The 56,371-nt window shown below is 74.9% G+C and carries 56 protein-coding genes and 1 tRNA gene (2 of these 57 cut by a window edge); 28 read left to right on the top strand and 29 right to left on the bottom strand.

Annotated features, from left to right (window positions below; translation table 11 throughout):
• Positions 1–1,604, top strand: the 3' portion of a protein-coding gene (locus KDL28_RS03115) for an ATP-binding protein (RefSeq protein WP_252435641.1). Its footprint begins 1,177 nt before the window's first position; 1,604 of the gene's 2,781 nt are visible here — the last part of the coding sequence; its start codon lies off the left edge, out of view; the stop codon is at positions 1,602–1,604.
• 140 nt (positions 1,605–1,744) lie between these two features.
• Here KDL28_RS03115 and KDL28_RS03120 read toward each other — a convergent pair whose 3' ends face one another.
• The 5 genes from KDL28_RS03120 to KDL28_RS03140 all read right to left on the bottom strand — a co-directional run bounded on the left by KDL28_RS03120 (position 1,745) and on the right by KDL28_RS03140 (position 8,806).
• The gene (locus KDL28_RS03120; protein ID WP_252435642.1) at positions 1,745–4,249 is read right to left on the bottom strand and encodes a glycoside hydrolase family 3 protein; all 2,505 of its coding nucleotides are present in this window, start codon (positions 4,247–4,249) and stop codon (positions 1,745–1,747) included.
• Positions 4,246–5,046 carry a carbohydrate ABC transporter permease gene (locus tag KDL28_RS03125; protein WP_252435871.1) on the bottom strand — a complete coding sequence of 267 codons (801 nt, stop codon included), beginning with the start codon at positions 5,044–5,046 and terminating at the stop codon, positions 4,246–4,248. Before KDL28_RS03125 ends, KDL28_RS03120 begins: the two co-directional genes overlap by 4 nt.
• 62 nt (positions 5,047–5,108) lie before the next feature.
• Complete coding sequence (locus KDL28_RS03130; RefSeq protein ID WP_252435643.1) at positions 5,109–6,095, bottom strand: carbohydrate ABC transporter permease; 987 nt, start codon at positions 6,093–6,095, stop codon at positions 5,109–5,111.
• A 7-nt stretch (positions 6,096–6,102) separates the two neighbouring features.
• Complete coding sequence (locus KDL28_RS03135) at positions 6,103–7,455, bottom strand: ABC transporter substrate-binding protein (RefSeq protein ID WP_252435644.1); 1,353 nt, start codon at positions 7,453–7,455, stop codon at positions 6,103–6,105.
• 184 nt (positions 7,456–7,639) lie between these two features.
• On the bottom strand, positions 7,640–8,806 hold the full coding sequence (locus KDL28_RS03140; protein ID WP_252435645.1) for an ROK family transcriptional regulator: 1,167 nt from the start codon (positions 8,804–8,806) through the stop codon (positions 7,640–7,642).
• 55 nt (positions 8,807–8,861) lie between these two features.
• On the opposite strand from KDL28_RS03140, the gene KDL28_RS03145 reads away from it, so the two are divergent.
• From KDL28_RS03145 to KDL28_RS03155, 3 genes are all read left to right on the top strand, one after another.
• Positions 8,862–10,004 (top strand): hypothetical protein, encoded by a 1,143-nt coding sequence (locus tag KDL28_RS03145; protein ID WP_252435646.1) that lies wholly within the window; start codon positions 8,862–8,864, stop codon positions 10,002–10,004.
• Positions 10,005–10,064: 60 nt separating this feature from the next.
• Complete coding sequence (locus KDL28_RS03150; RefSeq protein WP_252435647.1) at positions 10,065–11,183, top strand: alpha/beta hydrolase fold domain-containing protein; 1,119 nt, start codon at positions 10,065–10,067, stop codon at positions 11,181–11,183.
• A gap of 188 nt (positions 11,184–11,371) precedes the next feature.
• The gene (locus KDL28_RS03155) at positions 11,372–13,402 is read left to right on the top strand and encodes a protein kinase domain-containing protein (RefSeq protein WP_252435648.1); all 2,031 of its coding nucleotides are present in this window, start codon (positions 11,372–11,374) and stop codon (positions 13,400–13,402) included.
• Positions 13,403–13,438: 36 nt separating this feature from the next.
• Here the strand turns inward: KDL28_RS03155 and KDL28_RS03160 are convergent, their stop codons facing one another.
• Complete coding sequence (locus KDL28_RS03160; RefSeq protein ID WP_252435649.1) at positions 13,439–13,732, bottom strand: hypothetical protein; 294 nt, start codon at positions 13,730–13,732, stop codon at positions 13,439–13,441.
• Here KDL28_RS03160 and KDL28_RS03165 point away from each other — a divergent pair.
• Positions 13,719–14,657 carry a CapA family protein gene (locus KDL28_RS03165; protein WP_252435650.1) on the top strand — a complete coding sequence of 313 codons (939 nt, stop codon included), beginning with the start codon at positions 13,719–13,721 and terminating at the stop codon, positions 14,655–14,657. The genes KDL28_RS03160 and KDL28_RS03165 overlap by 14 nt on opposite strands.
• A 13-nt stretch (positions 14,658–14,670) precedes the next feature.
• Here the strand turns inward: KDL28_RS03165 and KDL28_RS03170 are convergent, their stop codons facing one another.
• Positions 14,671–15,087, bottom strand: coding sequence for a hypothetical protein (locus KDL28_RS03170; RefSeq protein ID WP_252435651.1), 417 nt, complete (start codon positions 15,085–15,087; stop codon positions 14,671–14,673).
• A 182-nt stretch (positions 15,088–15,269) separates the two neighbouring features.
• Here KDL28_RS03170 and KDL28_RS03175 point away from each other — a divergent pair, with 182 nt between their 5' ends.
• Together KDL28_RS03175 and KDL28_RS03180 are read left to right on the top strand one after the other, a co-directional pair.
• Positions 15,270–15,428, top strand: coding sequence for a transposase (locus KDL28_RS03175; protein WP_252435872.1), 159 nt, complete (start codon positions 15,270–15,272; stop codon positions 15,426–15,428).
• A 189-nt stretch (positions 15,429–15,617) separates the two neighbouring features.
• Positions 15,618–16,091 (top strand): transposase, encoded by a 474-nt coding sequence (locus KDL28_RS03180; protein ID WP_252435652.1) that lies wholly within the window; start codon positions 15,618–15,620, stop codon positions 16,089–16,091.
• 44 nt (positions 16,092–16,135) lie between these two features.
• Here KDL28_RS03180 and KDL28_RS03185 read toward each other — a convergent pair whose 3' ends face one another.
• The 3 genes from KDL28_RS03185 to KDL28_RS03195 all read right to left on the bottom strand — a co-directional run bounded on the left by KDL28_RS03185 (position 16,136) and on the right by KDL28_RS03195 (position 19,000).
• Complete coding sequence (locus KDL28_RS03185) at positions 16,136–16,474, bottom strand: VOC family protein (protein WP_252435653.1); 339 nt, start codon at positions 16,472–16,474, stop codon at positions 16,136–16,138.
• 184 nt (positions 16,475–16,658) lie between these two features.
• Positions 16,659–17,963: an MFS transporter gene (locus KDL28_RS03190; protein ID WP_252435873.1), complete on the bottom strand. Its 1,305-nt coding sequence runs from the start codon at positions 17,961–17,963 to the stop codon at positions 16,659–16,661.
• A gap of 101 nt (positions 17,964–18,064) precedes the next feature.
• The gene (locus KDL28_RS03195) at positions 18,065–19,000 is read right to left on the bottom strand and encodes a ribose-phosphate diphosphokinase (RefSeq protein ID WP_252435874.1); all 936 of its coding nucleotides are present in this window, start codon (positions 18,998–19,000) and stop codon (positions 18,065–18,067) included.
• Between the two features lie 182 nt (positions 19,001–19,182).
• Here KDL28_RS03195 and KDL28_RS41285 point away from each other — a divergent pair, with 182 nt between their 5' ends.
• Together KDL28_RS41285 and KDL28_RS03205 are read left to right on the top strand one after the other, a co-directional pair.
• Positions 19,183–20,907, top strand: a complete 1,725-nt coding sequence (locus KDL28_RS41285; protein WP_252435654.1) for a SpoIIE family protein phosphatase — start codon at positions 19,183–19,185, stop codon at positions 20,905–20,907.
• Positions 20,904–21,947, top strand: a complete 1,044-nt coding sequence (locus KDL28_RS03205) for a cobalamin B12-binding domain-containing protein (protein ID WP_252435655.1) — start codon at positions 20,904–20,906, stop codon at positions 21,945–21,947. Before KDL28_RS41285 ends, KDL28_RS03205 begins: the two co-directional genes overlap by 4 nt.
• A 96-nt stretch (positions 21,948–22,043) precedes the next feature.
• Here KDL28_RS03205 and KDL28_RS03210 read toward each other — a convergent pair whose 3' ends face one another.
• Positions 22,044–23,045 carry an EamA family transporter gene (locus KDL28_RS03210; RefSeq protein WP_252435656.1) on the bottom strand — a complete coding sequence of 334 codons (1,002 nt, stop codon included), beginning with the start codon at positions 23,043–23,045 and terminating at the stop codon, positions 22,044–22,046.
• 38 nt (positions 23,046–23,083) lie between these two features.
• Here KDL28_RS03210 and KDL28_RS03215 point away from each other — a divergent pair, with 38 nt between their 5' ends.
• From KDL28_RS03215 to KDL28_RS03255, 9 genes are all read left to right on the top strand, one after another.
• Positions 23,084–23,614, top strand: coding sequence for a CGNR zinc finger domain-containing protein (locus KDL28_RS03215; RefSeq protein ID WP_252435657.1), 531 nt, complete (start codon positions 23,084–23,086; stop codon positions 23,612–23,614).
• A 38-nt stretch (positions 23,615–23,652) separates the two neighbouring features.
• The gene (locus KDL28_RS03220; protein ID WP_252435658.1) at positions 23,653–25,608 is read left to right on the top strand and encodes an ABC1 kinase family protein; all 1,956 of its coding nucleotides are present in this window, start codon (positions 23,653–23,655) and stop codon (positions 25,606–25,608) included.
• Positions 25,605–26,120, top strand: coding sequence for an NUDIX hydrolase (locus KDL28_RS03225; protein ID WP_252435659.1), 516 nt, complete (start codon positions 25,605–25,607; stop codon positions 26,118–26,120). Before KDL28_RS03220 ends, KDL28_RS03225 begins: the two co-directional genes overlap by 4 nt.
• 162 nt (positions 26,121–26,282) lie before the next feature.
• Positions 26,283–26,723 (top strand): Hsp20/alpha crystallin family protein, encoded by a 441-nt coding sequence (locus KDL28_RS03230; RefSeq protein WP_252435660.1) that lies wholly within the window; start codon positions 26,283–26,285, stop codon positions 26,721–26,723.
• Between the two features lie 525 nt (positions 26,724–27,248).
• Complete coding sequence (locus KDL28_RS03235; RefSeq protein ID WP_252435661.1) at positions 27,249–27,704, top strand: hypothetical protein; 456 nt, start codon at positions 27,249–27,251, stop codon at positions 27,702–27,704.
• Between the two features lie 21 nt (positions 27,705–27,725).
• Positions 27,726–28,463, top strand: a complete 738-nt coding sequence (locus KDL28_RS03240) for an enoyl-CoA hydratase/isomerase family protein (protein ID WP_252435662.1) — start codon at positions 27,726–27,728, stop codon at positions 28,461–28,463.
• Between the two features lie 46 nt (positions 28,464–28,509).
• Positions 28,510–29,010, top strand: coding sequence for an acyltransferase (locus KDL28_RS41290; protein WP_252435663.1), 501 nt, complete (start codon positions 28,510–28,512; stop codon positions 29,008–29,010).
• Positions 29,007–29,810, top strand: a complete 804-nt coding sequence (locus KDL28_RS03250) for a methyltransferase domain-containing protein (RefSeq protein ID WP_252435664.1) — start codon at positions 29,007–29,009, stop codon at positions 29,808–29,810. Before KDL28_RS41290 ends, KDL28_RS03250 begins: the two co-directional genes overlap by 4 nt.
• 81 nt (positions 29,811–29,891) lie before the next feature.
• Complete coding sequence (locus KDL28_RS03255; protein WP_252435665.1) at positions 29,892–30,656, top strand: SDR family NAD(P)-dependent oxidoreductase; 765 nt, start codon at positions 29,892–29,894, stop codon at positions 30,654–30,656.
• 14 nt (positions 30,657–30,670) lie between these two features.
• Here the strand turns inward: KDL28_RS03255 and KDL28_RS03260 are convergent, their stop codons facing one another.
• Complete coding sequence (locus KDL28_RS03260; protein ID WP_252435666.1) at positions 30,671–31,936, bottom strand: acyl-CoA dehydrogenase family protein; 1,266 nt, start codon at positions 31,934–31,936, stop codon at positions 30,671–30,673.
• Between the two features lie 132 nt (positions 31,937–32,068).
• On the opposite strand from KDL28_RS03260, the gene KDL28_RS03265 reads away from it, so the two are divergent.
• Positions 32,069–32,434: a DUF6285 domain-containing protein gene (locus KDL28_RS03265; protein WP_252435667.1), complete on the top strand. Its 366-nt coding sequence runs from the start codon at positions 32,069–32,071 to the stop codon at positions 32,432–32,434.
• Between the two features lie 2 nt (positions 32,435–32,436).
• Here KDL28_RS03265 and KDL28_RS03270 read toward each other — a convergent pair whose 3' ends face one another.
• From KDL28_RS03270 to KDL28_RS03295, 6 genes are all read right to left on the bottom strand, one after another.
• A complete protein-coding gene (locus KDL28_RS03270) occupies positions 32,437–33,732 on the bottom strand; it encodes a phospholipase D-like domain-containing protein (protein ID WP_252435668.1) in 1,296 nt (431 codons plus the stop codon).
• A gap of 129 nt (positions 33,733–33,861) precedes the next feature.
• Entirely contained in the window at positions 33,862–34,251 is a 390-nt protein-coding gene (locus tag KDL28_RS03275) for a hypothetical protein (protein WP_252435669.1), read from the bottom strand.
• Positions 34,252–34,417: 166 nt separating this feature from the next.
• Positions 34,418–35,146 (bottom strand): alpha-ketoglutarate-dependent dioxygenase AlkB family protein, encoded by a 729-nt coding sequence (locus tag KDL28_RS03280; RefSeq protein ID WP_252435670.1) that lies wholly within the window; start codon positions 35,144–35,146, stop codon positions 34,418–34,420.
• Between the two features lie 13 nt (positions 35,147–35,159).
• Positions 35,160–35,948 (bottom strand): methylated-DNA--[protein]-cysteine S-methyltransferase, encoded by a 789-nt coding sequence (locus tag KDL28_RS03285; protein ID WP_252435671.1) that lies wholly within the window; start codon positions 35,946–35,948, stop codon positions 35,160–35,162.
• Positions 35,945–36,589 (bottom strand): RNA polymerase sigma factor, encoded by a 645-nt coding sequence (locus KDL28_RS03290; RefSeq protein ID WP_252435672.1) that lies wholly within the window; start codon positions 36,587–36,589, stop codon positions 35,945–35,947. The genes KDL28_RS03285 and KDL28_RS03290 overlap by 4 nt, the downstream gene beginning before the upstream one ends.
• A gap of 22 nt (positions 36,590–36,611) precedes the next feature.
• On the bottom strand, positions 36,612–37,301 hold the full coding sequence (locus KDL28_RS03295) for a 2OG-Fe(II) oxygenase (protein WP_252435875.1): 690 nt from the start codon (positions 37,299–37,301) through the stop codon (positions 36,612–36,614).
• Positions 37,302–37,470: 169 nt separating this feature from the next.
• Between KDL28_RS03295 and KDL28_RS41295 the strand changes: the two genes are divergently transcribed.
• Complete coding sequence (locus KDL28_RS41295) at positions 37,471–37,974, top strand: methylated-DNA--[protein]-cysteine S-methyltransferase (protein WP_252435673.1); 504 nt, start codon at positions 37,471–37,473, stop codon at positions 37,972–37,974.
• Here the strand turns inward: KDL28_RS41295 and KDL28_RS03305 are convergent.
• The 3 genes from KDL28_RS03305 to KDL28_RS03315 all read right to left on the bottom strand — a co-directional run bounded on the left by KDL28_RS03305 (position 37,971) and on the right by KDL28_RS03315 (position 41,159).
• Entirely contained in the window at positions 37,971–38,126 is a 156-nt protein-coding gene (locus tag KDL28_RS03305; RefSeq protein WP_252435674.1) for an abscisic acid-deficient protein Aba4 family protein, read from the bottom strand. The two genes, KDL28_RS41295 and KDL28_RS03305, sit on opposite strands and share 4 nt — an antisense overlap.
• Positions 38,127–38,182: 56 nt before the next feature.
• Positions 38,183–38,797 (bottom strand): hypothetical protein, encoded by a 615-nt coding sequence (locus tag KDL28_RS03310; RefSeq protein ID WP_252435675.1) that lies wholly within the window; start codon positions 38,795–38,797, stop codon positions 38,183–38,185.
• Between the two features lie 109 nt (positions 38,798–38,906).
• Positions 38,907–41,159, bottom strand: a complete 2,253-nt coding sequence (locus tag KDL28_RS03315) for a HelD family protein (protein ID WP_372496878.1) — start codon at positions 41,157–41,159, stop codon at positions 38,907–38,909.
• Positions 41,160–41,261: 102 nt separating this feature from the next.
• On the opposite strand from KDL28_RS03315, the gene KDL28_RS03320 reads away from it, so the two are divergent.
• Together KDL28_RS03320 and KDL28_RS03325 are read left to right on the top strand one after the other, a co-directional pair.
• Positions 41,262–41,489 (top strand): RNA-binding S4 domain-containing protein, encoded by a 228-nt coding sequence (locus KDL28_RS03320; protein ID WP_252435676.1) that lies wholly within the window; start codon positions 41,262–41,264, stop codon positions 41,487–41,489.
• 9 nt (positions 41,490–41,498) lie between these two features.
• A complete protein-coding gene (locus tag KDL28_RS03325) occupies positions 41,499–42,050 on the top strand; it encodes a methyltransferase domain-containing protein (protein WP_252435677.1) in 552 nt (183 codons plus the stop codon).
• On the opposite strand, the gene KDL28_RS03330 is transcribed toward KDL28_RS03325, so the two are convergent.
• Complete coding sequence (locus KDL28_RS03330; RefSeq protein WP_252435678.1) at positions 41,951–42,724, bottom strand: SDR family oxidoreductase; 774 nt, start codon at positions 42,722–42,724, stop codon at positions 41,951–41,953. The genes KDL28_RS03325 and KDL28_RS03330 overlap by 100 nt on opposite strands.
• Positions 42,725–42,820: 96 nt before the next feature.
• On the opposite strand from KDL28_RS03330, the gene KDL28_RS03335 reads away from it, so the two are divergent.
• Positions 42,821–43,702: a sigma-70 family RNA polymerase sigma factor gene (locus tag KDL28_RS03335; RefSeq protein WP_252435679.1), complete on the top strand. Its 882-nt coding sequence runs from the start codon at positions 42,821–42,823 to the stop codon at positions 43,700–43,702.
• A gap of 210 nt (positions 43,703–43,912) precedes the next feature.
• A complete protein-coding gene (locus KDL28_RS03340; RefSeq protein WP_252435680.1) occupies positions 43,913–45,253 on the top strand; it encodes an HNH endonuclease signature motif containing protein in 1,341 nt (446 codons plus the stop codon).
• A 175-nt stretch (positions 45,254–45,428) separates the two neighbouring features.
• On the opposite strand, the gene KDL28_RS03345 is transcribed toward KDL28_RS03340, so the two are convergent.
• Positions 45,429–46,010, bottom strand: a complete 582-nt coding sequence (locus tag KDL28_RS03345) for a DinB family protein (protein WP_252435681.1) — start codon at positions 46,008–46,010, stop codon at positions 45,429–45,431.
• Positions 46,011–46,062: 52 nt separating this feature from the next.
• Positions 46,063–47,379, bottom strand: a complete 1,317-nt coding sequence (locus KDL28_RS03350; RefSeq protein WP_252435682.1) for a BTAD domain-containing putative transcriptional regulator — start codon at positions 47,377–47,379, stop codon at positions 46,063–46,065.
• Between the two features lie 182 nt (positions 47,380–47,561).
• On the opposite strand from KDL28_RS03350, the gene KDL28_RS03355 reads away from it, so the two are divergent.
• Positions 47,562–48,365 (top strand): neutral zinc metallopeptidase, encoded by an 804-nt coding sequence (locus tag KDL28_RS03355; protein ID WP_252435683.1) that lies wholly within the window; start codon positions 47,562–47,564, stop codon positions 48,363–48,365.
• Positions 48,366–48,488: 123 nt separating this feature from the next.
• On the opposite strand, the gene KDL28_RS03360 is transcribed toward KDL28_RS03355, so the two are convergent.
• A complete protein-coding gene (locus KDL28_RS03360) occupies positions 48,489–49,580 on the bottom strand; it encodes an LLM class flavin-dependent oxidoreductase (protein ID WP_252435684.1) in 1,092 nt (363 codons plus the stop codon).
• 262 nt (positions 49,581–49,842) lie between these two features.
• Positions 49,843–50,637 carry a phosphatase PAP2 family protein gene (locus KDL28_RS03365; RefSeq protein WP_252435685.1) on the bottom strand — a complete coding sequence of 265 codons (795 nt, stop codon included), beginning with the start codon at positions 50,635–50,637 and terminating at the stop codon, positions 49,843–49,845.
• A 128-nt stretch (positions 50,638–50,765) separates the two neighbouring features.
• Between KDL28_RS03365 and KDL28_RS03370 the strand changes: the two genes are divergently transcribed.
• Entirely contained in the window at positions 50,766–51,467 is a 702-nt protein-coding gene (locus KDL28_RS03370) for a response regulator transcription factor (RefSeq protein ID WP_252435686.1), read from the top strand.
• A complete protein-coding gene (locus tag KDL28_RS03375) occupies positions 51,467–52,786 on the top strand; it encodes a HAMP domain-containing sensor histidine kinase (protein WP_252435687.1) in 1,320 nt (439 codons plus the stop codon). Before KDL28_RS03370 ends, KDL28_RS03375 begins: the two co-directional genes overlap by 1 nt.
• Positions 52,787–52,795: 9 nt before the next feature.
• Here KDL28_RS03375 and KDL28_RS03380 read toward each other — a convergent pair whose 3' ends face one another.
• Positions 52,796–53,257: a hypothetical protein gene (locus KDL28_RS03380; RefSeq protein WP_252435688.1), complete on the bottom strand. Its 462-nt coding sequence runs from the start codon at positions 53,255–53,257 to the stop codon at positions 52,796–52,798.
• A gap of 414 nt (positions 53,258–53,671) precedes the next feature.
• Between KDL28_RS03380 and KDL28_RS03385 the strand changes: the two genes are divergently transcribed.
• Positions 53,672–53,744: transfer RNA gene (locus KDL28_RS03385), tRNA-Ala, on the top strand.
• Between the two features lie 389 nt (positions 53,745–54,133).
• On the opposite strand, the gene KDL28_RS03390 is transcribed toward KDL28_RS03385, so the two are convergent.
• Positions 54,134–54,550: a VOC family protein gene (locus KDL28_RS03390; protein ID WP_252435689.1), complete on the bottom strand. Its 417-nt coding sequence runs from the start codon at positions 54,548–54,550 to the stop codon at positions 54,134–54,136.
• Positions 54,551–55,234: 684 nt separating this feature from the next.
• Positions 55,235–56,371, bottom strand: the 3' portion of a protein-coding gene (locus tag KDL28_RS03395; protein ID WP_252435690.1) for a cation:proton antiporter. The gene runs 747 nt beyond the window's last position; only the last 1,137 of its 1,884 coding nucleotides appear in the window; the start codon falls outside the window, past its right edge; the stop codon is at positions 55,235–55,237.

Below are 56,371 nucleotides of genomic sequence, written 5' to 3' on the forward strand. Positions count from 1 at the left end.
TCCGGCCGCTGCTGCCGGTGGGCGGCGGCTGCGCGGCCCTGGTGACCAGCCGGGCGCCGCTCGCGCTGGCCGAGGCGGTGCCGGTCGGGCTGGGCCTGCTCCCGCTGGACGAGGCCGGCGAGCTGCTGCGGCGAGTGGGCCGGGTCGCCGGCGCGCCCGACGACGCGGTCGTCGCCGTGGCGCGGGCCTGCGGGCGGCTCCCGCTGGCGCTGCACATCGCCGGGGGCCGGATGGCCAACCGGCCGCCCGCGTTCGCCGCCCGGCTGGCCGAGCTGCTCGCCGACGAGACCCGCCGCCTCGGCGAGCTGCGGCTGGGCGACCACGACGTGCGCTCCAGCTTCGCGGTCAGCCACCGGCTGCTCTCACCCGACGAGCAGCGCGCCTTCCGGCTGCTGTCGCGGTGGACGGGCCCGACCGTGCCGGCCGACCTGGCCGCCGCCCTGCTCGCAACGCCCGTGCCGGACGCGAAGGCCGTGCTGAACCGGCTGGTCACCGCGCGGCTGCTGGACGAGGTCGAGCCGGGCCGCTACCGCTTCCACGACTTGCTGCGGCTGTTCGGCCGCGAGCTCGCCCGGACCGCCGACGCCGAGGGCCCGAGCCAGGAGGCGGCGCTGCGGCGGGCGCTGCACCACGTGCTCGACGCCGCCGTCACCGCCGACGCCGCGCTGTCCCCCGGCGCGCCGCCCGCACCCGGCGAGCCCGACCGCCGCGGCCGCGACCGGGCGGCCGCGCTGGCCTGGTTCGAGGCCGAGCTGGCCAACCTCGTCGCGGCCGCGGGCCTGGCCGCCGACCTCCCCGACCCGGCGTGCGCCCCGGTGGCGTGGGGCCTGAGCGACGCGGCCTTCCGCTACCTCGACTTCGCCAAGCGGTGGGCCGAGTGGACGCTGATCTGCGAGCACGGCGTGCGCGCCGCGCGTCGCGTGGGTGACGCCATCGGCGAGGCCACCGCGCTGAACCGGCTCGGCTGCGCCTACCGCGAGCGCGGCCGCGTCCCGGAGGCGCGCGACTGCCTGGAGCGGGCCCTGGACCTCGCGCGGGCCCGTGCGCACGTGCCGCTGGAGATGTCGGTGCTCAACAACCTCGCCAACACCCTGCAGGACGCCGGCCTGATCGCCGAGGCCGTCGCAGTCCACGGGGAGAAGCTGGGCCTGGCCCGGCGCACCGGCGACCGCTACAACCTCGCCGTCGCGCTGAACAACCTCGGCGACATCCACCTGGAGGACGACGACCTCGACCGGGCGCGGCGGATGTTCGCCGAGAGCCGCGAGCTGTTCGCGGAGCTGGGCGAGCTGCGGGCGCTGGGGATGGTGCTGCACAACCTGGGTGAGGTCGCGCTGCGCCAGGGACGCGCGGCCGACGCCGCCCGGCTCTACCGCACCGGCGCCGAGCGGTCGCGGGAGGCGGGCGACGCCTACTCGCGCGCGGCCGGCCTGGTCGGTCTGGGCCACGCCCACCGCGCGCTCGGCGACGAGCCCGCGGCCCGCGCGGCCTGGTGCGAGGCGCACCCGATCCTGGCCGAGATCGACCCGACCGAGGCGGACGAGGTGGCCGCGCTCGCCGCCGGCGCCCGGTCGACCCGCGACGAGCAGGCGATTCAGCACTGATTCAGCGGGGCCCGGCAGACTGCGCGCCACGTCTGCGCGGGCCGCGGCGCCGCTGCGCGGCGCCGCCGGGCGGCCGGGCGCGTGCGGGCCGGTGGCGACCGCGGAGGGGCGTGTCGCCGCCGGTCCGCACAGACCGCCGCTCAGCCGCTGGGCACCGCCTGCGGGCGCGGCGCGACGGTGGCGGTGAGCGCGGCGTCGTCGGCGTGGCGGCCGACCCGTACCGCGAACTCCCCCGGCTCGACGGCCCAGTCGCCCGCCGACTCGTCCCAGTGCGCGAACACCCGCTCGGGCAGCGCGATGCGCACGGTGACCCGCTCCCCCGGACCCGCGGTCGCCGCGGCGAAGCCGGCCAGCCAGCGCGCGGGCCGTTCGAGAGCGCTCTCCGGACGCGCGAGGTAGACCTGCACGACCTCCCGCCCGGGCCGCGCCCCGGTGTTGCGCACCGCGACCTCGACGGCGACCCCGGCCGGCTCCGGCCGCACCACCAGGCCCTCGTACGCCCAGCTCGTGTAGCCCAGGCCGTGGCCGAACCAGTACGCCGGGCGCACCCCGTCGCGCAGGTAGCGGCGGTGCCCGACGTGCAGGCCCTCCGAGTAGTGCACGACGCCGTCGACGGCGACGGTCGACGGGATCGGGTCGGCGGTGTCGCCTGGCCAGGTCATCGGCAGCCGCCCGCCGGGCTCGACGACGCCGAGCAGCACGTCGGCCAGCGCCGAGCCGAACTCCTGGCCGGGCAGCCACGACACCAGCACGGCGGCCACCTCGTCGCGCCAGGGCAGCAGCACCGGCGCTCCGGCGTTGACCACCACGACGGTGCGCGGGTTGGCCGCGGCGACCCGGCGGACCAGCTCGTCCTGGGCGCCGGGCAGGTCCAGCTCGTCGCGGTCGAAGCCCTCGCCCTCGGACTCCTCGGTGGTGCCCACGACCACGACGGCCACGTCGGCGGCGCGCGCCGCCTCCTCGGCCGTGCGCAGGGCCTGCGCCGTGTCAGGTCGCGGGCGGGACGCGTTGACCTGCAGCGGGACGATGAGCATGTCGTCGGTGCGGCGCTCGGGGTCGACGTCGTGGCGGACGACCACGTCGACCTCGGCGCCCTCGGCCAGCTCCACCTCGTGCCCGGCCTGCGGGGGCCGGGTGAGGCCCTCGACGCCGTCGGCGTCGACCGGCAGCGCCAGCTGCCGGTCGAGCACGACGACGCCGTCGAGCAGCAGGCGGTAGCGCCCGGTCCCGGAGCAGCCCAGCACGTGCCGCCCCGAGGTCGCCGCGCGGTAGACGGTGCGCGCCTCCACGGCCCGCAGCCGAGCGGGCTCGACCCCGTCGCCGAACGCGTTGTTCCAGTTGTAGGTGGTCGAGGTGCGCTCGACGCGGCCCAGCTCGCGGTCGCCGTCGCCGAGGAAGCGGATCTCGACCCCGGGCCGGTCGGCGCCCGGGACCCGCAGGTCGGCGAGCTCCGGGGCCCCGATGCGGGAGGTCGTGGGCGCACCGGCGACGACGTCGAGCCGGACGCCGTCGCCGAGGGCGGCGCGCAGCCCGTCGGCCGGGGTCACCACCCCGGTCGGGAACACGAAGGCGCTGCCGCCGCCGAGCACCCGCGGGTGGGTCGCGTGGTCGCCGATCAGCGCCACCCGCCGGGCCGCCGGGTCCAGCGGCAGCACCGGCGCGCCGGCCACCGGCCGGTTGCCCAGCAGCACGAAGCCCGCGGCCGTCGCCGACCGCAGGTGAGCGGCCACCGCCGCCGCCCGCTCGGGCGTCGGCGCGGGCGCGAACCGGCCGGGCTCGACGCCCGGGGTGGCGTCCGGGCCGGCCGCACCCACCCGCTCGCCCAGCCGCAGCAGCCTGCGCACCTTGGCCACGACGGCCTCGCGCGGCACCCGGCCGTCGGCGACCGCGTCGACCAGCGCCGACCCCCACGGGGTGGTCGGGCCGGGCATCACCAGGTCGAGCTCGGCGGTGGCGGCGGCCAGGCTGCGCGCGGCGAACCAGTCGCTCATCACCACGCCGTCGAAGCCCCAGCCGCGTAGCAGCTCCAGCAGCGGGTTCTCGGTCATGGTGGTGCCGCGCACCGAGTTGTAGGCGGCCATCGCCGCCCACACCCCGGCCCCGGTCACCGCGGCCTCGAACGGCTGCAGGTACACCTCGCGCAGCGTGCGCTCGTCGACGCGGACGTCGGCGGTGAAGCGCTGCCGCTCGAAGTCGTTGCCCACGACGTGCTTCACCGTGGCCGCGACCCCGTGCTCCTGCACCCCGGTGATGTAGGCGACGGCCAACCGCGAGGTGAGCAGCGGGTCCTCGCTGAAGCACTCGAAGTGCCGCCCGCCCAGCGGCGTGCGCTGGATGTTGACCGTGGGGCCCAGCAGCACGTCGACGCGCTTGCGGCGGGCCTCCTCGGCCAGCAGCCCGCCGATGCCGCGCACCATCCCCGGGTCCCAGGAGGCGGCCAGCGCGGTCGGCGAGGGGATGTTCACCGAGGGGTCGCGCTCGTCCCACAGCTCCCCGCGGACCCCGGCCGGGCCGTCGGAGGTGACGATCCGGCGCAGCCCGAGCGCGGGCTCCGCGTGCAGGGCCCAGAAGTCGGCGCCGGTCAGCAGCCGGACCAGCCGCTCGGTCGGGAGGTCGGCCGGGTCCACCGGCACGGCGTCGGTCACTTCACTCCTCCGACGCCCAGCCCCGAGCGCCAGAAGCGCTGCAGGAACAGGAACGCCACGATCAGCGGGACGATGGACAGCAGCGCCCCGACGATCACGAACAACTGCAGGTCGGGGTTGTGCGGGATCTGCGAGTTCCAGGTGTGCAGGCCCAGGGTGATCGGGTAGAGCGTCGAGTCCTGCAGCATCACCAGCGGCAGGAAGAAGTTGTTCCAGATCGCCACGAACTGGAACAGGAACACCGTCACCAGCGCGGGGGCCATCAGCCGGACGGCGATGGCGAAGAACGTGCGCATCTCCGAGGCGCCGTCCAGCCGCGCGGCCTCGATGAGCTCGTCGGGCACGCTGGCCGCGGCGTAGATCCGGGCCAGGTACACCCCGAACGGGCTCACGCAGCTGGGCAGCAGCACCGCCAGGTGGGTGTTGGTCGCGTCGACCTCGCTGAACAGCAGGAACAGCGGCAGCGCCAGCGCCGTGGTGGGCACCAGCACGCCGGCCAGGATGACGTTGAAGACGGCCTCCCGGCCCGGGAAGACGTACTTGGCCAGCGCGTAGCCGGCCATGGCCGCGACCAGCGTGGCGACCGCCCCACCGACGCCGGCGTAGAGCACGCTGTTGGCCATCCACTTCAGGAACAGCCCGCCGTCGAAGCCGAGCACGTCGGCGACGTTGCCGGGCAGCTCGAACGGGCCGGAGAACCACAGCCCGTGCGAGGCCCGCAGCTCGGCCCGCGTCTTCGACGCCGTGACCACCAGCCACCAGACCGGGGCCAGGAAGTAGCCGGCGAACAGGATCATGAACAGGGTGGCCCCGCCGACCGAGAGCGGGTTCTGCCGGGTCGACGTCCGGGTGGGTGCGGTCACGAGAGCGTCCTCCGTCCGGCGATCTTCAGGAACGTGAACGACAGCACGCAGGTGACCAGGGCCAGCACCACCGAGAACGCCGCGGCCAGGTTGTAGTTCGGGATGTTGGCCGTGGCGTGGACGACCATGTTGGGCGTGTAGTCGCTGCCCACCGCGCTGGACACCGAGCGCATCACCAGCGGCTCGTTGAACAGCTGCAGCGTGCCGATGATCGAGAACACCCCGGTCAGGCCGAGCGCCGGGGCGACCATCGGGATCTTGACCGACCAGGCGATCCGCCACTGCCCGGCGCCGTCCATCCGGGCGGCCTCGGTCAGCTCGGGCGGGATCGCCTGCAGCGCCGCGTAGATGATCAGCATGTTGTAGCCGGTGAAGATCCAGTTGACGATGTTGGCGATCGAGAAGATCACCAGGTCCGGCCCCAGCAGGTCGAACGACGTCGTCAGCAGCGTGAACGGCGACAGCGTCGGGGCGTACAGGAAGCCCCACATGATCGCCGCGATGACCCCGGGCACGGCGTAGGGCACGAAGAACGCCAGCCGGAAGAACCGCGCCCCGCGCAGCACCGGGGAGTCCAGCAGCAGCGCGAACACCAGGGCCAGGCCCAGCTGCAGCGGGATCGAGATCACGAAGAACACCAGTACCCGGCCGATGCTGGCCCAGAACGGGCCGTTGGAGAACACCGCCGCGTACTGCACGAACCCGCCGAACACCTCGGTCGCCCGGCCGAACGTGCCGCCGACCCGGGTGACCGTGTACAGCGACTCGACCACCGCGTACCCGATGGGCACCAGGTAGAACGCCGCGAACAGCACCACGAACGGCGCCAGGAACCCGACGACGGCGCGGCCGTGCCGGACCCGGCGCCGGGGCCGCACCGGCACGGGCCCGCGGCCGCGGCCGCGGGACGGCGGCGGCGCCGCGCCGGTCTCGTGCTGCTCGACCGCGTGCGCCACCGCCGGCGCCCCCTCCCTGTTGGTCATCGAGTGCTCAGCCGACCTGGATGGCCTGGGCCTTCATCGTCTCGATCGTCCGGGCCTGCGCGTCGCCCAGCACGTCGGCCAGCTTCGCCTGGCCGTTGACCGCCTGGCCGAAGCCGTTGGACAGCGTGTCGTAGGTGTCGGTCATCGTCGGGCCCCAGGCGAAGGAGGGGTCGACCTGGTCGTTGGCCTTCGCGAACTCGGTCCAGATCACCTGGCCGCCGAAGTACGCCGAGGGCTCGGACAGCGCAGGCAGGTCGGTCTGCCCGGTGTGCGCCGGGAACTGGCCGCCGTTCTCGTTGTTCAGCGCCAGCGCGGCCGGGTCTCCGAAGGCCCACATCGCGAACTTCGCGGCCTCGTAGGGGTGCGCCGAGCCCGCCCAGACCACGGTCGTCGAACCGCCCCAGCTGCCGCCCGCGGTGCCGCCCGCGCTCCACTGCGGCAGCGGCGCCACCGCCCACTTGCCGTTCCCGCTCGGCACGTTGGTCTCGATCAGCTTGGCCGTCCACGGCGCGCCGATCAGCGTCCACTCCTGGCCGGCGTCCAGCGCCTGCCACTCGACGTCGCCGATGCCGGGGATCGTGTTGACCTGCTCGGCGTCGATCAGCTTCTGCCAGAACTCGGCGACCTGCAGGGTCTTCGGGTCGGTCATGTCGACCTTCCACGTGCCGTCGTCGCCGACGGTGAACCAGCGCGCGCCGTTCTGCCAGGCCAGCGCAGTGAACCAGGCCGGCTGGTCGGGCATGAAGTTGCCGATCAGCCCACCCTGCGCCTGGATCTGCGCGGCCTGCTGGGCGTACTCGTCCCAGGTGGCCGGGGGCTTCAGACCGGCGGCGTCGTAGAGGTCCTTGCGGTAGTAGAGCGCCAGCGGGCCGACGTCCTGGGGGACGCCGTAGACCGCGCCCTCCTCGCCGAACGAGACCTGCGTCCGCGTCCACTCCGGGTAGCCGTCGATGCCCTCGGCGACCGGCTGGCACCCCCCGATGTCCGCCAGGCCGTTCTGCAGCCGGAAGCTCGGCAGGTTGTCGAACTCGATCATGCCGAGGTCGCCGGTGGTGCCGGCCTTGATCTGGTTGGCGTAGGCCTGGTAGGTGCCGTCGTTGCCGCCCACGACCTCGGTGTACTTGACCTGGATGTCCGGGTTGTTCTGGTTCCACAGGTCGACGGTCTTCTGCATGCCGGGCACCCACGAGGTGAACGTCAGCTCGACCTTCGTGCCCGGGGGAGCCGGTTCGCAGGCTCCGGCCGCGGTGGTCCCGCCCGGGCCCGGGTCGCCCCCTCCCCCGCACGCGGCGGTGACGGCGACGGTGGTGACGACTGCGGCCGTGACGGCCAGGAGCCGCCCGGGTCGGTGGTTGCGCATCAGGCGCTTCCTCTCCCGATCGTCGGCGATCGGACAGGGGGTGGGTGAGCGGACCCAACCACACTTACTTACCTGTCAGCAAGTGGCGCGGGTCGCGAATCGGCCACGCCCTGAGAGCGGTTGCAGCCCCCATGACCACCGCCGGTGGGCGAGGGGAGACGGCGCGAGGGGCTCGGGACGGAGGTCAGCCCGCGCGGTCGGCGGCCCAGGCCGCCAGGCCGCGCTCGCTGATCACCTCGTCCAGGCCCACGGCGGCGGCCCCGTGCAGGGCGCCGTCGTCGCCGTGCACGGCGTCGCGGACGGCGGGCGGCGCGGCGCGGCGGAAGGCCATCAGGCCGTCGGCGAACGCCGCGTCGAAGGCCGCCCGCGCGTGCCGGCGCAGGGGACCGGCCAGGCCGCCCAGCGTGACGACCTCCGGGTCGAGGGCGTTGACCAGGCCTGCGGTGCCGGTGCCGAGGGCGCGGGTGATGCGCTCGACCGCATCGCGTGCACCCGGGCGGGCCAGCGCGGCGCGCAGGTGGCTGCGGGGGTCCTCGGGGGGCGGCTCGCCGAGGTGGCGGGCGACGGCGCGGCCGTCGACCTCCAGGTCCCAGCAGCCGCGGGCGCCGCAGGGGCAGCGCAGCGCCGGATCGCCGAAGGGCAGGTGGCCGAACTCGCCGCCGGCGCCGGTCGCGCCCGCGACCGGTCGACCGTCGACCACCAGCGTGCCGCCGATGCCGACCTCGACCGTCAGGTGCAGGGCCGTGCCCGCACCGGCCGCGGCCCCCGACCGCGCCTCGGCCACGCCGGCCAGGGTGGCGTCGTTGCCGACCAGCAGGGGCAGCCCGCGCGGCGGCGCGAGGGCGGTCAGGTCGACCGGACCCCAGCCCAGGGTGGAGGCCTGCACGAGCCGGCCGTCGCGGACGGTCGCGGCCACCACCACCGAGACGGCCCGCACCCGCCTCCCCCAGCGGTCGACGGCGCCGTCGGCGACCGCCGCGACGGCCCGCAGCACCGCCGCGGGCCGGTGCGCGTGCCGGTCGGCGTCCAGGACGGCGACCCGCCCGTCCAGCCCGGCGACCCCGACCCGCCAGTCCTCGTGCCGGATCTCGGCCACCAGCACCAGCGGACCCGCCGGGTGCGGCCCGAGCACCGACGTCGGGCGCCCGCGCCCGGACGCGGCGGCCGCCGTCTCGGTGACGAGGTCGAGCTCGCGCAGCCGGGCGGTGATCTCGGTGGCGGTGCCGCTGGCCAGGCCGAGGTCGCGGGCCAGGGCCGCGCGGGTGCTGCCCGGCTCGCGGCGCAACCGGTCGAGCACGGCGACGGCGCCGCGCCAGCGGGCCTCGTTGGCCGAGGCGTGCCCTGTCGGCATGGACCGGACCTCTCTATGCTCGCGAGGCGAGTTTATTCGTCCGGCGGGAGGTCCGATGCGTCCCGCCCCGCACCGCCAGGGTCCCCACGGCGACCCGGGGCCGCGGGCCATCCTGCAGGTCGGCCTGGCCCAGGCGGCCCTCGGGTTCGCCGTCGCCGGCATCGGCGGGTGCCTGCTGCTGCTCGCCCGCGACCTGGACGTCGAGTTCGCCGCGCTGGCCTGGATCGCCTCGACGTTCGGCGTCGGACTGCTGGTCGTCGGCGCGACCTTCCGGGTGCTGCTGCGCCGCGGCCCGCAACCGCTGCTGCGGGCCGCCGCGCTGACCGCGGCGATCGGCGCCGTGCTGCTCGCCGTCGCCCCGACGGTCGTCCTCGCCGCGGCCGGCGGGCTCCTGCTCGGCCTGGGCAACGCCGCACTCGCCCTGCTCACGCCCACCCTGTTGCGGGGCCCGGACGCCGGGCGGCTGCTGGCCCGGGCCACCGGCGTCTCCTGCGTCACCGGCATCCTCGCCCCGCCCGCCCTGGCCGCCGTGGACGCCGTCGGCGGGGCGGGCCGGCTGGGGATCGCCCTCGTCGCGGTGCCGCTGCTGGCCCTGGCCGCCACCGCGGGCGGGGCCCGCACCACGCCCGACGACGCCGCACCCCCGACCGACCGGTCAGGTCCCGTCGGCCACGTCGCGCGCCGGTGGGCGGCGGTCGTGCTGGCCGTGGCGGTCGAGTTCTGCTTCGTCGTGTGGGGCGTCGTGCGCCTGCGCGACACGGGCCTGTCCACCGCGACGGCGACCGCGGTCAGCACGGTCTTCGTCGCCGGGATGGCGGTCGGCCGGATCGGGGCGGCCCGGCTGGCCGACCGCCGTGCCGCGGTGCCGTGCGCGGCCGTCCTCGTGGTCGCGGCCACCCTGCTGGTCACCGTCACCGCGGATCCGCTGGTCACCGCGGTCGGGCTGGGCGTGGCCGGCCTCGCGGTCGCCCTGCTCTACCCGGCCACGCTGAGCGGACTGCTGGCGGCGGCCTCCCCGGACCGCGGCGCCGCGCTCGGCGCCCTGGCCTCCGGGACCGCCATCCTGCTGGCGCCCTCGGGCCTGGGGCTGCTCGCCGACGTCCTCGACCTGCGGGTCGCGCTCCCGGTGGCCGTGCTGCCGCTGGCGGTGGCCCTGGCCGTCGCCGACCTCCGGCCGGCGCCGCGGACACGCCCCTGACCTCGATCGGATCGCTTAGCGTGGGCGTCGCCGGCCGTCACGACCCCACCAGGAGGCACGATGACAGTGCAGTCATCCGGGCAGTCATCCGGGCAGACACCAGTCGCGCAGACCCGACCCGGTCGCCTCGGCGACCCGCACCTCGAACTGCGCACCGACCCGCGCAGCGACCCCCGGATGGTGGCCGCGCTGGCCCCGTTCGGCCTCGACGGCGCGGGCGAGCCGCCACCGGTCGACCGCACCTCGCCGCGGGAGGCGCAGCTGGCCTTCCTCGCCGAGGCCGAGGCCGGCTTCGAGGCGGTGTTCGCCGCGCTCATGCAGGACCTCCCGCCCGTCGAGGGCGTCGAGCGCTCCACCGAGACCGTCACCGGACCCGACGGCGACCCGATCACGCTGTTCATCAGCCGCCCGGCCGGCGCCGACGGGCCGCTGCCCGGCGTGCTGCACATCCACGGCGGCGGCATGGTGATCCTGTCCGCGGCCGGACCGGCCTACGCCCGCGTCCGCGACGAGATCGCGGCCACCGGCGCCGTCGTGGTGGGTGCCGAGTACCGCAACGGCGCCGGCGCGCTCGGCGCGCACCCCTTCCCCGCCGGTCTCGACGACTGCACCGCCGCCCTGCGGTGGGTGCACGAGCACCGCGCGCGGCTCGGCATCTCCACGCTCACGCTGGCCGGCGAGTCCGGCGGGGCCAACCTGGCCCTGGCGACCACGCTGCGCGCGAAGCGCGACGGCCACGTCCACACGATCGACGGCGTGTACGCGATGGTCCCCTACATCTCCGGGCTCTACGGGGGCACCGGGGCCGAGCGGGAACGGGCGCTGCCCTCGCTGGTCGAGAACGACGGGTACTTCATCTCCTGCGCGCTGCTCGACGTCATGAACGCCGTCTACGACCCGGGCGGGCGGCACGCCACCGACCCGCTGGCCTGGCCGTACCACGCCTCGGTCGACGAGGTCACCGGGCTACCGCCGCACGTGATCTCGGTGTGCGAGGTCGACCCGCTGCGCGACGAGGGCATCGCCTACCACCGCACGCTGCAGCGGGCGGGCGTCCCGGCGGCGCTGCGCGTCGTGCCCGGCACCTGCCACGCCGGCGACGTGATCTTCCGGGCGGCGATGCCGGAGGTCTTCGCGGCGACCATGGCCGACATCCACGGGTTCGTCTCCGGCCTCTAGCCCACTCCCCGTCGAGAACGAACCTGTTGTCGTTTTGGACCGGTCCAAACGGCGACAAGTCTGTTCTCGACGGAGTGGGGACTGGTCCGATCGGGTGACGGGGTGGGCTGGAGCGGGCCCGTTTACGTGTCAACCATGTGGAGCGCCTGCGCGGGGACAGCGGTCCGGGGTTCGGGGACGCCGGGACCGTGCCTCTGCGCGGCCAGATGTTCGGCCCCTACCGGCTCGAAGGGCTGATCGGGCAGGGGGGCATGGGCGAGGTCCACCGGGCCTTCGACGTCGAGCGCAGCCGGCTCGTCGCGCTCAAGCGGATGCCGCACCACCTGGGTTCGGACCCCGAGTTCCGGGCCCGGTTCTCCGCGGAGGCCCAGATCGCCGCGCGGATGCGCAACCCGCACGTCATCCCCATCCACGACTACGGCCAGATCGACGGCCAGCCGTTCATCGACATGCGGCTGGTCGACGGCGTCGACCTGAAGTCGCGGCTGGAGGTCGAGGGGGCGCTGCCGCCCGAGCAGGCGGTGGCCATCGTGGCCCAGGTGGCCAGCGCGCTGGACGCTGCGCACGCCGAGGGGCTGGTGCACCGCGACGTCAAACCGTCGAACATCCTCACCGCGGACGGCGACTTCGTCTACCTGATCGACTTCGGGCTCGCCCGGGACATGGCGGCCTCCCGGGTGACCCGCACCGGCGTGGCCATGGGCACGCTCGCCTACATGGCCCCGGAGCGCTTCGCCGGCCCCGGCGACCACCGCGTCGACGTCTACGGCCTGGCCTGCATCCTGCACGAGGCGCTGACCGGGTCGGCACCGTTCCCGGTCGACGACTTCCTGGCGATCATGGGTGCGCACGTCACCGCGCCCCCGCCCAAGCCCTCGGCGTTCCGGGCCGACGTCTCGTCCGCGATGGACGCCGTCGTCGCGCGGGGCATGCACAAGGATCCCCAGCAGCGCTACGCGCGGGCGGGCGACCTGGCCGCCGCGGCCCGGGCCGCGCTCGCCGACGGGAGCGCCCGGCAGCGGCAGGCCTACGCCAGTGCCCCGACGGGCAGCGGTCCCGTCGACCGGCCCCGGATGCCGTCCGGACCGTCCCGCACCCCGCCACCGTCGATGCCGCCGCCGATGAGGCCGCTGGCGTCGCCCACCCGGCCGCGCCGCCGGATCCTGCGGCCGTCGGTCCTGATCACCGCCGTCGCGTCGGTGCTCACGGTGGTCCTCGGCATCTGCGCCGCGGTGCTGGTCGGCGACGAGCTGGCCGACCGGGAGCACGCCGACGACGCGGGCCTGTTCGACAGCGGGGTCTCCACCGACGGGGACGGGGAGGTCCTGCCGGCATCGGTCGTGGCGACGATCGGCATCGGGCGCTCGCCCCGGAACCTGGCGATCACCGCCGACAGCGCCCGGCTGTACGCCACCAACCGCGACGACGACACGATCTCGGTGGTCGACACCACCACCGACTCGGTGGTCGGCACCGTGGAGCTGGCCGAGGGCGACGGCCCGGAGGGCATCGCCCTGTCCCCGGACGGGAGCACGTCGTTCGTGGTCAACCACGGCTCCAGCACGGTCGCCGTGGTCGACAACGAGCGCGGCGCGCCGCGGCGGGCGATCCCGGTCGCCACCTCGCCCACCGACGTCGTGGTGGACGAGAACGGGCACGCCTTCGTGACCGCCAACGACGGCGCCGCGGTCCTGGAGCTGGACACCGAGGAGGTGCTGCGGGCGGTCTCGGTCGGCGCCCGGCCCCAGTCGCTGGCCGTCTCCGCCGACGGCTCGCTCGGCGCGGTCACCGACGCCGAGAACGGCACGTTGATGCTCATGGACCTGCTCGAGTTCTCGACCCCGTTCGACGAGATCACGGTGGGGACCGCACCCGACGGCGTGACCCTCAGCGACGACCTGGAGACGGCCTACGTCGTCAACATCGAGGACGACAGCGTCGCGGTCGTCGACCTGGTCGAGGGCGCGGTGGTGACCAGGGTCCCGGTCGGCGACCGCCCCATCTCGGTGGCCCTGCACCCCGACGGGCAGACCGCCTACGTCACCAACAACGACTCGAACACCCTCTCGGTGATCGACACGGCGGCCAACCGGGTCGTCGAGACCGTGCGGGTCGGGCTGTGGCCCGAGGCGGTGGCCGTGGCCCCGGACGGACTGCGGGCCTACGTGGTCAACGCGGGCGACGGCACCGTCTCGGTGGTGGACACCGCCCGCGGCTGACCGCCCGTCCGGGTCGGAAGACCCCCCATCCCGGTTCTACCGGGCCGATCTCCTCCTCTGCCACGCTTGACCCGGTCGGCGGGGGCGGAGGGGGTCCGGGGTGGCGGTATCGACGGCGGGGTCCGCGCGGGGGCGCGCCCGCTGGGCCGGACTGGTCGCCGCCGCGGTGCTCGGGTCGGCCACGGCGGCCTGCGGCCCGCCGGCGACGAGCACCGAGCCCGTCGTCGCGACGACCGCGGCGGCCCCCAGCACCACCGCGGCCACGACCGCCCCGCCGACCACGACCACGACCACCACGGCGACCACGGCCCCCGCGATGACCGTGGTCACCGCCCCACCGCGGACCACCAGGCCGGTCGCGCCCGCACCAGCGCCGGCTCGGCAGCGGCTGGTCGTGCACGGCACCGGGGACGTCAACCTCGACCCGGACTACGTGCCCGCGCTGCGCGCGGAGGGCTACGAGCACGCCTGGTCGGGCCTGGGCGACCTGTTCACCGCCGACGACCTGACCGTGGTCAACCTGGAGTGCCCGGTCTCCACCCGGGGCACCCCCGTGCCGGACAAGCAGTTCACGTTCCGCTGCGACCCGGCGGCGCTGCCGGCCGCCCGAGCCGCCGGCGTGGACGTCGCCAACCTGGCCAACAACCACAGCCGCGACTACGGCCCCGACGCCCTGCTCGACTCGATCACGCACGCCGAGGCCGCCGGGATCGCCCCGGTCGGCGTGGGCGCCGACGAGACCGCGGCGAACGCCCCGGCGATCGTCGAGCGCGGTGGCTGGCGGATCGCGGTGCTCGGCTTCGGCGGGGTCGTGCCCGCCCCCGACTGGCTCGCCGGCCCGGAGCGGCCCGGCATGGCCGGCGGCGACGACATCGCCGGCATGGCCGCGGCGGTGCGGGCCGCCGCCGGGCTGGCCGACCTGGTGTTCGTGTCCATCCACTGGGGCGCCGAGCTGGACACCGAGCCGCGCCCCGACGACGTGGCCCGGGCCCAGGCGATGATCGAGGCCGGGGCCGACGGCGTCTTCGGCCACCACGCGCACCGGCTGCAGCCGCTCGGCGTGCACCAGGACCGGCCGGTCGCCTGGGGCCTGGGCAACTTCGTCTGGCCCCGGCACTCCGCACCCGGGGCGCGCACCGCGGTGGCCGAGTTCGTCGTCGAGCCGGACGGCACCGTGCGCGGCTGCCTGCTGCCCGCCGAGATCGTCTCCTCCGGCCACCCCGTGCTCACCGGCCCGCGGGCCTGCCCGAGCTGACCGGCCCCGCCGGTCAGCAGCTGGACGAGCCGCTGTCCGACGACGAGCTGCTGCTCGACGAGCCGCTGTCCGACGAGGACGAGCTGCTCGACGACCCGCTGTCCGACGAGCTGCTCCACCCGCTGTCCGAGCAGCTCGACGAGCCGCCGTGCTCGGACGACGCGGGCCACCCGTGGTCGTGCGCGGGCCCGTACCCGTGCGCCGTGGAGCCGATGTAGGTCGTCGTCCACTCGGAGTCCGACCAGCTCGACGGCTGCGAGCCGGACGAGCGGCCCTCGCCGACGAACACCCCGCGCCGGGCCGCCGCGGCGTCGTGGGCCGCCGTCTCGAGCAGTCGGCGGAAGTTCCGCCGGATCGTCAGCAGCACGGTGGCCGCGATCGCCCCGGCCATCAGGACGCCGAACAGCGGAAAGAGCCAGATGTAGTCCATGTTCCTCCCCCTTCTGCGGGGAGTATCACCAGCCCTTCCGCGGAGGGGCCAGTGACTTGGGCAGGACTTGACATTGGCACCGGCGGCCCGGCCGCGGGGCTGGTCGTGCTGGAGCTGCTGTTGCCGAGGGGCAGGAGCCCGGCCGGCGACCGATATGGACCCGGCGGCAGCTGATCGACGGCATACGGTTCCGGGTCCGTACTGGCATCCCGTGGCGGGACATGCCCGCCGACTGTGGGCGGTGGGGCGGGTGTACGACCTGTTCCGCCGCTGGCAGCGCAACGGGACCTGGCAGCGCATCTTCACCGAACTCCAGGCCCGGGCTGATAGGAAGGACCTGATCACCTGGGACCTCAACATCGACTCCACCGTCTGCCGGGCCCACCGCACGCCGCCGGAGCGCGGAAAGGGACCTGCGGAAGGAGCCGCCCGGCGGTGTCGCCGTCGAGCCCGACGACCACGGCCTCGGGCGCTCGTGCGCCGGCCTGACCACCGAGCTGCACCTCGCCGTCGAGCAGGGGCCGAAACCCATGTCCATCGTGATCACCGCCGGGCAGCGCGGGGACTCCCCGCAGTTCGAGGTCGTCCTGGGCCGCATCAGGGTGCCCCGGCTGGGGCCGGGCAGACCGCGAACCCGGCCGAGGCGGGTGCGCGCCGACAAGGCGTATGCCTCCCGCAAGAACCGCGCCTACGAGCGCAGGCACGGCATTCGCTGCACCATCCCGGACAAGGCCGACCAGTCCCGCAATCGAAGGAAACGCCGCTCCCGAGGCGGCCGTCCGCCGAAGTTCGACCCGGAGGACTACAAGCTCGGCACGCGGTCGAGTGCGGCATCAATCGCCTCAAAAGGCACCGCTCCGTGGCCACGAGGCACGACAAACCCGCGGTCCGCCACGAGGCAACCGTCCCGTAGCGGCTATCAACGAGTGGCTGTGACCAGCACGTCCGACGCCATGGCCTCTCCGATGCGGCCAGCAACCGATGAACTGCTCGCCCACGCCTGAGCGCTACGGCGTCTGACGGGGGATGCCGGTCAACGCCGGTGATGTCAGGAAGACGTCAGGCAGAAGGGGTGGCCAGCCGGATCCAGGAGTACCCGCCAGCGTCCGTCGCCGGGTTGATGGCCCGGTTTGGCCGCTCCGAGTTCCAGCGCCAGCTCTTCCATCGCGTCGAGGTCGTCAGCGCGGAGATCCAGATGGAACTGTTGTGGCACCTCCTGACCTGGCCACTGCGGAGCCCGGTATCCGTCAACCCGCTGGAATCCCAGATCACAGCCGGAGCCGTCCGTCAGAGCGACGAACTTGTCCGTGCTGAAGAGCTCGCGCATCCCGGTCAGTGCACCGTAGAAGCCCGCCAGCGTGTGCGGGTCGGCACAGTCCAGAGTCACCCCTCGCAGTTCAGCGCCTGGCAACATTCGCTCCTTCGTGTCCGCGCGTCTGGCTCCGTGAGCTGCCGCTGCACGCGATCACCGGCCACCGCCACACCGTACGCACCACATCCACCGCTGAAGTAGCGGTTTACCCCTGCCGCAAAGCAACGGGTGGCTGTGACCGGCGCTTTCGATGCACGCCCTAGTCGAGCACCTTCCCCCTGGTCTCGGGGAGGGTCAGGATCACCAGGAAGGCGACCACGGCGCCCACCGCCACGTACCAGAAGAAGACGTCGGCCATCCCCGCCTCGCCCAGCGCGCTGACCACCAGCGGCGCGGTCCCCCCGAACAGCGCGACGGTCAGGTTGTACCAGGCGCCGATGCCCAGGCCGCGCAGCTCGGTCGGGAACAGCTCGCTCATGATCGCCGGGGCGATCGAGGTCATCATCGTGTAGAAGCCCAGGCCGACGCAGAACACGACCAGCAGGTTGCCCAGGCCCGGCCCGATGAGCGTGGACAGCGGCACGATCAGCACCGCGGTCGCGGCCGACCACACCAGCAGCTGGGGCTTGCGGCCGAACCGGTCCGACAGCACGCCCATCGGGTACTGCAGCAGGACGAACAGCGCGGTGGCGATGGACAGCGCGACGAACACGTCGTTGCCCTCGGCGCCGCGGTAGTTGATGGCGAACGGCGTGATCGAGGAGAAGAAGGTGTAGTAGCAGAGGGTGGACAGCAGGGTGAAGCCGATGAGCTGGCCGACGGCCTTCGGGTGCTCGCGCAGGGTGGCCAGCAGCGGGTTGCGCACCGACTTCGCCTTGGTCTTGTTCTCCTCGTACAGCTCGGTCTCGGGCATGGCCCGGCGCAGCCACAGCCCGACGACGCCCAGCACACCCCCGACCAGGAAGGGGATGCGCCAGCCCCACGCGGCGAGGTCGTCGGCGCTGAGCACGGCGGTGAGCAGCGCGCCCAGCAGCGAGGCCAGCAGCACCGCGGCGCCGGTGGAGATGTAGAAGAACGCCGAGTAGCGGCCGCGGTGCGCGGGCGGCGCGATCTCGGCCAGGTAGGCCGATGCGTTGGAGACCTCACCGCCCAGCGACAGGCCCTGGGCGATCCGGGCGAGCAGCAGCAGGATCGGCGCCAGCCAGCCGACCAGCGCGTAGGTCGGCAGCAGGCCGATGACCACCGACCCGGCCGCCATCATCGCGATGGTCATGAGCATCGCGGTGCGCCTGCCGCGCAGGTCGGCGAAGCGGCCCAGCAGGTAGCCGCCGAGCGGGCGGAAGAAGAACGCCAGCGCGTAGGTCGCCAGCGTGCTCAGCAGGGCCAGGGAGGCGTTCTCCTTGGGGAAGATCTGGGTCGCGAAGTACACGCTGAACGTCGCGTAGATCGTCCAGTCGTACCACTCGATGGCGTTGCCGATGGACGCCGCGACGAGCGTGCGCACCGGGAGCCGGGGGCGTTCCCCGGTGGCGACGGCGGACGTCGGGTCGGAAGCGGGCGGCAGGTCGGACACGGCAACCCCCGGGGCGCGACGGCAGGGATGCGCGCAGGGTAAGCACGCACCGCCCCGATCGGCACGTCCTGGCGGCCGATCGGGCGAGCGGCTCAGGGGGCGTCGAACAGCACGCTGACCGACTCGCCGTTGTGGATCCGGCGCATCGCCTCGGCCAGCGCGGGCGCCACGGTGAGCACGGTCAGCTTGCCCGCCGAGCTCTCCTCGGGGACCGGGACCGTGTTGGTGCAGACGATCTCGCGGACCTCGTCGTGGGCCTCGATCCGGCCGATGGCGCCCGCGGTGAACAGCCCGTGGGTGCAGGCCACCCGGACCGAGGCGACGTCCTCGGCGGCCAGGTGGTCGAGCAGCTCCATGATCGTCGAGCCGCGGGCGATCTCGTCGTCCAGGACGATCACGTCGCGGCCGCGGACGTCGCCGATGATGGCGGAGATGACGACCTTGTCGTCGGCCATGCGCTGCTTGGCCGCCGCGGCGACCGGCACGCCGAGCAGCCGGGCGAAGGCGTTGGCCTCCTTGGCGTTGCCCAGGTCCGGGGAGATCACGACGGAGTTGGACAGGTCGCCCGTCCGGAAGTGCCCGGCGAGCTCGTGCAGCGCGTGCAGGTGGTCGACGGGCACCGAGAAGAACCCGTGCACCTGCGGTGAGTGCAGGGTCATCGTCAGCACCCGGTCGGCGCCCGCTGCCGAGATCAGGTCGGCGACCAGGCGCCCGCCGATCGAGATGCGCGGCTCGTCCTTCTTGTCCGAGCGCGCGTAGGCGTAGTGCGGCATCACGACGGTGATCCGCCCGGCCGAGGCCCCGCGCGCGGCGTCGATCATGAGCAGCAGCTCGACGAGGTGCTCCTGGGTGGGCGGTACCAGCGGCTGCACCAGGAAGACGTCGCGCTCGCGGCAGTTGGCCTGCAGCTGCACCTCGAGGCAGTCGTTGGCGAAGCGCCTGAGCTGGGACGGGGAGACCGGCACCTCCAGGTGGTGGCCGATGGCTGCGGCGAGTCGCGGGTGGGCGGTGCCGCTGAACAGAGCCATGTCGCGCACGCGAGCAGTCTCCCACCCCCGGCGCGCCCGGCCGGGAGACCGCCCTCACCAGGGCGTTCGCCGCGCCGGGGCGCAGCACCCGGCCGTGGCCGGGTCCGGCCGCTACGCTGACCGCCACCCGAGCCACCCGCCGAGCCGACCGGAAGGCGCATCGACACCGTGACCCCCGCAGCGTGACCCAGCGCGGCGCCGACGCCGACGCCGACCGGTCCACGACCGGCCCGCCGCCGGTGATCGCCCGAGCGGCCGGGCCGGTGGTCCCGCCGGTCGTCGACCCGCCCACCGTCGAGGCCCGCCTGCTGGAGGGCTCGCAGACCGGCGTGATCACCTGCGACGAGCGCCGGGTGGTGCGCTCGGCCAACCCCGCCGCCCTGCGGCTGCTGCCCGGGCTGGCCGTCGGCGAGGTCCTCCCGACCGGCGCCGCGGTCCTCTGGACCGCGGGCCACGGGGAGAGCGTCGAGCTGGAGGCCGGGGGCCGCTCACTGGCCGCCCGCCGCCAGGACCTGCCCGACGGGTGGACGGGCTGGCACGTCGAGGACGTCACCGAGCCGCGCTCCCGGATGGACAGCCTGCTCGCCGAGCGCGCCCGCTCCCGCTTCCTGGCCGAGGCGGGCAACCGGCTCAAGCTGTCGCTGCACCCGGGGCGCACGGCCCGCACCGCGGCCCAGCTGGCCGCCCGGCTCACCGACGCGGCGGTCGTCGTCCTGCCGGTCGCGGCGGGCACGGTGCAGTGGTTCCGCTGCGACGCCGGGCAGGTCGACTCGGGCCGCCTGCGCGTCCGCGAGCTCCCCGGGCCGGTGGCCGCGGCGCTCGACGGGCTGGCCGTGCCGCCCGCCCCGCTGCTGCCCGCGGAGCTGCGCGGCGAGCCGTGGGCCCCGCAGGCGCCCACGGCGGGCGCCGTCGTCACCGCGCTGCCCGGCAACGGCAAGCCGGCCGGCGCGCTGGTCCTGCTGCGCCGGACCGACCGGCCCGGCGACACCGGCCCGGACCAGGCGCTCGTGCACGAGTTCGCCCAGCACGCCGGGATCGCCCTGGCCGCGGCCGGTCTCTACGCCCAGCAGGCCCGCACCGCGGGGGTGCTCAAGCGCAGCCTGCTGGAGCCGCGGCTGCCCGAGATCGAGGGGATCACCCTGGGCGCCGCGTACCGGCCTGCCGACGAGGGCCTGCTGATCGGCGGCGACTTCTACGACGTGCACCCGGCCCGCCCCACCGACCCGGACGGCACGATGCTGCTGCTCGGCGACGTCTGCGGGAAGGGCGTCGACGCCGCGGTGAGCACCGGTCAGCTGCGCCAGTCGGTGCGCGCACTGCGCCGCGTCGAGCCCGACCCGGTCCGGCTGCTGGAGCTGCTCAACGCCACGATGCTGGAGGCCGTCCCGGACGACGCCGACCCGCGGTTCGTCACCCTGGTCCTGGGCTCGGCCCGCCCGCTGCCCGGCGGTGGGCTGCGGCTGGTGCTGGCCGGTGGCGGGCACCCCGCGCCGCTGCTCGTGCGCCGCGGCGGTGTGGAGGCCGTGGAGATCGGCGGCACGCTCGTCGGCGGCATGCGACGGGCCCGGTTCCGCAGCCGCACCGTCGACCTGGCCCCCGGCGAGGCCTGCGTGCTCTACACCGACGGCGTCACCGAGGCCCGCGGCGGCGACGACGGCACCCAGCTCTTCGGCGAGGAGCGGCTCGCCGAGCTCCTGACCGGCTGCCACGTGCTGCCCGCCCCCGGCATCGCCGAGCGGGTCACCCAGCACACCGACCGCTGGCTGACCACCGACAACCACGACGACATCGCGGTGCTGGTCGTGCAGGCCCCGCTGCCGGTCAACCCGGCGACCGGGCGCAGGCACCTGCACTCCGTCGCCGCGTCCGCCACGCCCACGACGGGACTCGAGGAGGAGCCCGCTTGACCACCGCGCCACCCCGTCCCCCCGTTATCGGCGCGAGCGTCGCCGACGAGTTCTTCGACGCCCTGACCCGGGCCGACGAGCAGCACGCCCTCGACCTGGCCGGCGGCCTGGTGGCGGATGGGACCCCGGTCACCGACGTGCTGCTCGACCTGGTCGGCCCGGCGCAGGAGCGGGTCGGCCTGCTCTGGCAGACCGGCGAGTGGAGCGTCGCCCAGGAGCACGCCGCCACCTGCATCAACGAGCGGGTGGTCGCCGCCGTCGGCGGGCTAGTGGTCGCGGGCGACCGCGGCCACGTCGTGCTGGGCTGCCTGGACGGCGAGTGGCACGCGCTGCCGGCCCGGATCGTCGGCGAGGTGCTGCGCCAGCACGGCTGGCGGGTCACCTTCCTCGGCGCCAGCGTCCCCACCGCGCACCTGATCTCCTACCTGCACGAGCAGGGCCCCGACGTGGCCGCGGTGAGCTGCGCCCTGGCGATGCACCTGCCGGGCGCGCACCGCACGATCGCCGCCGCGCAGCGCACCGGCACCCCGGTGCTGGCCGGCGGGCCCGGCTTCGGCGCGGACGGCCGCTGGGCGCGGCTGCTCGGCGTCGACGCGTACGCCGCCACGGCGACCGGGGCCGTCGACCTGCTGGCCACGGCCCGGTGGGTCGACCCGCCCGGCGCCGGCCGCGCGGCCGTCCCGGAGACCGGGGGCGCCGAGTACGCCGCGCTCCGCGAGCGGCGCACCGCGCTGGTGCGCGACACGGTCGCGCGCCTGGGCGGGGCCTCCCCGCCGGCCGGCGGCGGCGCCCTGGACGGCGACGCCGTCGATGACACCGGCCAGCTGGTCGACTTCCTGGCCGCCGCGGTCTACCTGGGCGAGCGCGACCTGTTCGCCGACCACGTCCGCTGGTTGTGCAGCGTGCTCTCCGCGCGCAAAGCGTCGACGGCGGTCGTGCGCTCCGCGCTCGACCGCCTCGACGAGGGCCTGCACGACTTCCCCTTCGCGCAGGGCTGCATCGCCGGCGCCCGGGAGCTGCTCGACGGAGCCCGGCGATGAGTCGTCACGACCACCTCCGCGTCGAGGCCGATCCCGCCACCGGCGTCGTGGTGCTGGTCGGGGAGCTGAGCTTCGTCACCGTGCCCGCTAGCCCGCTCAGGCCTCGGCGGGCTCGGGTGCCGGGCGGCCGGGCACGGTCGGGTCGGGCGCCGGGTCGCGGCGCCGCCCCTCCCCCAGCTTCACCACGCTGATCCCCAGCAGGATCAGCGTGCCGCCGACCACCTGCACCCAGCCGGGCAGCTCGTCGAGCAGCAGCCACGCGAACGCGATGGCCGCGACGACCTCGGACAGCGCCACGAACGAGGCCAGCCGCGAGCCCAGCGAGCGGATGGCCGCGACGCCGGTGACGTAGGCGACGGCCGCGGTGACGACGCCGAGGGCCAGCAGCGGCAGCCACCACGCGACGGTGCCCGCGGCGAACTCGACGGGCGCCGTGGACACCTCCAGCGGGACCACCCCGAGCAGGCCGGCGACCAGCAGCACGATCGAGCCGATGACCAGGCCCGCGGCCACGAGCACCGTGCCGGGCAGGCCGTCCTCGCCCTCGCCCGCGCCGTTGGAGGAGAGCACGAAGTAGGTGGCGGCACCGGCCATGGCGCCCAGCGCCCACAGGACGCCGACCGTGCTGACCTGCACCCCGGAGAGCAGGTCGAGCACCAGCACGAGGCCGGCCACGCCGATCAGCGCGCCCAGCACGGTCAGCCGCCCGGGGCGCTGGCCGTGGCGCAGCCACATCCACAGGACCACCGGGACGGGCGCGGTGTACTCGATCAGCAGCGCCACCCCGACCTGCATGTGGGCCACGGCGTTGAAGTAGGCCAGCTGGCAGCCGGCCACCGCGACCAGGCCGTAGGCGGTGACCAGGCCCAGGTGGCGGCGCAGCACCGACCACCGGCCGCGCAGGTGGTAGAGCGCCAGGGGCACCAGCACCGTCGCCCCCACCAGCAGCCGCACGACCACCGCGGCCGCCGACGACCAGCCGGCGTCCATGAGACCGCGGGCGAGCGACCCGGACAGCCCGAAGGACGACGCCGAGGCCACCGCCCAGAGCAGGCCGGTGGCCGACGAGGTCGCCCTGTCATGTGTCAAAGTCGCCATGACTCATGACGCTAGGACGGACCGAGTAATGTGTCAACATGCTCTTCGACCATGACACGGTCGCGTCGCTGCTCGCCGCGGTCGAACTCGTCAACTCCGGTGAGGAGCCCGACACGCTGACCTCGCAGGCCGAGCTCGACACGTTCTACGACGCGCACGGCTACACCGGCGAGCGCACCCGCGACGCCGCCGAGCTGGAGGCGGTGCGCGCGCTGCGCCCCCGCCTGCGCGGGCTGCTGACCGCCGACCGCGACACCGCCGTGGAGATCGTCAACTCCATCCTGGCCGAGCACCGGGCGGTCCCCCAGCTGCTGCGCCACGACGGCTTCGACTACCACATCCACGCCACCAGCCGGGACGCCCCGTTCGCGGTGCAGATCGAGGTGGAGACGGCCATGGCGATGGTCGACCTCATCCGGGCCGACGAGCTGAGCAGGCTCTCGGTGTGCGCCGACGAGACCTGCGACGGCATCGTGATCGACATGTCCCGCAACCGCTCGCGGCGCTTCTGCAGCACGGCCTGCGGCAACCGGGTCGCCGCCGCGGCCTACCGCGCCCGGCGGGCCTGATCGCCGCCGGGTGAGGATGCGGGGGTGAGGAACGCGCCGTGACCCTGGCCGGCCTGCTGACCCTGCCCGTGGTGTGGCTGCTCGGGGTGGTGATCAGCCGCCCGCTCGGGCTGGACTTCTCGCTGACCCGCAGGCTCGCCGCCGGGCTGCTCGCCTTCACGATGACGACGTCGGTCATCCGGGCGATCACGCCCGACTCGGTGATCGCCGAGGGCAGCAACTTCCCGGCCTTCTGGTACCTGCTGCTCGGCGCCCTGATCAGCGTCGTGGTCGCGATGGTGCTGCTGGTGCTGGTCGAGGCGCTGGTGCCCAGCGGGGCGCTGCCCGGCCCGGTGGCGCTGGCCAGGGCGATGCCCCGGCGGCTGCGGCGGGCCCGGCGCTACCTGCGGATCGCCCGCGTGCTGGCCCGCCACGGCCTGGCCGCCTACGTGTTCACCCGCCAGCGCCCCGACCTCGCCGGGTCCGACGGCCGGCGCAGGCTGGGCCGCTCCCTGGCCGCGGCGCTCGACGACGCCGGCGTCACCTTCGTCAAGCTGGGCCAGATCCTGGCCACCCGGGCCGACCTGCTGCCCGTCGAGTTCATCGAGGAGCTGGGCAGGCTGCAGACGGCGGCGAGCCCGGTGCCGTGGGCGGACGTCCGCGCGGTGCTCACCGCCGAGCTGGGCCGCCCGCCCGAGGAGGTGTTCGCCGACATCTCGACCGAGCCGCTGGCGGCGGCGTCGATCGGCCAGGTGCACGCCGCGACGACGACCGACGGGCGCCCGGTCGTGGTGAAGGTGCTGCGGCCGGGCATCGAGCGGGTCGTGGCCGGCGACCTGGACATCCTGCTGCGGCTGTGCCGCCGGTTGCAGACCCGCACCCGGTGGGGGCGCTCGCTGGGGGTCTCGGCGCTGGCCGAGGGGTTCGCCGGGGCGCTGCGCGAGGAGCTGGACTTCCGCATCGAGGCGCGCAACATCGCCGCCGTCGCCGCGGGCAGCGCGGTGCGGGAGGTCCCGGCCGTGCGCGTGCCGGCCGTCGGGCCGGTCGCGGTGACCCGGCGGATCCTGGTGATGGAGCGGCTGTCGGGCGTCCCGGTAGACACCGCGCCGGAGGGCGTCGACCGGGCCGCGCTGGCCCGCACCCTGCTGGAGTTCCTGCTGCGCCAGGTGCTGGTCGACGGGGTCTTCCACGCCGACCCGCACCCGGGCAACCTCCTGCTGCTCGACGGCGGGCCGGACCGGCCGCGGGTCGGGCTGCTCGACCTGGGCTCCGTCGGGCGGATCGACTCCGTGCTGCGCGCCGGGCTGGCCCGGCTCCTGATGGCCGTCGACCGGGCCGACCCGGTGGCCGCGGTCGCCGCGCTGCTCGCCGTCACCGACGTCCCCGACGGCCTCGACGAGCGCGCGCTGCAGCGCGACACCGGCCGCTTCCTGGCCCGGCACCTGGGCCCGGGCACCTCGCTGTCCGCGGCGCTGGTCGGCGAGCTGTTCGCGCTGCTGGGCAGGCACCGGATCGGCGCGCCGCCGGAGCTGGCGGCCGTGCTGCGCGCCATCGGCACCCTGGAGGGCACGCTGACCGGCCTCGACCCGGCGTTCGACGTGCTCGCCGAGGCCCGCGCGTTCGCCGCCCGCCAGGTCGGCGCCGAGCTCACCCCGGCCGCGCTGCGCCGCACGCTCACCGACGAGCTGCTGTCCCTGCTGCCGCTGGTGCGCGGGCTCCCGCAGCGGGTCGACCGGATGGCGTCGGCGCTGGAGGAGGGCCGGCTGACCGTGCGGCTGGCCGGACCGCCGGGGCTGTCCGGCGCCACCGGGCTCAACGCGCTGCTGTCCACGGCCATCGCGGCCACCACCGGACTGATGGCGGCGCTGCTGCTGGTGGCCGGGGGCGGGCCGCGGATCAGCGAGGCGATGACGCTGCACCAGCTGTTCGGCTACCTGCTGCTGGTCGTGTCGACGATCCTCGGGCTGCGGGTGCTCGGGCTGGTGTACCGGGGCCGGCCGGGAGCCGGCCGGTGAGCCGGGTGGAGGCGGCGGTGCTGGTGCCGCTGCACGTCGGGCCCGCGGGCGAGCGGCGGATCGTGCTGATCGAGCGGACGCCGCACGGGGTGCACGGCGGCGACGTCGCGCTGCCAGGCGGGCGGCGCGAACCGGGCGACGCCTCGCTGCGGGAGACGGCGGTCCGGGAGACCGTCGAGGAGCTGGGCGTGCCGCGCTCGACGGTCGTGGCGCTGCTCGACCTCGACCCGGTGGCCACGCGCAGCACCGGGTTCCTGGTCACGCCGGTCGTCGGCCGGCTGCTGGCGGTGCCGCCGGTGTGGCGCCCGCAGGAGCGCGAGGTCGCCGCGGTGCTCGACGTGGCGGTGGCGGCGCTGCTGGACCCGGCGGCGGCCGGCGAGCAGGGCGTGGAGTACGGCGGCCGCCTGGTGAGCGTCCCGGTGCTGCGCCTCGGCGAGCGCGTCGTCTGGGGTCTGACGCTGCGGATCCTCGCCCCGCTGCTGCCCCGGATCGCCGCCGGGGAGTTCGACTGATACTCGATCGGGCAGCCCGCAGACTCTGAATCGATACAGTCATACCTGCACTTGCGAGTGGGCAAATCTGTATTGCAGACTAGAGACATCCACTCGGAGCCGGGAGTTCCGGCCCGGTGGCCGCATCGCACGCAGGCGCGCCGCAGGAGAGGAGAGACCGCGATGCTGATGCGCCCCGAACCCTTCCGCGAGCTGGACCGGATCGCCCGGCACGCCTTCGGCGGTCCGATCCGCGGCCGGGCGCAGCCGGCCACCATCCCGATGGACGCCTACCGCCGGGGTGACGAGTTCGTCCTCGAGTTCGACCTGCCCGGCGTCGACCCTGAGGCGATCGAGCTGACCGTCGAGCGCGACGTCCTGACCGTGAAGGCCGAGCGCCACCCGACGCCGCGCGACGAGCACGTGGAGCTGCGGATCGCCGAGCGCACCCACGGCGCCTGCTCCCGAGAGCTGTTCCTCGGCGACGACCTCGACCTCGACCGCATCCGCGCCGACCACCGCGCCGGCGTGCTCACCCTGCGGATCCCGGTCGCGGAGAAGGCCGGACCACGCACGATCACCGTCTCCACCGGCGACCGCGAGCGCCACGAGATCAACGCCTGACCGTCGTACCCGCCGCGCACGCGCGGGGAGGTGTGCCATGACCACCGGACAGTTCGCGACCGCGACCCCCACCGCCCCGGACGCCCTCGACCCGGCCACCGAGATCGAGCGGACGTTCCTGGCGATCGCCGTCGAGCTGATCGCCGAGGGCTGGCCGGGCGAGCCGCGACACCGGCCCGACACCCGACGCACACCGCCCCCGACGCGTTCCGCGGTCGGGGCCGCGGGAAGGGCCCGCCCGGGTCCGCACGACCGGTCCACCGGACCCGGACCACGGACCGGCCGCGCCCGCGGGAGGCACCGCCCCGAACCCCGGGAGCGCTCCCCTCCGGTCCACCGCCGATCCGACCCGACGTCGAGAGGAGGTGGGTCCGAGCACAGCACCACCTGCCACAGGAGATCCACGACGACTCACGTCTCTGTCTCGCCCGGCTCCCGCCGGGCCACCGACCGCCCCGCCCGGTCCCGGGCGGGGCGGTCGGCCGGACGGGGGCACCGTCCACGACACAGCGAGGAGACCGACGCGTGAGCCTGACCAACGTGTGGCTGCAGATGTTCGACGGCAGCCTCGTCCGCGCCGACCAGGTGGTCGAGATCGAGCTGCACCAGACCCCGGAGATCGCCGGCAAGCCGTCGCGCTGGCTGCTCGACGTCGTGCTGCCGGTACCGGTCGGCAGCGGCGGCGGCGCCCACGAGGGCTGGCGGACCGGGCCGCTGCACCGCACCCTGACCCAGAGCTCGGTCCCGCCCACCGAGGCGCCACCGGCGCTGGCCCGGCTGCTGGCCCGGCTCGACGCCGCCGACGCGGCGGGGATCGTGCGCGTCGACGCGGCCCGCGTCCAGGCCGCCCCGCACCCCGACCTCACCGTGGCCGCGGGCGCGCTGCGGCTCGGCTTCACCGCGTTCGCCGGGGCCGACACCGACGACCCCGTTCCCGCGGCGCTGACCGGCGGCCTCGACGGGCGGGTGCCGGGCCCGTAGCGGGGTGGCCAGGATGGGCCCATGGGCGCACCCACCGTCGTCGACGACGACCACGTCCGCTGGATCACCTTCGACCGGCCGGAGGCGGCCAACGCGCTGCACCCCGACGACCTCGACCCGCTCGCCGACGCGGTGCGCGGGATCGGGCCGGCGACCCGGGCGATCGTGTTCACCGGCGCGGGCGAGCGGGCGTTCTGCGCCGGCATGCACCTCGACTCGTTCCGTGGCCTCACCCCCACCACCGCCCGCAGGCTGATCTCCCGGCTGGCCGACGTGCTGCGCGCCGTGCGCCACGCCCCGGTCCCGACGGTGGCGATGCTCAACGGCGCCTGCATCGGGGCCGCGCTGGAGCTCGCGCTGGCCTGCGACCTGCGCACCGCGCGGCCGGGCGTGCGGCTCGGACTGCCGGAGGTGAAGCTGGGCATCCCCTCGGTCGTCGACGCCGCGCTGCTGCCCGCCTACGTGGGCCTGTCCCGGGCCCGCGAGATGATCCTCACCGGCGACCTCTACGACCTCGACGCCTTCGGCCCCGGCTTCGCGAACCGGGTGGCCGCGCCGCAGCGGCTGCGCGCCGAGACCCTCGCGCTCCTGGGCCGCGTCACCGGGCACACCCCCGAGGTGCTGGCCGCGCAGAAGGCGCTGTTCGAGACGTGGCTGGAGCAGGGCATCAGCGGGGCGGTCGCGACGAGCGTGGACGTCTTCGCCGGTGTCTTCGCCGCCCCCGCCACCGCGACCGCCATCACCGCCTACCGCCCATGACGGGGCGGGGCGGGCGTGCACGGGGCGGGAGCGGGTACCCGGGCCCGTGACCGACACCAGGCCGGGCGACGACATCGCCGCCCTCATCGAAGCGAAGGTGGCCGCCGCCGTCGAGCAGGCCGTGCGGGAGGCCGTCGACCGGCTCCGCTGGGCGCCGCGGGTCTACGGCGACGAGCGCAAGCTGCACGTCCACCCGACGGCCGTGGTCAACGACGCGCTGTTCAACCTGTCGTCCGGGGAGATCACCGTCGAGGAGTACGCGTTCTTCGGGCACGGCGTCAGCGTGCTCACCGGCACCCACGACATCACCGTGTTCGACCGCGCCCGCCAGGTGACGGTGCCGAAGTCGGGCCGGGACGTGGTGATCGGGCGCGGCGCGTGGATCTCGACCAACGCACTGGTCCTGGGACCCTGCCGGATCGGCGAGCACGCCGTGGTGGCCGCGGGCAGCGTGGTGCTCGCCGACGTCGAGCCGTTCACCGTCGTCGGCGGCACCCCGGCCCGGGTGCTCTCGACGATCTCCGAGCGCCCCGGGGGGACCGCGTGAGCGACGACCTGCACGCCGAGGTCGCCGCCCTGCGCGCCGAGGTCGAGCGGCTGCGCGCCGCCGTCGACGAGCTCTCCGCGCGGGCCGACGGGCACAGCCCCCGCTTCGCGGCGATCTACCCGCGGTTCGAGGACCGGTTCCGCGGCTCGGAGGCCGACGTCCGCGAGCGCCTGGGCGTCTACCTGCCCCGGGTGCGCGACGCCGTGCGCGCCGACGCCGACGGTCCCCGCGTGCTGGACGTCGGGCCCGGCCGCGGCGAGTGGCTGGCGCTGCTGGCCGAGGCGGGCGTGCCGGCCGTCGGGGTGGACGACAACCTGCCGATGGTCGAGCACCTGCGCGGGCGCGGCCTCGACGTCGTGCACACCGACGGCACCGGGCACCTGGAGACCGTCGAGCCGGGCTCGCTGGACGTGGTGACCGCGTTCCACGTCGTCGAGCACCTCGACCTGGAGTCGCTGCTGGGCCTGCTGGCCGCCGCCCGCCGGGCACTGCGCCCGGGCGGGCTGCTGGTGGCCGAGACGCCGAACCCGACCAACCTGGTGATGGGCGCCTGCAACTTCCACCTCGACCCCACGCACCGCACCCCGATCCCGCCCGCGCAGCTGGAGTTCCTGGTGCGCGCGAGCGGCTTCGCCGACGTGCAGACCTGGGCGCTGCACCCCAAGGAGGACCTCGACCTGTCCGGGCTGCGCCTCGAGGGCGTCGACCCGGCCGCGGCGGCGACGCTGGCCGCGGCCCTGCAGAAGGGCCTGTTCGGGCCGCAGGACTACGCGGTGCTCGCCGAAGCCGAGGTGGCCTGACCCACAGCGCGGACCGCGCCGCGGCGGCTATCTTCCGATGATCGCGCCCGCGGCGAGGCGGGCGCCGACGCGGAGGTCGAGATGTCGATCATGGAGCGGTTCTCCCTCGAGGGCCGGGTGGCCATCGTGACCGGGGCGTCCTCGGGGCTCGGGGTGTCGTTCGCCCGGGGCCTGGCCGAGGCCGGCGCCGACGTGGTGCTGGGCGCCCGCCGCGCCGAGAAGCTCACCGACACCGCGAACCTCGTCACCGACACCGGGCGGCGCGCGCTCGCCGTCGCCACCGACGTGGCCGAGCAGCCCGACTGCCAGGCGCTCGTGGACGCGGCCATGGCCGAGTTCGGCCGGGTCGACGTGCTGGTCAACAACGCCGGCATCGGCACCGCCGTGCCCGCCACCCGGGAGGACCCGGCCGAGTTCAAGCGGGTCATCGACGTCAACCTCAACGGCTGCTACTGGATGGCCCAGGCCTGCGGGCGGGCCATGAAGCCGGGCAGCAGCATCGTCAACATCTCCAGCATCCTGGGCCTGACCACGGCCGGGCTGCCGCAGGCCGCCTACGCGGCCAGCAAGGCCGGGCTGATCGGCCTGACCCGCGACCTGGCCCAGCAGTGGAGCGGGCGCAAGGGCATCCGGGTGAACGCCCTCGCGCCCGGCTTCTTCGTCTCCGAGATGACCGACCAGTACAAGCCCGGCTACCTCGAGGAGCAGCTGGAGCGGCGGGTGCTGATGCACCGGGCGGGCAACCCCTCCGAGCTGACCGCCGCGCTGCTGTTCCTGGCCAGCGACGCCGGCGGCTACGTCACCGGGCAGACCCTCGCCGTCGACGGCGGCATCACCGTCACCTGAGCGCGGGACGCCGCTCAGTCCATGCCCTTGGGCGCGCGCTGCTTCATGAACCCGAACAGGTAGCCCGCCACCCGCCGCATCTGGATCTCGTCGGAGCCCTCGGTGATCCGGTAGCGGCGGTGGTGGCGGTAGATGTGCTCGAACGGCTTGTGCCGGGAGTAGCCCAGCCCGCCGTGCACCTGCATGGCCCGGTCGGCGGCGTCGCAGCACAGCCGGTTGCCCCGGTAGTTGCAGATCGAGACCTGCTCGGACTGGGAGAACGCGCCCTCGGTGTCCATCGACCACGCGGTGCGGTGGATCAGCGCGCGCAGCATCTCCGCCTCGGCGTGCAGGTCGACCAGCGGGAACTGGATGGCCTGGTTGGTCGCCAGCGCCTTGCCGAACGGCTTGCGCTCCTGGGCGAACCGCACCGACTCCGCGATGCAGTAGGTGGCCGCGCCCAGGCTGGACGCGGCCTGGCGGATCCGGTTCTCGTTGAAGAAGTGCTGCACCACGGCCAGCCCGCGACCCTCCTCGCCGAGGATCGCCGAGTGGGGCACCCGCACCCGGTCCAGGCTGATCCGGCCGTGGTCAGTGGGCATGTTGAACGTCCAGAGGAACTCCTCGACCGTGAAGCCGGGCGCGTCGGTCGGGGTCAGGAAGGCGGTGATGCCGCGGCCGTCGCCGGGCTCGCCGGAGGTCCGGGCGAAGATCAGGTCGTGCTTCGCCTTGTGGATGCCGGTGTTCCAGGTCTTCGCCCCGGTGATCAGCCAGTCGTCCCCGTCGCGCACGGCGTAGGTGTCCATGTGGGTGGCGTCCGAGCCGTGCTCGGGCTCGGTGATCCCGAAGGCGAACCCCTTGGTGCCCGACGCCAGCCCCTCGACCCACTCGGCCTTCTGCTCGTCCGAGCCGTGCTCCAGCATCAGCAGCAGCCCGACGTTGTTGCCCACGATGGCGTGCTCGTTCTGCAGATCGCAGTGCAGGCCGAGGCCCTTGGCCGCCAGGTGCTCGCGGATCACCGCCATGCCCAGGTTGGAGCCGTCGCGCCCGCCGAACTCGGCCGGGAAGGCGTAGCGGAAGTGCCCGGCCGCGTCGGCCCGGCGGCGGGCCTCGGCCAGCAGCTCCTCCCACTCCTCGCTGGGCAGCCCGCCGCGGTCCCAGTCGGTGCGGGCGTCCTCGCGGCGGTGGTCGAAGAACCGGATGTTGTCGTCGGCCTGCTCCAGCGGGCGGATCTCGCGCTCGATGAACGCGTCGAGCTCGTCGAGGTAGTCGAGCAGGTCCTGCGGCAGGGTCATGTCCATGGGCGCTCCGTTGCATCGGTGGACGGCGGCCGACGGCGCGGCCATGATCCGACCGTGCCCCGCGGCAGCCGCCCGGGCAACCGGCGCTGACCAGATCACACGGGGCCCGGATCACACGGGGGCGGAGACCACATGAGCGAAGACCGCACGGGCCCGATCCCGCCGCACGACCGGCCCGACGCCGCCGAGCTGCTGCGCACGGTGCGTGAGCTGCTGGTGGACGAGGTCGTGCCGGCGACCGACGGGATGCTCGCCTACCACGTCCGGATCGCCGCACGGCTGCTCGGCATGGTCGAGCGGGAGCTGGGGCGCGGTCCCGCCGACGCCCGCCGCCACCGCGCCGACCTCGACCGGCTCGGCTACCCCGACGACGCGGCCCTCGCCGCGGCGATCCGCGCAGGCGACCTCGACGACCGCGGCGACGAGCTGCGCGCCGTGCTGCGCACGGCCGCCCGCGCCCGCCTGGAGGTGTCCAACCCGCGGCACCTGGCGAGCTGAGCTCAGAGTTCCCGGCGCAGCCGCACGGCGAGCTGCTCGTAGGCCCGGAACCGGCGGGGCCGGTCGGACCAGTCGTCGCCGGTGATCTCGTCGGAGACGGCGAGGTCCTTCTCGAACTGCGCCACCAGGTCGGCCGCGAACGACTCGGACTGCACGCAGAGCGTGGCCTCGTCGTTGAGCTGGAACGAGCGGTTGTCGAAGTTGACCGAGCCGACCGTCGACCAGGCCCCGTCGACGACCAGCGTCTTGGCGTGCAGCATCGTGGGGCCGTACTCCCAGATGCGCACGCCGGCGTCGAGCAGCGTCCGGTAGACCGCACGTCCGGCGATCCGCACCGGCGGCTTGTCGATGTGCTCGCCCGGCACCAGCAACCGCACCGCGACGCCCCGCTTCGCCGCCTCGGCCAGCGCCTCGACGAACGCGGGGCGGGGCGCGAAGTAGGCCGTGGTCAGCTCGATGCTCTCGCTCGCGCAGGCGATGGCCAGGTAGAACAGCGCTTCGGCGTCGGTGTCGCCGACCCCGGCCGACGAGCGCACCAGCTGCATCGGGCCGGCGCCGTCGGCGTCGGGCAGCTCGGGCAGGTAGTCCTCCCCGACCAGCACGTCGCCGGTGGCCTCCAGCCAGTTCTCGGCGAAGGCGCCCTGCAGGCCGCGCACGATCGGCCCGCGGACCCGGACGTGGGTGTCGCGCCAGTGGTCGGGGTCCTGGGCGTCGCCGGTCCACTCCTCGGCGATGCCGACGCCGCCGATCATCCCGACCTCGCCGTCGGCGACCAGGACCTTGCGGTGGGTGCGGTGGTTCATCCGGGCCACCGCGTACGGCTTGAGCGGCCGGAACCGGGCCACGGTCACCCCCGCCGCGCTCATGTCCCGGATGAGCTTCGGCTCCATCTTCGCCGTGCCGAACGCGTCGAGCAGCACGTTGACCTCGACGCCGTCGCGGGCCCGCCGGATCAGCCGGTCGGCGACCTGCTGGGCGATGTCGCCGCGCCAGTAGACGAACGTGAGCAGGTTGATCGAGCGGCGGGCGCCGTCGATCGTCTCCAGGAAGGCCGGGAAGATCCGGTCGCCGTTGATCAGCAGCTCCAGGTCGTTGCCCGCGGAGATGGGGGCACCGGTGAGCGCCTCGGCGGCGTACAGGAAGTCCTTCGAGCCGACGTGCAGGTCGGCACCGCGCAGCGCGTAGCCGTGGCCGCCGTCGCGCCGGTGGCGCAGCGAGTCGGCGGCGTAGCGCCCGCCGACCAGCACGGCGCCGGCCAGTACCGGCCAGGTGCGGGCCAGGACCGGTCCGAGCTTCATGCAGTCACCTCTGGTCGGATGGCGGGTGCCGACGGGTACCCGCGCGGGGCACGACGATCACCCACACGCGGCATGAGCGACATCATGCCCTGATCGCGCCGAACCGTCCGACGGGGAGGCGGGGCCGGGTCAGCGCTCGACGGCCGACCGGTAGGCGCGGAACGCGTCCAGCAGCGACGTCGGCGACTCGACCCCGCCGACGTCGAACCAGCCCGACTCGGCGCCGCCTTCGACCAGCAGCCAGCCACCTCGGCGCTCCAGCACCGACGACACCGAGGCCAGCGCGTCGCCCAGCGGCCGGGACGGCTCGCGGACGGCGGACAGGTCGGCGATGACGTGGCGGACGCCGTCGACCAGGACGGTGTCGAGCACCACCTCGACCAGCCGGGCGGCGACCGGCCCCACCTCGCCCGCGACCGTGAGCACGGCCTCCTGCGGGCCGCGCAGGGAGACCGAGACGCTCGTGCGGCCCGTCGGCGCGATGCGGGGTGCGGCCAGGACCTCGTCGGTGATCGACACGGGGGACCTCCTCTGGCGGTTGCCGGCACTGCGACGTCAACTCGCCGTAGGCACTCCACTACGAATGGTCGATCATGGACAGGGCCGAAGGTCCCGATTCGGACAGGACCTCCGCACCCCGGCGTCCGGGCGCGGTCACTCCGGAGGGGATTCGTCGATGGTGCGACTACTCGGTGGAGCGGGCGCGGCATGAGCCGACGGCCCCGGACCGCGCGTCGGCCGGGTGCGGCGGATCGGCGAACCCCGACACCCGCAGCGTGATGTTCAACCGGCCCCGGTCCAGGCCGATGTCGGGCACGTCGGCCGGTGAGTGCTCGAGGAGCTTCGGCACGCCGTGGTAGGCCAGCCGGTGCTCGTCGCCGAAGACCACCAGGTCGCCCGAGCGCAGCTCGACGTCGACCCACGGCCTGCCGCGGTGCTCGGTGCCGCCCAGCCGGAACAGGCACGGCGCGCCGAGCGAGAGCGACACGACGGGGTCGGGGGCGTGCTCGTCGCCGTCGCGGTGCATCCCGAGCCGCGCGCCCTCGTCGTAGTGGTTGACCAGCGCGATGTCCGGCGCGTACCGGCGGCCGCGGTCGGCGTCGAGGTAGGCCTCGGCGACCGCCCGGCGCCCGAGCGCGGCCAGCCAGGCCGGGAACGGCGTCACCGGCGAGCCGTCCTGGTCGTCGCGGGTGCGGGAGTAGCGGTAGGGCATCCAGTGCCAGCCCAAGCACACCGTGCGCACGCTCATCCGGGCCCCGTTCGGCGGCACCGCGTGGCGCATGCCCGGCCCCTCCCGCGCCCACGTCCGGCAGGCCTCGACCAGGCGGCGCTGCTCGCCGAGGTCCAGCCAGTCGGGCAGGTGCACCGCGCCCGGGGCGAGGGTGCGGCGCTCGCGGGGCAGCAGTTCGTGCATCGGTCCTCCCGGTTCAGGCCGCCCCGGCGGGGCGGCAGGTGCGGCAGGGCCGGAACCCGGCCCGCACCGCCTCGTCCAGGGTCCCGAAGCCGTGGCGGTGCCGGGGGGTGATCCGGCGGGCGTCGCGGCAGGTCGGGAAGCAGACGACGGTGGTGGTGTCGCTGGCCAGGTAGCGCACGCCGCGGCGGGCGAGGTCGGCGACCCCGTCGACGTCCATGCCCTCGGCGCGCAGCAGCCGCTCCTTCTCCGGCGCCCCGAACAGGTAGCCGCCGAGCGCGCCGTCGGCCCGGACCACGCGGTGGCAGGGCACGAGCAGCGGCACCGGGTTGCGGGCCAGCACCGAGCCCACGGCCCGCACCGCGCCCGGGCTGCCCGCCTCCCGCGCGACCCAGCCGTAGGGCCGGGCCTGCCCGGCGGGGATCCGGCGGGTCGCGTCGAGCACGGCGCGCTCGAACCCGGTCAGCGCGGTCAGGTCCAGCGCGGGCCCGCGACCGGGGCGACCGCGCAGCGCGGGCAGCAGCCCGGCGGGCGGGCGCGGTGCCGCCACCAGCGGGCGGGCGAACCGGGCCCGGTAGGCCGCGGTGAAGCCGGCGAGCCCGGCGTCGCCCGCGGGCCGCAGGAACTGCACGCCGTGCGCGGTGGCGGCCGCGTAGACGTCCCCCAGGCCGCTGGGGACCCGCACCCAGCGGGCGAAGACGGCGTCCGGCAGGCCGGCGGGGGCCTCGGTGGCCAGTCCGGCCAGGCCGGCCAGCAGCCGGGCGTCGACATCGGTGGTGTCGGTGGTGGTGTCGTCGGTGGTCATCGGTCTCTCCTCCCCGACGCGAGCACCCGGTGTGCCGGCTCCCCGTCGGGGCCGGGTTCGGTCCCGGCCGCGGTGACCAGCGCTCGGAGTCGGTGCAGTCCTCGGGAAACGTGCGACTTGGCGGTGCCCTCCCCGACCCGCAGCACCTGCGCGACCTCGGCGATCGGCAGGTCCAGCGCGTGGCGGAGCACGACGGCCGTGCGCTGGGCCTCGGGCAGCCGCGCGAGCAGCGCGGCCAGCCCGCGACCCGCCTCGGCGCGCTCGGCGTGGTCGGCGGGGTCGTCGAGGGCGGTCGGGCCCGGGTCGAGCTCGCGCTCGGTGGGCTCGTACCGGGGTGGTCCGGCGGGGCGCCGGGCCGCGTCGCGGGCCGCGTTGCGCGCGGTGTTGCGCAGCACCGTCAGCAGCCACGGCCGCAGCGCCAGCACGGCGATCCGCTCGGCCGGGTAGCCGGCCAGTGCCCGGTAGGCGCGCAGGAACGCCTCGGCGGTGAGGTCCTCGGCGTCGGCGGCGGAGCGGGTCAGCGCCCGCGCCACCGAGTGCACGACACCGCCGTACTCCCGCACGACCTCGCCGTACCCGGCGTCGAGGTCGTCGAGCAGGGCCCGGCACACCCGCTGCCGGGTCCGTTCGGCGGCGTCCACGACGGCCTCCGTCCCGGGTCGGTCAGCGGGCGTTGTGGAAGATGATGCCCAGCACGTGCCGCTCCCCCGCGTGCACCGCGCTGACCCCGTGCCGCAGCTGCACCCGGTGATACCCCCGGCTGCCCGCCCGCGGCCGGTGCCGCACCGGGAAGACGACCGCCTCGCCCTGCCGCGGCCGGACCACGATCGGGCGCGACTGCTGGCGCGGGCGCTGCTCGACGAAGACGCTCTCCCCTCCGGTGAAGTCCTCGTCCGGGCGGCTGAGCATGACCAGGAACTGCAGCGGGAAGGTCAGCTCGCCGTAGACGTCCTGGTGCAGGTTGTTGTACCCGCCCGGGCCGTAGCGCAGCACCAGCGGGGTCGGCCGGTGCTGGCCCAGCCGCGCGCACTCGGCCAGCAGCTCGGGCAGCGCCGCCGGGAACCGGCGCTCGCCGAGCCGATCGGCCCACCGGTTGGCGATGACGGCCAGCGGCGGGTACAGCTGCTCGCGCAGCCGCTGGACGGGGTCGGGCAGCGGGTCGGCGAAGTACCGGTAGCGGCCCTCGCCGAAGGCGTGCCGGGCCATGGTGACGGTGCTGCGGAACCGGGCGTCGTCGTCGAACATCGCGGCCACCTCTCGGCACTGCTCGGGACTCAGCAGCGGGCCGGTGGTGGCGACCCCGTCGTCGTCCAGCTGCCGCTGCACGCGATCCCAGTCGAGCCGGTCGGCCATCCGGTGCAGGTCGGGCCGTTGCGCGGTCTCGGTCATCTCGCTCCTCCAGTCCGTGGTCCACCTCCTGAACACCACCGACCCCGGCACGGTTGCACGCAACCCGCGGGCCGACTCCGGTGTTCTGCATCGCGTCGGGGCCGAGGGGCCCCACCGATCGATCGGAGCAACCGTGTCCACCACCGCCACCGCACCGTTCGCCGGCCCGCTCGGCGTGCTGACCGTCTCGGCCACGCCGGAGGGCGTGGCCCGGCTGCGGTTCCCGAACCGCGACCGCAGCCCCGCCGACGCCCGCGGGACCGGCCCGGCCCGCGCCGTCCTGGACCAGGCCCTCGCCGAGCTGGACGAGTACTTCGCCGGCCGGCGCACCCGGTTCGACGTCGCGGTCGACCTGAGCCGGGTGAGCGGCGAGCGTCGTGAGGTGCTCGACGCGCTCACCCGCATCGACCACGGCGAGACCACCACCTACGGCGCGCTCGCCCGCGCGCTCGGCATGACCGGCGACGGCGCCCGCCGCGTCGGCGGCGCCCTGGCCGCCAACCCGGTCCTGGTGATCGTCCCGTGCCACCGGGTCGTCGGCGCCGACGGCGCACTCACCGGCTACGCGGGCGGCCTGCGCGCCAAGGAGCTGCTGCTCGGCCTGGAGCGACCCCGTCAGCTCGCGCTCGACGTCTAGTGGTCGCGGGTGGCCGCCCAGTAGGGCGCCAGCTGGGGCAGCAGGGCCAGCACGTACACGACCAGCACGGGCACGGCGATCAGCGGCGAGCCGATGACGCGGCGGGTGACCGACCAGCCGGGCGCCACGCTCATCAGCGCCCAGAACGGCACGGCCAGCGGGGAAGGCGACGGCGAACAGGATCTGCGGGTCCACGGGTTCTCCCTGGTCAGACGGTGGCGGTGGGGCGCTCGGCGGCGGCGCGACGGCGGGTCGAGGCCCGGGCCGCGCCCGTCACCGCGACGGCCGTGCCGACGACGATCGCGGTGAGGGCGGCCAGGGTCGGCGCATCGGGGGCGAGCAGCGGCCGACCGCGCAGGGCTGCCAGGTCAGCAGCAGGACCAGCGCCGTGCAGGCGACCCCGACGGCGCGCACGACCCGCCGTCCGGCGGTGACGTCGAACCGGTCGCGCGCGCCGGCTCGCCGCCACCTGCGCGTTCCGAACCTGGGCCCGGGCCAACCGCTCGGCGTTCCTGCTGCTGTTCGGCACGCCCGTGCCCGGGATCGCACCCGATCCCGCGGCCGGAACCGGGCTCGCCGCCTGGCGGCTGGCCGCGCCGTTCGCCGACGTCCTCTTCGACGGCTGGACGCCCGCCCAGCTCGCCGCCGTCCCGCTGCCCCCCGGCGGGGAGCCGCTGGCCTCGATCACCCCGCCGCCGCCCCCGCTCCCCTCCAGGACGACTACGACCGCCGCGCCGCGACGCTGCCGCCGGGGGCGCTCGCGCTGTTCATCGAGCTGCGCGGGCGCATGCACGGCCTGGTGATGCTGGAGCTGCTCGGCCACCTCGCCCCCCTGCAGGAGCACGGCGAGGCGCTGCTGGTCGCGATGACCAGCCGCATGTCGGCCGAGCTCGACGCCCTGCGGGCGGGCCTACCGGCGGACTGCGCCCGCCTCAACGCGCGCCGATCGGCTCCCGCTCGGGCACGCCGGCCAGGCCGGCGGGCGGCGGTCCGGGGTGCACGATCCCCAGCCGGTGCGTCGCCCTGGTCATCGCGACGTACAGGTCGTTGACGCCCCGCGCGGAACCGGCGAGCACGGCGGCCGGATCGGCGATCAGGACCGCGTCGAACTCCAGCCCCTTGGCCAGCTCCGGGGTCAGCAGCACGACCGTGCGCTCCGGGTCGGGCTCCGCCGGGACGGCCAGCGCCGCGGCCAGCGCCGGCACCAGCGCGGCCGGTGCGATGACCGCCACCCGCCCCTCGTCGAGCGCGGCCGCCTCCGCGGCGACGAGCTCGGCAACCCGGTCGGGCAGCTCGGCGGCCGAGGTCCGCACCCGCCACGGGTCGGTGCCCGCCGAGCGGACCGAGCGCGACCGCACCCGTCCCGGTGCCCCGTCCGCGCCCGGGTGGGCCGCGAGCAGGTCCTCCGCGGCGTCCATGATCTCCGTCGGGGTGCGGTAGTTGACCGACAGCCGCACCAGCTCCCACCGCTGCTCCAGGTGCGGGCCCAGCACCCGGTCCCAGGACGCGGCACCAGCCGGGTCGCCGGTCTGGGCGAGGTCGCCCACGACGGTCATGGAGCGCGACGGGCAGCGCCGCATCAGCATCCGCCACGCCATCTCCGACAGCTCCTGGGCCTCGTCGACCACGACGTGGCCGAACACCCAGGTCGGGTCGGCCGCCGCCCGCTCGGCGAGCCCGCCGGCCCCCTCCCCCGCCGCCGGCGGCGCGTCGGACCCGATGAGCGCGGCGAGCTCGTCGAGCAGCGGGACGTCCGCGGCGCTCCACCCGCCCGGCCCGCGGCGCAGCGCTGCGGCCTCGTCGGCGGTCAGGTCCGGGCAGGTCCCGGCCGGGTCGGCCAGCAGGGCCTCCAGCACGGCGGGCGGCTCCAGCTCCGGCCACAGCGCGTCGAGCGCGTCGCCGACGGCCGCGTCGGCCAGCAGCGAACCGCGCAGGGCCGCCGCGTCCGCCTCGTCGATCATCGAGACCGGGCCGCCGGGGTCGTCCGGGTCGACGACGAACCCGGCCGCCTCCAGCGCCCGGACGTCGGCCGGGCTCAACCCGCCGTCCGCGTCCCCGCCGTCGAGCGCCCGCCCGGACTCGTCGACGACCACCGCCTCCAGCGCCGCGACGATCCGGTCGGCCAGCGCCCCGACCAGCTCGCGCTGGAACACCAGCCGCGCCCGGTTGTGCGGCAGCCCCGACCGGCGGGCCGCCCGGCGCGCCCGCCGCAGGTCGACCGGGTCCAGCCGCAGCGCCTGGCCCTCGAACTCCAGCTCGACCGCCTCGGTCGGCCGGACGACCCGGGCCGCGACGGCCGCGGCCAGCCGTCCGGCCATCGCCGCGGCCCCCTTCACCACCCGGGCCCGCGGCGGGTCGACGCGCTCGACCACCAGCCCCGGGCGCAGCTCGGGGATGGTCGCGGCGACCACGGCGTCCTCGCCGAGGCCGGGCAGCACCTGCCCGATGTAGTCGATGAACACGCGGCTCGGCCCGACCACCAGCACCCCGCGGGCCAGCAGGTGCCTGCGGCTGTAGAGCAGGTACGCCGCCCGGTGCAGGGCGACGGCCGTCTTGCCGGTGCCGGGGCCGCCCTCGACGACGAGCACCCCGGTCTGCTCGGAGCGGATGATGCGGTCCTGCTCGGACTGCAGGGTGGCCACGATGTCGCGCATCCGACCGCTGCGCCCCGCGGTCACCGCGGCCAGCAGCGCCGCCTCGCCGGTGAGCCCGGCCTCCCCACCGGCCCCGGAGGCGGTCAGCAGCTCGTCGTCGAGATCCACCACCGTCCGGTCGCGGGTGCTGATGCGCCGGCGGCGGCGCACGCCCTGCGGGGCCATGGCCGTGGCCGTGTAGAAGGGGCGGGCGGCCGGGGCGCGCCAGTCGAGCAGCAGCGTCGCGCCGCCGCCGTCCTCGTCGCCGTCGCGGAACAGCCCGGTCCGGCCGATGTGCACCGACGCGCCGTCCTCGGTGTCCAGCCTGCCGAAGCACAGCCCCCGCTCGACCGACTTCAACCGCGCCGCCTGGCGCCGGTTCCAGGCCAGCTCCGCGTCCCGGTCGGCGTCGTGCTCGTCCTCCTCCGCCGGGGCGGACAGGGCGGCGATGCGCTGCGCCACCTCCGCGCGCATCGCGTCCACCACCGCGTACAGCTCGGTGAGGTGGGCCTGCTCGTGCGCCATCTCATGGGTGATCGTCGTTCCGGACACGCCCTGCAGGGTGCAGGTCCGATTTCGCCAGGACCAGTCTTGTTCTTTCCCCGCGCGTCCATCGAGTTCTTGATCACGGTGCCCACCTGGGAGGATCTCGGCATGGCCCGTTCCCCCATCCGCGACGTCCCGCTCCGCGACGACCCCATCCGGCTCGGCCAGTTCCTCAAGCTGTCGGGCCTGGCCGAGGACGGCGGGCACGCCAGGGCGCTGATCGAGGACGGCGCCGTCCTCGTCGACGGCCGCACCGAGACCCGCCGCGGCGCGCAGCTGGCCATCGGCTCGGTCGTCGCGGTCGGCGAGCTCCGCGCCCGCCCCGTGCGCGCCTGACCAGCGGCCTTGCCCTCCCCGGACGGGTCGACCGCGCGCTGGAACCACAACATCCACTACCACCGGGTGGTCCTCGGCGCCGCGCCCGCGCGGCCCCCGCGGGCGCTGGACGTCGGCTGCGGCGACGGGCTGCTCACCGCCGAGCTGGCCGGGATCGCCGACGAGGTGGTCGGGCTCGACGCCGATCCCGGCACCGCCGCACGGGCCCGCGGGTTGGCCCGGGTCGAGCGGCTGCCCGACCTCGCCCACAGCCTGCTGGCCGCCGCCTGCCACCGCCCCTACGTGCTGCTCACGGGCCGCCGGTTCTGGGAGCACAGCGCGCCGACGGTGTGGCCGCCGCCGGAGGGCTACGCGGCGATGCGCGAGCTCACCCGGGAGCTGCTGCCGGGCGCGCGGTTCCGGCGGCTGCTGTTCTGGCGGTACTCGATCGTCTGGTCCAAGCCGGCCACCGACGGAACGCCCTACCCGACGACCGCGCCCAGCCGCTCGGCCAGGAAGTCCTCCCAGGTGCGCCGGCCGCGGTCGGCGGTGTCGACGTTCAGGTTGTCGCCCGCCCGGTAGGCCCGCCCCGCGGCACCCGGGATCCGCACCGGCAGCAGCGGACGGCGCCGGCCGGTCGCCCGCAGGTAGTCGCGCAGGATCTCGTCCATGCCGTGCACCGCCGGGCCCGCGAGGTCGCGCACCCGCCCGGCAGGCGCGCCGAGCACCAGCTCCACCAGCCGGTCCGCCACGTCCCGGGCGTCGACGGGCTGGAACCGCAGCCCGCCCGGCGCGGGCAGCACCGGCAGCGCCGCCATCTTCCGCGCCACGGTCAGCACCAGGTCGTGGAACTGGGCCGCCCGCAGCGTCGTCCACGGCAGACCGGACCCCGCCACGGCCTCCTCGGCGCCCAGCTTGGCCCGGAAGTAGCCCAGCGGGACGCGGTCGGCGCCGATGACCGAGATGAGCACCAGGTGCCGCACCCCGGCCCCGGTCGCGGCGCGCACGAGGTTCGCGGTCGCCCGGTCGTCGCCCTTGGGGCCGCCCGCCAGGTGCAGGACGGTCCCGGCGCCGGCCACGGCGCGCTCCACGCCGTCGCCGGTGAGCAGGTCGGCGGCCACGTGCTCGACACCGGCCGACGACTCGCGCGGGTGCCTGCTGAGCACCCGCACGTCGTGCCCGGCGGCGCGCAGCAGCGGCACCACGAGGCCGCCGAGGGTTCCGGTGCCGCCGGTGACCAGGAGGGATGGGGACACGCCCGTCTCCGTTCTTCGTAGGGCGGGCGCCGGTCACACCGACCGGCTCCCGGGGGTCTACTGCTACGACACCCCGCAGCGGAGGAACGTGACGCGATGGATGAACGCCGCCGGCTGGCCGAGCGCTTCGAGGCCGACCGGCCCCGGTTGCGCGCGGTGGCCCACCGGATGCTGGGCTCGGCGGCCGAGGCCGACGACGCCCTGCAGCAGGCCTGGCTGCGGGTGGACCGCGCCGGCGCCGAGGACGTCGAGAACCTGGACGCCTGGCTGACCACGGTGGTGGCCCGGGTGTGCCTGAACATGCTGCGCAGCCGCGACTCGCGCCGCGAGCAACCGCTCGGCGAGCACCTGCCCGAGCCGGCGACCGACCCGGGCGACGGCGGCGACCCCGAGCGCGAGGCCGTGCTCGCCGACTCCGTGGGCCTGGCCCTGCTGGTCGTGCTGGACACCCTCGCCCCCGCCGAGCGACTGGCCTTCGTCCTGCACGACATGTTCGCCGTCCCGTTCGACGAGATCGGCCCGATGATCGAGCGCTCCCCCACCGCTGCCCGCCAGCTGGCCAGCCGCGCCCGGCGCCGGGTGCGCGGGGGCGGCGAGGTCGCGGACGCCGACCTGGCCCGGCAGCGGGAGGTGGTCGACGCGTTCCTGGCCGCCTCCCGCGGCGGCGACCTGGGCGCCCTCGTGGCCCTGCTCGACCCGGACGTCGTGCTGCGCGCCGATCCCGCGGTCGGCCCCACCCCCGCACCGGTCGTGCTGCACGGCCGGCGCAACGTGGCGCGCGGCGCGCTGCTGGCGTCGGAGCGGGTCCGGTCGAGCCGCCCCGCACTGGTCGACGGGTCGGTGGGGCTGGTGATGGCGCCGCACGGTCGGCTCGTCGTGGCGCTGCGGTTCACGTTCACCGACGCCCGCATCACCGGCATCGAGGTGATCGCCGAACCCGACCGGCTGCGGGGGCTCCGGCTCGGGCTCCTCGACTGACGCTCGGGCGCTGGAGGTGGCCAACCCGGGTGGGCGCTCAGATGCGCGCGGTTCCGTTGCGATAACAACGAATGGTGTGGTTGCGCTGACGGCCGTCCCCGATCCGAGGTGCCGGTTGCGATTGTGAACGCTTCACCTGCGAGCGCGGCGACTATCCTGTGGTGCCGATCCTTCCTCGACTCCGCACAAATGTTCGAGTAGAATCGAGGCATGACCTCGACCGAACTCGCCGCCACGGCAGACCGCATTCGTGCGCTCGCCGCCGGGCTGCGCGAGAACGGTACGGACCAAGACGCGTTGAATGCACTCGCTGCTACTCGGGAGTTGACCCGGGCCGTATCGCAGTTGCAGGTCGAGGCTGTGGCGGTGTTGCAGCGCAGTGGTGCGTTCGCCGCCGCCGGGCACCGGCGGCCGGACTCCGCGGTGGCGTCGGCGCTGACCGTGGATCGGGGGCGGGCGCGGGAGATCGTGCGCGCGGCCGAGCACGTCGCGGCGCGGGTGGATCTGCAGGGGCAGGTGTTGCCGCCGGTGCTGCCCGCGATGGCTGCGGCGTTCAGCAGCGGTGCGGCCAGCTTGCAGCACGTCGATCTGATCGCCCGACTCCTCGACTCGCCCGCGGCGCGGCGGATCCCGCCCTACGCCTGGACCGGGATCGAAGAACAGATCGCCGCCGTCGCCGACACGTCGACCCCGACGGAGTTGGCCAGGTTCGGAGCCGAACTGGTGCGGGCCTACGACCAGGACGGCGACGAACCCGACGAGCGGGAACCCGTGCAGGTCAACGAGCTACGCCTGACCCCACTGCCCGGGGGCGGCGGGAAGATCAGCGGAGTGTTCACCGACCCGGTCCGCTACGCCATGATCGCCACCGTCATCGACGCCAAAGCCACCCCGTTGACCGCGCAGGACCCGCGCAGCGCCGCCGAACGCAACGCCGACGCCCTCACCGAGGTCTGCGGATTCGTCGCCACCCACGGCGACACCATCCTCCCCACCACCGCCGGCGAACGCCCCCACATCGCCGTCACGGTCAGGCTGGCCGACCTGGAGAACCGCGCCCGCGCCGCCTGCCTCGACCTCGGTGACACCCCCACCCCCGCCGCACTCCGGGCGCTGTGCTGCGACGCGAAGGTCATCCCCATCGTCCTCGACGGCGACAGCCAACCCCTCGACATCGGGCGAGAAGCCCGCACCATCCCGCTTGCGATCCGGCGCGCGATCGTCGCCCGCGACCGCGGATGCGCCCACCCCGGCTGCGACCGCCCACCCAGCTGGTGCGAAATCCACCACATCCGCGAATGGGCCCGCGGCGGCCACACCAAAACCGACAACCTCGTCATGCTGTGCTGGACGCACCACCAAGAGATCCACTCCACGGAATGGCTCGTACGCATCGCCCGCGACGGACTACCCGAATTCATACCCCCGGCCTGGCTCGACAAAGAACGCACACCCCGACGCCACCCCAGAACCGGACCACCCGGGCGCCCGGACTCGACTCGACCACCGCAGACCAACCCCGGCCGGAGTGTGTTCCGTGTTCCGCGGTGACCCCGTGGGCACCGGTGCCCACCCCGGTCCCGAAGCCCCTGCCGTCACGTCGACCCCCCTGCTCGATCCGAGGTCGCCCGCCGCGCAGGCGCCGCCGGAGGCAAACCGAGAGGCACCGCCAGGACAGCAGTCACGGCAGGCATCGTCGGAGCCAGCAGTAGCGCAAGAACCCGCTTCAGACAGCCCTCGCCGCCCGCTCCAACCGCTCGCGGTAGTCCGCCCACCACCTCGCGTCCCCCGGCGCCATGTTGTCGTTGTCGACCCGCAGCCCGACCTCCCCGTCGACCAGCTCGCGCACGATGTCGGCGTGGCCCGCGTGCCGGTGCGACTCGGCGATCATGTGCACCAGGATCTGGTGCAGCGTCACCTCGCTGCGCTCGGCGGGCCAGTGCGGTACGTGGCCGACGGCGTCGAGCGGCAGGGCCTCGATGGTGGCGTCGGCGTGGGTGCGGGCGCGGTGGTAGAGGTCGAGCACGAACTCGCGCGACTCGTCGGGGGTGGCCCACATGTCGGCGTTGGGTTCGGCGTCGTCGTCGTACCAGGGCAGCGGGATGCCGGAGGGGCGGTCGAAGGTGTCGCCGAAGTAGCCGAGCTCCACGCCGGCCAGGTGCTTGACCAGGCCCAGCAGGTTGGTCCCCGTCGGGGTGAGCGGCCGCCTGGCGTCGTACTCGCTGAGCCCGTCGAGCTTCCAGAGCAGGGCGTCGCGCGCGGTCTGCAGGTAGCGGTGGAGGTGGGCCTTCGGGTCGGGTCCGGTCATGGCGGGCAGGGTGCCACCGCGGCCCGACGTGCGGGCCGGGGAGGGCGGCCGGTCAGCCGTCGAAGGCGCCGATCCCCCGGGCCATGCGCAGCACCATCGCGTCCCGCTCGCCGTCGGGGAGGTCCTCGACGGCGAAGCGCCGCCACAGCGCCTCCACGCCCGGGCCGCGCCGGCCCGCGGCCAGCCCGGCCAGCAGCTCGCGCTCGTGGGCGCTGAGCCCGGCGGCCGCCCGGGCCTGCGCGTCCACCGTGACGCCGTGCTCGGGGTCGGGGCGCGAGGCCGGTTCGCCGGACGTGCGGTAGATGAGCACCGTGTGGCCCAGCCGGAGGATCTGGGCGTCCTGCAGCCGGTGCCGCCGGCGCACGCGCTCGCCGTCGACGTAGGAGCCGTTGCGCGACACCCCGTCGTCGACCAGCTCCCAGCCGCCGTCGCGGTGCTCCAGGCGCGCGTGCTCGCGCGACACCTCGGGGTCCCAGCTGAGGCTGATGTCGTTGGACGGGCGGCGGCCGATCGTCAGCGGTGAGCGGGTGGGGTCGAGGGCGATCACGCGGTGGGTGCCGCCCGCCTCGTGCAGCAGCAGGAAGGGGCGCCCGTCGCGGTGGGCGCGACCGAGCTCGCCCTGGTTGAGGATGGTGCGCTCCAGCGCCCGCAGCTCGGGGCTCGGGTCGACGCCCAGCTCCTCGGCCAGCACGGCGCGCGCGACGCGGAACACCTCGAGCGCGTCGGCCTGCCGGCCCGCCCGGTAGAGCGCCTCGGCGAGCAGGCCGCGGAAGCGCTCGCGCAGCGGGTGCTCGGCCACCAGGGTGCGCAGCTCGGCGACCAGCTCGGCGTCGCGCCCGGCGGCCAGGTCGGCCGACACGCGGGCCTCGATCGTGGCGAGCCGGGTCTCCTCCAGGGCCGCCGCCTCGGCCTCGGCGAACGGCTCGTCGGCCACGTCGGCCAGTGCGCGGCCCCGCCACAGGCCGAGCGCGTACCGCAGCTTGTCGGCGGCCTCGCCGTGGTGGCCCCGGTCGAGCGCGCGGCGGCCCTCGGACGCCGCGGCGAGGAACTCCAGCAGGTCGAGGCTGCGCTCGTCGGCGCGCAGGACGTAGCCGGTGCCGGTGGTGGTCAGCAGCCGCTCGGCCGGACCGGCCTGCGGGCGGGGCTCGATCGCCCGGCGCAGGCCGGAGATGTAGACCTGCACGGCGTTCACCGCCCGGTCGGGTGCCCGCTCGCCCCACACGCCGTCGACGATCTGGTCGACCTGGACGGTGCGGTTGGCGTTGAGCAGGAGCACGGCCAGCACGGCGCGCTGCTTCGGGCCGCCGAGCGGCACCCGCACACCGTCGCGGTGGGCCTCCACGGGCCCGAGCAGGCTGAACCGCAGCACGCCCGCTCCCTCTCCTCACCCGGTCGGTCCCGGCCCGCCCGGGGTCCGCGCCCCGGCCCGATCACGTTACCCGAGGGGCCGCCCGCGGCCTTAAACGAATCTTCAGCGGGCCCGACCAGAGTCATGGACACCAGAGGAACCGCAGGTCCGGAGCTCGGGCCCCGCACACGGAGTGTCCACCGATGAACAAGACCGTCAGCACGCTCGCCGCCACCGGAGTGCTCGTCGCCGCGCTGAGCGCGTGCAGCATCCCCACCGCCGGGGCAGCCGCGCCGGCGGCGACCGGCCCGCAGGGCGCGCCCGCCGCCTCGACCACGGTGCAGCGCGACGCCGCCCAGCAGACCTTCTCGGTGTCGCAGGCCGCGCCGGCCGTCGTCCCGCAGGGCTCCTCGGACGACCCGTACGAGCGGGTCCTGTACGACGCCGAGGCCCTGCAGCCGATCATGGACGAGTTCTGGACCGAGGAGCTGGCCTACTACGGGCTGGAGTTCGACACCCCGGACCGGTTCGAGTACTACGTCGGCGACGGCAACGGCACCTGCGGCGGCGAGTACTCCGACGGCACCGACAACGCCTACTACTGCGCGGTCGACGGCGACGAGCACGTGGCCTTCGACGTGGACTGGCTGGCGAGCTACCTCGACGAGCACCCGGGCGACGCGGTCACCTTCCTGGTGCTGGCCCACGAGTGGGGGCACGCGGTGCAGGACACCTGGGTGGAGCAGCAGCCCGGCGTCGACTACTGGGAGGGCCCGGCCCAGGAGCTGAACGCCGACTGCCTGGCCGGTGTGTTCTGGGAGAACGGCCTGCGCACCGGCACGATCATCGAGGAGGACGGCGACGCCGAGGCCGTCTTCGGGTGGCTGGAGTCCGCCGGGTCGGGCGACTGGATGGACCCGGGCGACCACGGCACCGCCGAGCAGCGCCAGATCGCCTTCTCCGACGGCTTCGAGAACGGCCTGGACTACTGCCGCATCAACTACTGATCCCACCGGCCACTGGTCGACAGGAACCACCGGTCGATCGGCGACCGATCGATCGCGCGACGCGGGAGCGGCACCGGCATCGACCCGGTGCCGCTCCCGCGGTGCGTCAGGGCTCCTCGCGCATCAGGGGATGGTGCTCACCGCCGCCCCGCGCATGCCGCGGGCCTTGGGCAGCACCTCGCGGGCGAACAGGCCCAGGCTGTCGCGAGCGTGCTCGTAGGGCATCCCGCCGAACGCCGGGGCCAGGGTGAGGGAGAAGTCGCCGACGGCGTCGCGGACGGCCTCGATCTGGCCCAGGATCCGCTCCGGGCTGCCCCACAGCGTGGTGGCCGCGTAGTCGTCGGCGGCCTTCTCCAGGCCGATGGAGCGGAAGTACGCGGCGTTGTCGGCGTAGCGCTCGTGGCCCTTGATGCCGGCGAAGTGCTCCCCGGCCATCTCGTAGTGCTCGACGTTGCTCATGAAGAAGCGGTTGACGTGCTCGAAGTGCCGCTCGCGGGCCAGCGCGTCGTCGGTGTGGCAGTACATGTTGACGTTCAGCGCGATCGGCGGGGCGATCTCGCCGTGCTCGGCCTCGTACAGCTCGCGGTAGCGGGTGAAGGTGGGCATGAGGTCGGGCACCGGGCGGACGATGAACGACATCATGTGGGCGCGCAGCGCGGCCGCCGTGACCACCGAGTCCGGGGAGCCCGCCACGCAGTAGCGCCGCCCGTGGAACGACGCCCGCGGCCGTGGCCGCAGCTCGGTGCGCGGCTGCGGGTAGAACGGGCCGTCGCCGGAGATGAACCCGGTCTCCAGCGCCTCGAAGATCATCGGGGCGGCCTCGTCGAAGCGGTCGCGGGTCTCGTCGAGGGGGATGCGGAAGGGCTCGTACTCGGTGCGCGAGAGCCCGCGACCGAAGCCGAGCAGCAGCCGGCCGCCGGAGAGCGTGTCGAGCATCAGCGCCTTCTCCGCCACCCGCAGCGGGTCGTTCCACGGCAGGATCACCGCGGCCGTGCCCAGCCGGATCCGCGACGTGCGCCCGGCCAGGTGGGCCAGCAGCAGCAGGTTGTCCGGGCACAGCGAGTAGTCCGAGAAGTGGTGCTCGACGACCCAGACGGCGTCGTAGCCGAGCCGTTCGGCGGCGAGCGCCACCTCCACCTCGCCGGCGTAGGTCTGCTGGTCGGACAGGCTCGGGTCGAGCTTGCCGAAGCCGAGGTTGATCCCGATGCTCAGCACTGCCGTTGCACCTCTCTGCCGCGGACGGACTCGACGACCGACTCGACGACGGGGGTGCCGGCGCGTGCGCCGTGGTCGTGCGGGGTTCCCGACATCGGCTCCCCTCCGCTGCGGTGCGGTCGCGGGCTTCTTCTCCCGTCACGCTACGGGCGCTCGGGCGGTCCTCCGACGCACTGGTGAGGAACCGGCCGCGATCGGTCCGCGGTCGGCCGATGACCCCGCGTCATCCGTCGCGGTGGCGCCCGACCGGGGCGGCCCGCGCCTACGACGCCGCGACGAGCGCCCGGTGCGGACCGGTGTCGGCGTCGGGGCCGGGGCTGGGGCCGGCGGCGGGCCGTTCGAGGAAGGCCACCACGGTCAGGCACCCCGCCAGCCACGCCCCGCCCAGCATCCACCCGGCCAGGACGTCGGTGAGCCAGTGCGCCCCGAGGTAGAGCCGGCTGATCCCCACCGTCGCCGTCGCGGCGAGGGCCACCACGACCAGGACGGCCCGACCGGTGGTGCGGCGCAGCGACGGCAGCACCGCCACCGCCAGCACCCCGGCCACGACGGCGGAGTTGAACGCGTGGCCCGAGGGCAGCGCCGAGTCCACGACGGCGACCAGGTCGTCGGCCAGCGGCGGGCGCGGCCGCGCGTAGAGGTGCTTGAACCCCGAGCTGACCAGCGGCGACCCGAGCGTCGCGACCGCGGCGGCGACCGCCGTCAGCGGCCGCCCGCGCCACCACAGCAGGACCACCACCAGCAGCACGGCCACCGTCGTCGCCGGGCTGTCGCCGACGACGCTCGCCACCTGCATCGCCGCCGTCGTCGCCGGGTCGCGGCGGTCGGCGAACCAGGCGAGCGCCGGACCGTCCAGCCGGGCCGGGCCGGTGCCCCGCCACACCATCAGCACCACCCAGGCGTGCCCGGTGAACAGGGCGGCGGTCAGCGCCGCGCCCAGCAGCACCGGGGTGCCGGGGAGCGCGGCGACGGGCCGCCGGGTGCGCAGGACGATGCCCGTCGCGCACAGCGCGAAGACGACCATGCCGAGCACGAGTCCGAACGGAGCCAACCCCATGCCCCCGACGGTAGGAAGGTCCCGGTAATCGGCCGCGACGACGAACGTGAGCGGAAGGCAAAATCGCGTCCACCGGCCCCGCGCTCGGTGGCGGTCGCGGTCTCCGGGCGCCCTCGTAGGGTGTCGGCGTGCCGAACCTGCTGGTGGTCGAGGACGACGAGACGATCGGTGAGGCACTGACGGCGAGCCTGCGCAGCCACGGCCACCAGGTGGACTGGCAGCGCGAGGGCTACCCGGCGCTGCGCGCCGCGGCCGCGACCGAGTTCGACCTCGTCCTGCTCGACCTGGGCCTGCCCGACCTGGACGGCGTCGAGGTCTGCCGCAGGCTGCGCGTCGAGCTGCCCAGCACCGTGCTGGTCGTGCTGACCGCGCGCACCACCGAGATGGACGTGGTGGTCGGGCTGGAGGCGGGCGCCGACGACTACCTGACCAAACCGGTCCGGCTGGCCGAGCTGCACGCGCGCCTGCGCGCCCACCTGCGCCGCAGCGCCGCGACGACGCACCCCGCCGCCCCGACGGCGCTCGGCGACCTGGTGATCGACACCGCCGGGCGGCGGGTCACCGTGCGGGGGCGGGAGGTTCCGCTGCGGACCAAGGAGTTCGACCTGCTGGCCCGGCTGGCCGCCGAGCCGGAGCACGCGGTCAGCCGCGACGCCCTGATGTGCGACGTCTGGGACAAGCACTGGTTCGGCTCCACCAAGACCCTCGACGTGCACGTCGCGGCGGTGCGCCGGCGCCTCGCCGAGGTCGCCGACGGCGCCCGCGTCCCGCAGATCGTCACCCTGCGCGGGCACGGCTACCGGCTCGAAGCCCCCGCCGAGCCGGGCTGATGCGCCGCCGGATCATCGGGTCGACGGTGATCGCCGTCGTGCTGGCGATCGCCCTGTTCGGCGCGCCGCTGGCGATCGTCGTGGGCCGCTACCTGCTCGACGACGAGCGCACCGAGCTGGAGCGCGAGGCCAACGTGGTGGCCCTGATGCTGGCCGTCGAGCTGGCCGAGGACGACACGATCGCCGTCCTGCCCGACGTGCCGGGCACCGACGACGACGCCGACTTCGCCTTCTACGACGACTTCGGCCGCCGGGTCGTCGGCGTCGGCCCCGAGGTGCTGGAGAACGACGTCCTGGAGGCGCTCGTCGGCGACATCGAACCCGGTGACACCGCGGCCGAGCTGGTCATCGGCGCCCCCGTCGCCCACGACGGCGCGTACGTCGGCGTGGTGCGCGTGGCCGCCCCGCGCACCGAGACCTACCTGTGGATCGGCCTGGTGTGGTTGCTGATGGCCGCGCTGGGGGTGTTCGCCGTCGGCGCGGCCTGGCTGATGGCCCGGCGCCAGGGCGCCCGGCTGGCCCGGCCGCTGGAGCAGCTCGCCCTCGCCGCGGAGCGCCTCGGCGACGGCGACTTCAGCGCGCGCTCCCCGGCCAGCGGGATCGCCGAGATCGACGCGGTCGGCGCCGCGCTGGACAGCACGGCCCGGCGCATCGGCGACACGCTGGCCCGCGAGCGGGCGTTCTCCGCCGACACCTCCCACCAGCTGCGCACCCCCCTGACCGGGCTGCGCCTGGGCCTGGAGGCCGCGCTGGACGTCCCCGCGGATCGCCGTTCGGTCGCCGGGCTGTCGGCCGCCATCGCCACCGCGGTCGCCACCACCGACCGGCTGGAGCAGATCGCCGACGACCTGCTGCAGCTGGCCCGCGACACGAACCGGGGCGGCGCCCTGCAGGTCGGCGACCTGCTGGAGCGCACGAGGGCCGAGTGGGCCGACGTGCTGGGCGCGGCCGGGCGACCGCTGCGCCTCGTGGTGGCGCCGGACCTGCCCGCGGCCGCGGCGGCCGGCGCCGCGGTGCGCCAGGTGCTGGCGGTGCTGCTCGACAACGCCACCCGGCACGGGGCGGGCGCGGTCACCGTCACGGCCCGCGACGCCGACGACGCCGTGGCCGTCGACGTCGAGGACGAGGGCCCCGGCGTGCCCGACTCCGCCGAGCCGTTCGTGCGCCGCTCCCGCACCGCGGGCGGGCACGGCATCGGGCTGCCGCTGGCCCGCAGCCTGGCCGAGGCCGAGGGCGGCCGGCTGCTGCTCGGGCGCCGCTCGCCGCCCCGGTTCACGCTGCTGCTGCCGATCGCCACCGAGCACGCGCCCGACGCCTGAGCCCCGCCCTCAGCCGGAGGGCCGGATGCACCCGATCAGCTCTCCGCGCCGCCACTGCGGCCCCGGGGAGCGGACGGCGACGTCGTGGAGCGGTTCGTCCCCGGGGTGCGTGAGGACGTAGCGGTGCAGCGGGACGAACGGCTCGGCGCAGCCGTCGACGGCGGCGGCCGCCTCCCGGACGGCCACCCCGTACGCCGGGGCGGCCTCCGGCCCGGGTCCGGACCGCAGGACCAGCGGGACCGCGAGCCCGAGCGTCACACCGAGGGTGACCGGCGCGACGATCTGCGCGACACGCGCCGACCTCCCGACCGGCCGACCCGACGCCGTGGTCCGGGCGACCAGCACCGTGCCCACCGCCGCCGCGGTGAAGGCCGCGACGAGCACCCAGAGAGCGAGCACGCCGGTCTCGCCGCCCTCCAGGTACTCGATCGGCTGTGCGATGAACGACAGCACGCCCAGCACACTGGCCACCACGCCGACCGCGCGGTTGACGCGGTCACGCAACGGGGGGTCGGGCGGCACGGGCCCGGGCGGCGGGTCGGGAACGGGTTCGGGCGCAGGAGCCACGGACGACCTCGGAGGTTGCGCAGGAAGCTGAGGAGCGTGCATGTGCACGATCGTTTGCACGTGCACGTGCAGAGAGTATCGAGCAGCCTCTCCTCAGTGCAGTACTCCGCGCAAGGTCGACACGTTCGGTCACCGCCGGTCGGCGAACGGGCGAGCACGGCCCGTGAGCGGCGTCACTCCCCGGCCGGGGTCGCTCTGGGTCATCGGGTCGCGGTGTCGATTGCACACCGACGTCGCGGGACCGATGGGTCGGCGGCGGGCCGATGGGGAACCCGGGTGCGAGGGACGGGGAGGGGTCGTGTAGGTTCTTCTTCGCAAGGGGCTGTGGCGCAGCTGGTAGCGCACTTGACTGGCAGTCAAGGGGTCAGGGGTTCGAATCCCCTCAGCTCCACCCAGGTCAGAAGCGTGATCAACGATCACGAGCTGTAGGATCTCCGGCCGGTACAGCAGCGGAGTACAGCTACGGCCTCCCGCTCCGCTCCCGGGCGGCCGCGCGCCACAGGGCCGCCGGCCATGCGCCCGGCAAGGGGGAAGCTGATCGACGTCAGTAGTGGTCATCCCCGCTGGCCGCAGATCGTCTTAGCGTGCCCGGGCGGCGTCAACCCCGCTGCGCGCCCCGATCCCGCCAGTGGTGCCGACGAGCACAGATGCGCGAACGGGGGTGGTGGTCCGGTAGCGGTATCGGGGGTTCCGGGTTGACACCTCCCGGTCCCGCCAAGTGCCGGCCAGGATCGCGGGGATGGGGACATGCGGTCGAACTCGCAGGTTTCAATGGACGCCTCACTGCGCCGCAGCCGCTTCGGTGTGCGCATTGAAGACGAGCTCCCAGACGTGCCCATCAGGATCGCTGAAGTAACCCATGTACGACCCGTCGTATTCATCTGCGGGTCCGGTAACCGATCCACCCGCTTTCGAGGCACGCGCGAGCACGTCGTCCACTTCCTCTTTGCTGCCGATCGCGCACGAAATAATGCATGCACCCGCCGTAGGACCGATCTGCGTCGTCATACCGGCGCGGTCCGTGTACGTCGCGTACTCACTCTTCTCGATCAAGAACAGCGACAGGTTCGGCAGCTCGAACAAGATGCCGCCTTCGTCGACGTCGGGCGCTGGTAGGTCCAGCCCATCGCGATAGAAGCGCAACGATCTGTCCAGGTCGGTGATCGGCAACGAGACGACAACGGTCGCTGGTTTCACGCCGGGCACTCTATCGGCATCGGCGGAGCATCGCACTCAAGCCCGACAGGCCGACCGCGTAAGTACAGCAACGCCGGCAGCCGAGGCGCCCCGCCCGATCTTCGGCATGCCGCCTGCCCTCGTGATCTGCCTCGCCAAGCTTGATCGTCGAGTTCGCACCGAAGAGGCCGGGGCCCGCACCTGACAGCGGCTCCTGATAGCAGCAGACCAGGACGAAGGAGTACGACCAGTGCCAGCGAGAAGGGACGGCGGGCAGGTCGTGGACGGACGTAGATGGTCCGAAACGTCACGGCCGAGCCTGGCAGTCAAGGGGTCAGGGGTTCGGATCCCCTCAGCTCCACCCTTTCTCACCAGCCGGTTCTCCGGCGGACCGACCCGCCATCACCGGTCGGACGGCTACAAGCGGTAGAAACCCACCCGAGGCGCTGGAGATGCGGTGGTCGGTAGCGCGCGATCGTGCGAAGGTCCGGGCCGCCTGCTCGTCGTGGAGCCCGGCTCGACGACCCGGCCCTCTCGTCAGAGCGCGGGGTGTGGACGGCGAAGCCGTCCGGACTCGCCGAGGCGATCGATGGTGCACGGACCTTGCTGAGACCCGCACACGTTTGTCCCGGCTCGACTCGCCGGCCGAGCTCCTCGCGGTGGGATGCGCCCCAGCGCCGCCCCGCGCCACCGCGATCCGGGGTATCACGTGCCGTGCCGCCGCGAGGTCTGTTGCGTCGCGCCGGACCCCGCCGCCGTCGGGGGCACGGTCACCAGGAGTGCGCCGGAATCTCCTGCTGTCGATGCCGTCGGCCCGGGTGCCTCCCAGTCAGCGACCGGCCGCACGACCACCGCTCCCGGGTCGGGCGCGGAACCATCCTCGTCCCGCTCGACGTCCTCCGCTGCGGCACCGGACCGACCCGCGATCCGGACCTGCCCGCCGCCGAACCGCCGGGCGAGCTCCGCGGCCAACGCGCGCGTCGCGGCGGGCGCCGACTCGTCGTCGTGCAGGACCGCCCGCCGCGCCCGGCCGGAGCCGCGCACGAACGCCACCGGGGCGGGCGCCACTGCGGCCACCGCCTCCGCCCAGCCGCCCGTCCACGGCTGCTCCACGTCCGGGACGACGACCAGGCTGCTGTGCCGGGCGGCGGCCGCGTGGACCGTGCCGTGGGCGAGCGACCGGTCGACCACCACCGCGGTGTCGCTGTCGACGCCCGCCCCGCTGACCAGCTCCCGCATCGCGGCCAACTCGGCGTCCCCGGGCGACGGCTCCCCCTCGCGCCGGACCAGGACCGGTTCGACCGTGCCCCCGTCCACCCGCGCGACCCGCTGGGCGAGCCGCAGCAGGGCGCGGACGTGGGCCGGAGGGATCCCGGCCGGGAGCGCGACGAGCACCCGCGCCCCGAGGGGCGTCGGCGCGACGGCCCGCGGCAGCCGCGGCGCGGTGAGCCGTACCGCGAGCGGCGAGACGATCAGGCTGACCAGGATCAGCACCAGCACCGCGTTGACGACCGCGGTCTGGAACAGGCCGAGCTGCAGCCCCACCGTCGTCGCCGCGAGGGTCGCCGCCGCCTGCGGGGTGGTCAGTGCGAACAGCACACCGCTCTGGGGCCCGCTGAAGCCGAGCAGGCGGGCGGCCCACGCCGCCACCGCCTTGCCGCCCAGGCACGCCACGATCAGCACGCCGGCCAACGTCAGTGTCGAGGGCTGGACGAGCACCGTCGGGTCGAGGATGAACCCGATCGAGACGATGAACACCGGCACGAACAACGCGCTGCCGAAGAACTCCACCCTGGCCATCAGCCGGCCCCCGTTGGGCACCAGCCGGTTCAGCGCGAGCCC

It is taken from the genome of Pseudonocardia humida (assembly GCF_023898865.1).
GTDB lineage: Bacteria > Actinomycetota > Actinomycetes > Mycobacteriales > Pseudonocardiaceae > Pseudonocardia > Pseudonocardia humida.

Coding starts and splice junctions, on each gene's coding strand:
- KDL28_RS03125 (WP_252435871.1), bottom strand. CDS start 5,046: ATGATCCTGTTCGCCGGCTACTTCCTGGCCCCGGTCTGGTGGCTGGTG.
- KDL28_RS03130 (WP_252435643.1), bottom strand. CDS start 6,095: ATGACCAACAGGGAGGGGGCGCCGGCGGTGGCGCACGCGGTCGAGCAG.
- KDL28_RS03135 (WP_252435644.1), bottom strand. CDS start 7,455: ATGCGCAACCACCGACCCGGGCGGCTCCTGGCCGTCACGGCCGCAGTC.
- KDL28_RS03140 (WP_252435645.1), bottom strand. CDS start 8,806: ATGCCGACAGGGCACGCCTCGGCCAACGAGGCCCGCTGGCGCGGCGCC.
- KDL28_RS03145 (WP_252435646.1), top strand. CDS start 8,862: ATGCGTCCCGCCCCGCACCGCCAGGGTCCCCACGGCGACCCGGGGCCG.
- KDL28_RS03150 (WP_252435647.1), top strand. CDS start 10,065: ATGACAGTGCAGTCATCCGGGCAGTCATCCGGGCAGACACCAGTCGCG.
- KDL28_RS03165 (WP_252435650.1), top strand. CDS start 13,719: ATGACCGTGGTCACCGCCCCACCGCGGACCACCAGGCCGGTCGCGCCC.
- KDL28_RS03170 (WP_252435651.1), bottom strand. CDS start 15,087: ATGGACTACATCTGGCTCTTTCCGCTGTTCGGCGTCCTGATGGCCGGG.
- KDL28_RS03180 (WP_252435652.1), top strand. CDS start 15,618: ATGTCCATCGTGATCACCGCCGGGCAGCGCGGGGACTCCCCGCAGTTC.
- KDL28_RS03195 (WP_252435874.1), bottom strand. CDS start 19,000: ATGGCTCTGTTCAGCGGCACCGCCCACCCGCGACTCGCCGCAGCCATC.
- KDL28_RS03210 (WP_252435656.1), bottom strand. CDS start 23,045: ATGGCGACTTTGACACATGACAGGGCGACCTCGTCGGCCACCGGCCTG.
- KDL28_RS03215 (WP_252435657.1), top strand. CDS start 23,084: ATGCTCTTCGACCATGACACGGTCGCGTCGCTGCTCGCCGCGGTCGAA.
- KDL28_RS03230 (WP_252435660.1), top strand. CDS start 26,283: ATGCTGATGCGCCCCGAACCCTTCCGCGAGCTGGACCGGATCGCCCGG.
- KDL28_RS03240 (WP_252435662.1), top strand. CDS start 27,726: ATGGGCGCACCCACCGTCGTCGACGACGACCACGTCCGCTGGATCACC.
- KDL28_RS03255 (WP_252435665.1), top strand. CDS start 29,892: ATGTCGATCATGGAGCGGTTCTCCCTCGAGGGCCGGGTGGCCATCGTG.
- KDL28_RS03260 (WP_252435666.1), bottom strand. CDS start 31,936: ATGGACATGACCCTGCCGCAGGACCTGCTCGACTACCTCGACGAGCTC.
- KDL28_RS03265 (WP_252435667.1), top strand. CDS start 32,069: ATGAGCGAAGACCGCACGGGCCCGATCCCGCCGCACGACCGGCCCGAC.
- KDL28_RS03270 (WP_252435668.1), bottom strand. CDS start 33,732: ATGAAGCTCGGACCGGTCCTGGCCCGCACCTGGCCGGTACTGGCCGGC.
- KDL28_RS03280 (WP_252435670.1), bottom strand. CDS start 35,146: ATGCACGAACTGCTGCCCCGCGAGCGCCGCACCCTCGCCCCGGGCGCG.
- KDL28_RS03285 (WP_252435671.1), bottom strand. CDS start 35,948: ATGACCACCGACGACACCACCACCGACACCACCGATGTCGACGCCCGG.
- KDL28_RS03295 (WP_252435875.1), bottom strand. CDS start 37,301: ATGGCCGACCGGCTCGACTGGGATCGCGTGCAGCGGCAGCTGGACGAC.
- KDL28_RS03320 (WP_252435676.1), top strand. CDS start 41,262: ATGGCCCGTTCCCCCATCCGCGACGTCCCGCTCCGCGACGACCCCATC.
- KDL28_RS03335 (WP_252435679.1), top strand. CDS start 42,821: ATGGATGAACGCCGCCGGCTGGCCGAGCGCTTCGAGGCCGACCGGCCC.
- KDL28_RS03340 (WP_252435680.1), top strand. CDS start 43,913: ATGACCTCGACCGAACTCGCCGCCACGGCAGACCGCATTCGTGCGCTC.
- KDL28_RS03345 (WP_252435681.1), bottom strand. CDS start 46,010: ATGACCGGACCCGACCCGAAGGCCCACCTCCACCGCTACCTGCAGACC.
- KDL28_RS03355 (WP_252435683.1), top strand. CDS start 47,562: ATGAACAAGACCGTCAGCACGCTCGCCGCCACCGGAGTGCTCGTCGCC.
- KDL28_RS03365 (WP_252435685.1), bottom strand. CDS start 50,637: ATGGGGTTGGCTCCGTTCGGACTCGTGCTCGGCATGGTCGTCTTCGCG.
- KDL28_RS03375 (WP_252435687.1), top strand. CDS start 51,467: ATGCGCCGCCGGATCATCGGGTCGACGGTGATCGCCGTCGTGCTGGCG.